This is a genomic window from Streptomyces marianii, from assembly GCF_005795905.1.
GTDB classification, from domain to species: Bacteria; Actinomycetota; Actinomycetes; order Streptomycetales; family Streptomycetaceae; genus Streptomyces; species Streptomyces marianii.
On the sequence record NZ_VAWE01000001.1, the window covers coordinates 2,656,460 to 2,713,123 of the forward strand.

General features: G+C 71.6%; 49 protein-coding genes and 1 pseudogene (2 of these 50 only partly in view). 30 read left to right on the top strand and 20 right to left on the bottom strand.

Annotation, left to right across the window (positions count from 1 at the left end):
- Both drrB and FEF34_RS11890 read left to right on the top strand, forming a co-directional pair.
- Positions 1–304, top strand: partial view of a daunorubicin/doxorubicin ABC transporter permease DrrB gene (gene drrB / locus FEF34_RS11885; RefSeq protein ID WP_138053152.1) — the end only. It extends 548 nt beyond the left edge of the window; only the last 304 of its 852 coding nucleotides appear in the window; the start codon falls outside the window, past its left edge; it ends in the stop codon at positions 302–304.
- 125 nt (positions 305–429) lie between these two features.
- Entirely contained in the window at positions 430–2,001 is a 1,572-nt protein-coding gene (locus tag FEF34_RS11890) for an FAD-binding protein (RefSeq protein ID WP_234042362.1), read from the top strand.
- On the opposite strand, the gene FEF34_RS11895 is transcribed toward FEF34_RS11890, so the two are convergent.
- Together FEF34_RS11895 and FEF34_RS11900 are read right to left on the bottom strand one after the other, a co-directional pair.
- Positions 1,994–3,223, bottom strand: coding sequence for a class I SAM-dependent methyltransferase (locus tag FEF34_RS11895; RefSeq protein WP_138053153.1), 1,230 nt, complete (start codon positions 3,221–3,223; stop codon positions 1,994–1,996). The two genes, FEF34_RS11890 and FEF34_RS11895, sit on opposite strands and share 8 nt — an antisense overlap.
- A 62-nt stretch (positions 3,224–3,285) precedes the next feature.
- On the bottom strand, positions 3,286–4,065 hold the full coding sequence (locus FEF34_RS11900; RefSeq protein ID WP_138053154.1) for a cyclase family protein: 780 nt from the start codon (positions 4,063–4,065) through the stop codon (positions 3,286–3,288).
- Positions 4,066–4,230: 165 nt separating this feature from the next.
- On the opposite strand from FEF34_RS11900, the gene dnmZ reads away from it, so the two are divergent.
- The 3 genes from dnmZ (at position 4,231) to FEF34_RS11915 (ending at position 7,085) form a co-directional block, all read left to right on the top strand.
- Positions 4,231–5,451 (top strand): amino sugar nitrososynthase DnmZ, encoded by a 1,221-nt coding sequence (dnmZ, locus tag FEF34_RS11905; RefSeq protein ID WP_138053155.1) that lies wholly within the window; start codon positions 4,231–4,233, stop codon positions 5,449–5,451.
- Positions 5,452–5,527: 76 nt separating this feature from the next.
- Entirely contained in the window at positions 5,528–6,154 is a 627-nt protein-coding gene (locus tag FEF34_RS11910; RefSeq protein WP_138053156.1) for a dTDP-4-dehydrorhamnose 3,5-epimerase family protein, read from the top strand.
- Between the two features lie 7 nt (positions 6,155–6,161).
- Positions 6,162–7,085 (top strand): NAD-dependent epimerase/dehydratase family protein, encoded by a 924-nt coding sequence (locus tag FEF34_RS11915; RefSeq protein ID WP_138053157.1) that lies wholly within the window; start codon positions 6,162–6,164, stop codon positions 7,083–7,085.
- 2 nt (positions 7,086–7,087) lie between these two features.
- On the opposite strand, the gene FEF34_RS11920 is transcribed toward FEF34_RS11915, so the two are convergent.
- The 6 genes from FEF34_RS11920 to FEF34_RS11945 all read right to left on the bottom strand — a co-directional run bounded on the left by FEF34_RS11920 (position 7,088) and on the right by FEF34_RS11945 (position 12,619).
- Positions 7,088–8,200 (bottom strand): DegT/DnrJ/EryC1/StrS family aminotransferase, encoded by a 1,113-nt coding sequence (locus tag FEF34_RS11920; RefSeq protein ID WP_138053158.1) that lies wholly within the window; start codon positions 8,198–8,200, stop codon positions 7,088–7,090.
- A gap of 22 nt (positions 8,201–8,222) precedes the next feature.
- On the bottom strand, positions 8,223–9,041 hold the full coding sequence (locus FEF34_RS11925) for an AfsR/SARP family transcriptional regulator (protein WP_138053159.1): 819 nt from the start codon (positions 9,039–9,041) through the stop codon (positions 8,223–8,225).
- Between the two features lie 282 nt (positions 9,042–9,323).
- On the bottom strand, positions 9,324–10,535 hold the full coding sequence (locus FEF34_RS11930) for a cytochrome P450 (protein ID WP_171052922.1): 1,212 nt from the start codon (positions 10,533–10,535) through the stop codon (positions 9,324–9,326).
- Between the two features lie 53 nt (positions 10,536–10,588).
- The gene (locus FEF34_RS11935; RefSeq protein WP_171052923.1) at positions 10,589–11,416 is read right to left on the bottom strand and encodes a VOC family protein; all 828 of its coding nucleotides are present in this window, start codon (positions 11,414–11,416) and stop codon (positions 10,589–10,591) included.
- An 88-nt stretch (positions 11,417–11,504) separates the two neighbouring features.
- A complete protein-coding gene (locus FEF34_RS11940; protein ID WP_171052924.1) occupies positions 11,505–12,368 on the bottom strand; it encodes an SDR family NAD(P)-dependent oxidoreductase in 864 nt (287 codons plus the stop codon).
- A complete protein-coding gene (locus tag FEF34_RS11945; protein ID WP_138053162.1) occupies positions 12,365–12,619 on the bottom strand; it encodes an acyl carrier protein in 255 nt (84 codons plus the stop codon). The genes FEF34_RS11940 and FEF34_RS11945 overlap by 4 nt, the downstream gene beginning before the upstream one ends.
- A gap of 228 nt (positions 12,620–12,847) precedes the next feature.
- Between FEF34_RS11945 and FEF34_RS11950 the strand changes: the two genes are divergently transcribed.
- Genes FEF34_RS11950 through FEF34_RS11965 form a run of 4 tightly spaced genes read left to right on the top strand, consistent with a single transcriptional unit; the run spans position 12,848 to position 16,975 of the window.
- A complete protein-coding gene (locus FEF34_RS11950) occupies positions 12,848–13,303 on the top strand; it encodes a nuclear transport factor 2 family protein (protein ID WP_138053163.1) in 456 nt (151 codons plus the stop codon).
- A 2-nt stretch (positions 13,304–13,305) separates the two neighbouring features.
- A complete protein-coding gene (locus FEF34_RS11955) occupies positions 13,306–14,871 on the top strand; it encodes an NDP-hexose 2,3-dehydratase family protein (protein ID WP_138053164.1) in 1,566 nt (521 codons plus the stop codon).
- Positions 14,872–14,878: 7 nt separating this feature from the next.
- Entirely contained in the window at positions 14,879–16,210 is a 1,332-nt protein-coding gene (locus FEF34_RS11960) for an activator-dependent family glycosyltransferase (protein ID WP_138053165.1), read from the top strand.
- Between the two features lie 9 nt (positions 16,211–16,219).
- Positions 16,220–16,975 carry an SDR family NAD(P)-dependent oxidoreductase gene (locus tag FEF34_RS11965; RefSeq protein WP_171052925.1) on the top strand — a complete coding sequence of 252 codons (756 nt, stop codon included), beginning with the start codon at positions 16,220–16,222 and terminating at the stop codon, positions 16,973–16,975.
- A 140-nt stretch (positions 16,976–17,115) separates the two neighbouring features.
- Here the strand turns inward: FEF34_RS11965 and FEF34_RS11970 are convergent, their stop codons facing one another.
- The gene (locus FEF34_RS11970) at positions 17,116–18,063 is read right to left on the bottom strand and encodes an aromatase/cyclase (protein WP_138053166.1); all 948 of its coding nucleotides are present in this window, start codon (positions 18,061–18,063) and stop codon (positions 17,116–17,118) included.
- Between the two features lie 29 nt (positions 18,064–18,092).
- Positions 18,093–18,878 carry a 3-oxoacyl-ACP reductase FabG gene (fabG, locus tag FEF34_RS11975; protein ID WP_138053167.1) on the bottom strand — a complete coding sequence of 262 codons (786 nt, stop codon included), beginning with the start codon at positions 18,876–18,878 and terminating at the stop codon, positions 18,093–18,095.
- Positions 18,879–19,069: 191 nt separating this feature from the next.
- On the opposite strand from fabG, the gene FEF34_RS11980 reads away from it, so the two are divergent.
- The 5 genes from FEF34_RS11980 (at position 19,070) to FEF34_RS12000 (ending at position 24,083) form a co-directional block, all read left to right on the top strand.
- Positions 19,070–19,459: an antibiotic biosynthesis monooxygenase family protein gene (locus FEF34_RS11980; RefSeq protein WP_138053168.1), complete on the top strand. Its 390-nt coding sequence runs from the start codon at positions 19,070–19,072 to the stop codon at positions 19,457–19,459.
- Complete coding sequence (locus tag FEF34_RS11985; protein ID WP_138053169.1) at positions 19,456–20,715, top strand: beta-ketoacyl-[acyl-carrier-protein] synthase family protein; 1,260 nt, start codon at positions 19,456–19,458, stop codon at positions 20,713–20,715. The genes FEF34_RS11980 and FEF34_RS11985 overlap by 4 nt, the downstream gene beginning before the upstream one ends.
- A 5-nt stretch (positions 20,716–20,720) precedes the next feature.
- On the top strand, positions 20,721–21,998 hold the full coding sequence (locus FEF34_RS11990; protein ID WP_138053170.1) for a ketosynthase chain-length factor: 1,278 nt from the start codon (positions 20,721–20,723) through the stop codon (positions 21,996–21,998).
- 71 nt (positions 21,999–22,069) lie between these two features.
- A complete protein-coding gene (locus FEF34_RS11995) occupies positions 22,070–23,056 on the top strand; it encodes a ketoacyl-ACP synthase III family protein (RefSeq protein ID WP_138057428.1) in 987 nt (328 codons plus the stop codon).
- A gap of 10 nt (positions 23,057–23,066) precedes the next feature.
- The gene (locus FEF34_RS12000; RefSeq protein WP_138053171.1) at positions 23,067–24,083 is read left to right on the top strand and encodes an acyltransferase domain-containing protein; all 1,017 of its coding nucleotides are present in this window, start codon (positions 23,067–23,069) and stop codon (positions 24,081–24,083) included.
- Here FEF34_RS12000 and FEF34_RS12005 read toward each other — a convergent pair.
- Entirely contained in the window at positions 24,061–24,921 is an 861-nt protein-coding gene (locus FEF34_RS12005) for a class I SAM-dependent methyltransferase (protein ID WP_138053172.1), read from the bottom strand. The genes FEF34_RS12000 and FEF34_RS12005 overlap by 23 nt on opposite strands.
- 183 nt (positions 24,922–25,104) lie before the next feature.
- Between FEF34_RS12005 and FEF34_RS12010 the strand changes: the two genes are divergently transcribed.
- The 5 genes from FEF34_RS12010 to FEF34_RS12030 are packed head-to-tail and all read left to right on the top strand — an operon-like array spanning position 25,105 to position 30,225.
- Positions 25,105–25,542 carry an ester cyclase gene (locus FEF34_RS12010; protein ID WP_138053173.1) on the top strand — a complete coding sequence of 146 codons (438 nt, stop codon included), beginning with the start codon at positions 25,105–25,107 and terminating at the stop codon, positions 25,540–25,542.
- Between the two features lie 46 nt (positions 25,543–25,588).
- The gene (locus tag FEF34_RS12015; protein WP_138053174.1) at positions 25,589–26,659 is read left to right on the top strand and encodes a methyltransferase; all 1,071 of its coding nucleotides are present in this window, start codon (positions 25,589–25,591) and stop codon (positions 26,657–26,659) included.
- A gap of 30 nt (positions 26,660–26,689) precedes the next feature.
- A complete protein-coding gene (locus FEF34_RS12020; RefSeq protein ID WP_138053175.1) occupies positions 26,690–27,586 on the top strand; it encodes an alpha/beta fold hydrolase in 897 nt (298 codons plus the stop codon).
- Between the two features lie 11 nt (positions 27,587–27,597).
- Positions 27,598–28,911, top strand: coding sequence for a cytochrome P450 family protein (locus FEF34_RS12025; RefSeq protein ID WP_138053176.1), 1,314 nt, complete (start codon positions 27,598–27,600; stop codon positions 28,909–28,911).
- An 18-nt stretch (positions 28,912–28,929) separates the two neighbouring features.
- The gene (locus FEF34_RS12030; protein ID WP_138053177.1) at positions 28,930–30,225 is read left to right on the top strand and encodes an activator-dependent family glycosyltransferase; all 1,296 of its coding nucleotides are present in this window, start codon (positions 28,930–28,932) and stop codon (positions 30,223–30,225) included.
- A gap of 43 nt (positions 30,226–30,268) precedes the next feature.
- Here the strand turns inward: FEF34_RS12030 and FEF34_RS41200 are convergent.
- The 3 genes and pseudogenes from FEF34_RS41200 to FEF34_RS12045 form a co-directional block, all read right to left on the bottom strand.
- Positions 30,269–30,544: pseudogene (locus FEF34_RS41200) on the bottom strand (transposase); the annotation flags it as partial.
- A gap of 327 nt (positions 30,545–30,871) precedes the next feature.
- Positions 30,872–33,166: an ATP-binding cassette domain-containing protein gene (locus FEF34_RS12040; protein WP_138053179.1), complete on the bottom strand. Its 2,295-nt coding sequence runs from the start codon at positions 33,164–33,166 to the stop codon at positions 30,872–30,874.
- 738 nt (positions 33,167–33,904) lie between these two features.
- Positions 33,905–34,336: a DUF2000 domain-containing protein gene (locus FEF34_RS12045; RefSeq protein ID WP_138053180.1), complete on the bottom strand. Its 432-nt coding sequence runs from the start codon at positions 34,334–34,336 to the stop codon at positions 33,905–33,907.
- Between the two features lie 49 nt (positions 34,337–34,385).
- Between FEF34_RS12045 and FEF34_RS12050 the strand changes: the two genes are divergently transcribed.
- The 7 genes from FEF34_RS12050 to sbnA all read left to right on the top strand — a co-directional run bounded on the left by FEF34_RS12050 (position 34,386) and on the right by sbnA (position 46,373).
- Entirely contained in the window at positions 34,386–35,201 is an 816-nt protein-coding gene (locus FEF34_RS12050; protein ID WP_138053181.1) for a helix-turn-helix transcriptional regulator, read from the top strand.
- Between the two features lie 364 nt (positions 35,202–35,565).
- On the top strand, positions 35,566–36,186 hold the full coding sequence (locus FEF34_RS12055; RefSeq protein WP_138053182.1) for a hypothetical protein: 621 nt from the start codon (positions 35,566–35,568) through the stop codon (positions 36,184–36,186).
- Between the two features lie 850 nt (positions 36,187–37,036).
- Positions 37,037–39,613, top strand: a complete 2,577-nt coding sequence (locus tag FEF34_RS12060; protein WP_138053183.1) for a Pls/PosA family non-ribosomal peptide synthetase — start codon at positions 37,037–37,039, stop codon at positions 39,611–39,613.
- Between the two features lie 26 nt (positions 39,614–39,639).
- Positions 39,640–42,993: a non-ribosomal peptide synthetase gene (locus tag FEF34_RS12065; protein ID WP_138057429.1), complete on the top strand. Its 3,354-nt coding sequence runs from the start codon at positions 39,640–39,642 to the stop codon at positions 42,991–42,993.
- A gap of 22 nt (positions 42,994–43,015) precedes the next feature.
- Positions 43,016–44,023: a TauD/TfdA family dioxygenase gene (locus FEF34_RS12070; protein ID WP_138053184.1), complete on the top strand. Its 1,008-nt coding sequence runs from the start codon at positions 43,016–43,018 to the stop codon at positions 44,021–44,023.
- Positions 44,020–45,135, top strand: coding sequence for a 2,3-diaminopropionate biosynthesis protein SbnB (sbnB, locus tag FEF34_RS12075; protein ID WP_138053185.1), 1,116 nt, complete (start codon positions 44,020–44,022; stop codon positions 45,133–45,135). The genes FEF34_RS12070 and sbnB overlap by 4 nt, the downstream gene beginning before the upstream one ends.
- A gap of 143 nt (positions 45,136–45,278) precedes the next feature.
- Positions 45,279–46,373: a 2,3-diaminopropionate biosynthesis protein SbnA gene (sbnA, locus tag FEF34_RS12080; protein WP_138053186.1), complete on the top strand. Its 1,095-nt coding sequence runs from the start codon at positions 45,279–45,281 to the stop codon at positions 46,371–46,373.
- A 206-nt stretch (positions 46,374–46,579) separates the two neighbouring features.
- Here sbnA and FEF34_RS12085 read toward each other — a convergent pair whose 3' ends face one another.
- Complete coding sequence (locus FEF34_RS12085) at positions 46,580–47,665, bottom strand: mandelate racemase/muconate lactonizing enzyme family protein (RefSeq protein ID WP_138053187.1); 1,086 nt, start codon at positions 47,663–47,665, stop codon at positions 46,580–46,582.
- A 198-nt stretch (positions 47,666–47,863) separates the two neighbouring features.
- Positions 47,864–49,096 carry a response regulator gene (locus tag FEF34_RS12090; RefSeq protein WP_138053188.1) on the bottom strand — a complete coding sequence of 411 codons (1,233 nt, stop codon included), beginning with the start codon at positions 49,094–49,096 and terminating at the stop codon, positions 47,864–47,866.
- Positions 49,097–49,270: 174 nt separating this feature from the next.
- On the opposite strand from FEF34_RS12090, the gene FEF34_RS12095 reads away from it, so the two are divergent.
- From FEF34_RS12095 to FEF34_RS12105, 3 genes are read left to right on the top strand one after another with little or no spacing between them, the layout of a single operon-like run.
- Positions 49,271–50,404, top strand: a complete 1,134-nt coding sequence (locus FEF34_RS12095) for a DegT/DnrJ/EryC1/StrS family aminotransferase (RefSeq protein ID WP_234042364.1) — start codon at positions 49,271–49,273, stop codon at positions 50,402–50,404.
- A complete protein-coding gene (locus tag FEF34_RS12100; protein WP_138053189.1) occupies positions 50,401–51,177 on the top strand; it encodes a hypothetical protein in 777 nt (258 codons plus the stop codon). Before FEF34_RS12095 ends, FEF34_RS12100 begins: the two co-directional genes overlap by 4 nt.
- Positions 51,177–51,917: an amidohydrolase family protein gene (locus tag FEF34_RS12105; protein ID WP_138053190.1), complete on the top strand. Its 741-nt coding sequence runs from the start codon at positions 51,177–51,179 to the stop codon at positions 51,915–51,917. Before FEF34_RS12100 ends, FEF34_RS12105 begins: the two co-directional genes overlap by 1 nt.
- Before the next feature lie 129 nt (positions 51,918–52,046).
- On the opposite strand, the gene FEF34_RS12110 is transcribed toward FEF34_RS12105, so the two are convergent.
- A complete protein-coding gene (locus tag FEF34_RS12110; RefSeq protein ID WP_138053191.1) occupies positions 52,047–53,015 on the bottom strand; it encodes a dihydrodipicolinate synthase family protein in 969 nt (322 codons plus the stop codon).
- 83 nt (positions 53,016–53,098) lie between these two features.
- Between FEF34_RS12110 and FEF34_RS12115 the strand changes: the two genes are divergently transcribed.
- Positions 53,099–54,067, top strand: a complete 969-nt coding sequence (locus FEF34_RS12115) for an LLM class flavin-dependent oxidoreductase (RefSeq protein ID WP_138053192.1) — start codon at positions 53,099–53,101, stop codon at positions 54,065–54,067.
- Positions 54,068–54,429: 362 nt separating this feature from the next.
- Here FEF34_RS12115 and FEF34_RS12120 read toward each other — a convergent pair whose 3' ends face one another.
- The 3 genes in view from FEF34_RS12120 to FEF34_RS12130 are tightly spaced (each overlapping or abutting the next) and all read right to left on the bottom strand, a layout consistent with a single transcriptional unit that may run on beyond the window.
- Positions 54,430–55,326 (bottom strand): carbohydrate ABC transporter permease, encoded by an 897-nt coding sequence (locus FEF34_RS12120; protein ID WP_138053193.1) that lies wholly within the window; start codon positions 55,324–55,326, stop codon positions 54,430–54,432.
- Complete coding sequence (locus tag FEF34_RS12125; RefSeq protein WP_138053194.1) at positions 55,326–56,336, bottom strand: carbohydrate ABC transporter permease; 1,011 nt, start codon at positions 56,334–56,336, stop codon at positions 55,326–55,328. Before FEF34_RS12125 ends, FEF34_RS12120 begins: the two co-directional genes overlap by 1 nt.
- On the bottom strand, positions 56,333–56,664 hold the final stretch of the coding sequence (locus FEF34_RS12130; RefSeq protein WP_138053195.1) for an ABC transporter substrate-binding protein. Its footprint extends 931 nt past the window's final position; 332 of the gene's 1,263 nt are visible here — the last part of the coding sequence; the start codon falls outside the window, past its right edge; the stop codon is at positions 56,333–56,335. The genes FEF34_RS12125 and FEF34_RS12130 overlap by 4 nt, the downstream gene beginning before the upstream one ends.

The following is a 56,664-nucleotide window of genomic DNA, read 5'->3' on the forward strand; positions in this document are numbered from 1 at the left end:
GATCTTCGCCGCCCTGGGCGTGGTGGCCAGCGAGCCCGAGCGGGTCTCGGGGACCAGCATGATCGTGCTCTATCCGCTGCTCTTCATGAGCAACATCTTCGTCATGCCGGAGACGATGCCGGGATGGATGCAGGCCATCGTCGACGCCAACCCGATGAGCCACGCGGCGACGGCCTCCCGCGAGCTCATGCACGGCACTGCCGGCTTCTGGGACGTGGGCCTGGTCCTGTGCGTCTCCGCCGGTCTGGTGGCCGTCTTCGCACCGCTCACCATGCGTCTGTACCGCAACAAGAACGCCCACTGACACGGGTGCCGGAGTGCCGCTCGCGCCACGCTGGAGCGACGTTGAGGGGGTGTGAGCGGCACATCTACCGTCCCCGGAGACAGATTCCGGAGACAGTTCGCAGACACCTGGAAGGGGCGTCTCCCGTGGCCCGGTACCCGCAGGCTCCCTCGGCACCGCACACGCAGGCCCGGCCGTCGGCCGTCGTCGGCCGGCGCGATCCCCGCTACCCCGACCTGGCCGGCCGCGGCATCAACGCCCGCTTCCGCCCCGACCCCGACACGATCCGGGTGGTGGCCACCGCGGAACAAGCCGTGCGGGCGGTACAGGACAGCGTGCGCGACGGCACCCGGCTGGCGGTGCGCAGCGGGGGGCACTGCTTCGAGTCACTCGTGGACGACCCCGCCGTCGCCACGGTGATCGACGTGTCCGAGATGCGGTCGGTGTACCACGACGAGGAACTGAACGCGTTCTCCGTCGACTCGGGGGCCACCCTCGGAACCATGTACCGAAGCCTGTACCTGGGGTGGGGCGTGACCGTCCCGGCCGGGCGCTGCCCCGAGGTCGGGGTCGGCGGCCATGTGGCGGGCGGCGGGGGCGGAGCGCTGTCCCGCCGCTACGGGCTGTCGGTCGACCATCTCCACGGGGTCGAGGTCGTGGTGGTGGACTCCGCCGGGAGGGCCCGGCTGGTGCGGGCCACCAGGGAGCTGTCGGACCCGCACCGTGACCTGTGGTGGGCGCACACCGGTGGGGGCGGGGGCAGCTTCGGTCTGGTCACGCGCTATCTGTTCCGCTCCCCCGGCACGGACGAGGGCTCCCGGCCCGCGGACCCGGGCCGGCTGCTGCCCAGTCCGCCGGCCGCAGTGCTGCGCAAGACGGCGCGCTGGGACTGGCAGCACGTCGACGAGGCCGCCTTCCTCACGCTCGTGGGGAACTTCGGCACCTGGCACGAGCGGCACGCGGCCCCCGGCGATCCGGGCGCCCAGCTCGACAACAGCCTCGCCCTGCCCCGGACCGGCGGCGGGCCCCTGACGGTGGAGACGGCCGTCGACGCCACGCGGCCCGACGCGCAGGAGCTCACCGACCGGTTCATCGCGGAGGTGTCGAGGAACGTCGGCGCCCGCCCGGAGATCTCGGTGACCACGCTGCCATGGCTCGCGGCGACCCTCGTCCCGGACGAGTTCGCCGGGGTCAAGGGCCGGTTCAAGTCCAAGGCGGCCTTCCTGCGCACCGGCTGGAGCGAACAGCAGGCCCGGATGGTGTACCGGCGGCTCACCGACACCTCCGGCTACCACAACCCCGCCGCGACGGTCTATCTGCTCTCGCACGGGGGTGAGGTGAACCGGCCCGGCCCGGCGGACACAGCCATGGCCCACCGGGACGCGGTGCTCAAGACCTACTGGTCGGTGTTCTGGTTCGACGAGGGAGAGGACGCTCTCCACCTGGACTGGGTTCGGGCGTCCTACGAGGAGTTCTTCGGCGACGCCGACGGAGTGCCCGACCCCGGCCGCGGCTACGGGGGCACCTTCGTGAACTACGCCGACGCCGACCTGGCCGAGCCGGACCTCAACCGCAGTGGCGTGCCCTGGCACCGTCTGTACTTCCGGGACAACTACGCCGCGCTCCAGCAGGTCAAGGAGCGCTGGGATCCGAACGACGCCTTCCGGCACGCCCTCTCCGTCCGGCTGCCCGGGGACGACGCCCCCGGGATCAGCTGATCCGGAACTCCGGGACGTAGAGGATCCAGCGCCCCCCCTGCTTCGTGAACTCCGCCTCCCGCTCCTGGACTTCGTCCAGGTGGTTCCAGGCGAAGAGCAGCGCGTAGTCGGGATAGGGGGCCCGGAACTCCTCCGCGGAGCGGATGGGGATGTGCGACCCGGGGAGCCGCCGGCCGATCTTGGCCGGCGTGGTGTCGTAGACGCACGGCAGCAGATCGGGCCCGATTCCCGCGTAGTTGAGCACCGTGGCGCTCTTGGCGGTCGCCCCGTACCCGACGACGTAGAAGCCGAGGTCGCGCAGCTCGCGCAGGCGGGCCACCAGGTCCCAGCAGACCCGCCCGACCTGGGCGCCGAACTTCTCCAGCGTCGTCAGGTCGGCGAGCCCGCGCCGGCTCTCCTGGGCGATGAGTTCGCCGACCCGGGGGCTCGGCTGCCGTCGGCCCGCGCGGGCGATGGTGTAGCGAACCTCCCCACCGTGCACCGGGAGCCGCTCGACGTCGACCAGTTCGAACCCGAAGCGCTGGGCGGTGAGGCTCACCGAGCGGGCGGTGAACAGGTAGAAGTGCTCGTCGTAGATCTGGTCGAAGGTGTTCTTCTCGACGATGTCGCCGAGGTAGGGGTCCTCGAAGACGAACACACCGTCGGGAGCGAGCAGGGCGTCGACGCCGCGGAAGACGGAGTCCAGGTAGGGGATGTGACAGACGGTGTTGGCCGCGTAGATGACGTTCGCGCAGCCGTGCTCCTCGACGATCTCCCGGGCCGTGGACTCCTCGAAGAACGCGGTCCGCACCTGGATGCCCTCGGCCCGGGACACGTCCGCGACACCGCCGGAGGGCTCCACACCCAGGTGCCGGACACCGGCGTCGCGCACCGTGCGGAGCGTCACTCCGTCGTTGCTGCCGATCTCCACGCAGAACGGGTCCTGCCCGGTCAGCTCGGTGTCGATCAGCCGACGGGCGGTCGCCGCGAAGTGCTCGCGCATCCGCTCGGACCCGGAAGAATGGTACGGGTAGTCGTAGCGGAACATGCGATCCCGGGGCACCTCCTCCAACAGCTGGACCATGGTGCACGTGGCGCACATCCCGACCGCGAGCCGGAAGAAGAACTCGTTGTCGAGCTCCTCCTCCGACGGGAAGTAGTCGGACAGCGGCTGGCGGCCGAAGTCGAAGAACTCCCGTACTCGGCCACCGCAGATACGACATGTCGATTCGTTCGGCTCCATGATCCCTCTCGATGCTGGGTGGCCGCCGAGCCGGGGCCACCGCCCGGAACGTTTCGGGACGTTCATTCGTCGACGAAGGCGACCGCGCGGGTCCAGCCGGCGCCCGCGCCGGCGATCTTCACCGGGAAGCAGGCGACGTGGAAGCCGTCGCCCTGCGGCAGCGCGGCCAGATCTCCCAACCGCTCGATCTGGCAGTACTCCCGGTGCCGGCCGGTGACATGCGCCGGCCAGAGCACCGACCGGTCACCCGTCTCCCGGTACCGGCGGATGATGGCGCCGAACGGCGCGTCCAGGCTGAACGCGTCGGTGCCGATGACCCGCACGCCGTGGTCGAGCAGCAGGTTCACGGCGGGGCCGTCCAGACCGGTGAAGTCGGTGAAGTACCGTTCCGTCCCGACCCGCTCGGAGGCGCCGGTGCGGAGCAGCACGATGGTGCCCGGCTCCGGCACCCGGCCGATGCGGGCCAGTTCCTTCTCCAGGTCCCCGGCACCGGCCGTCGGCCCCTCGCAGCCGGTGAGGTCGAGCAGCAACCCCGGGCCGTAGAACCAGTCGAGCGGCAGCTCGTCGATGTTCCGCGGCCTGCCGTCGCCGTAGTGCGCCCGCGAGCCGTAGTGAGAGGGCGCGTCTATGTGCGTGCCGGTGTGGGACGTGAGCGTGAGCCTGTCGAGCGACAGGAACTCGCCGTCGGGCAACTCGTCGGGGTCGAACCCCACGCCGAAGTGACGCCGCATCTCCTCGCTCATGTGGACGGCGCCGTCCCGGGGGCTGAGCACCTCGTGCCGCACTTCGTCCGGTTCCCATCCCGACACGTCCACCGCGCTCGAGATGTCGATGATCCGCATGCTCGTCGCCTCCACTCCTCTCGGGCCACCACAGCACACCGGCAGGCCCTGGAACGGCGGCGGAACGCCGGTGGACCACGTGCCCGGAACCTTCGCTCCAGTGACGCTCGAACGACGGTCGGCAGCCTGCTCCCCAGGAGTTGTCTCCCATCCTTACGAGGAGTCATGAAAGAGGCATCTGTGCACGAACACCCCGGCGTCCTGGCCGACAACGGCCTGTGCGAACCCAAGACCCCGGCCGGGCGACGGCTGCTCGACCTCCTGGAGCGGTATCTGCCGACCCTGGAGGCGGAGAGCCGGGAGAACGACCGCGAGGCCACTCTGCCCGTCCACCTATTCGACCGGATGCGCAAGGAGGGAGCGCTGGGCGCCACCGTCCCGGAGGACCTCGGAGGGCTCGGCGTCCGCTCGCTGCACGACGTCGCGCTGGCCCTGGCCCGGATCGCCGGCCGGGACGCGGGCGTGGCGCTGGCCCTGCACATGCAGTTCAGCCGGGGCCTGACCCTGGACTTCGAGTGGCGGCACGGGACACCGTCGACGCGGCCGCTCGCCGAGGACCTGCTCCGGCACATGGGTTCGGGTGAGGCCGTGGTCTGCGGAGCGGTGAAGGACGTGCGCGGCACCACCGTGCTCACCCGCGCCGCGGACGGCTCCTACCGGCTGAACGGCCGCAAGACGCTGGTCAGCATGGCCGGGATCGCCACCCACTACGTGGTGTCGGCCCGGCTGGAGGAGGCGGGCGCCCCCGTCCGGCTGGCCGCGCCGGTGATCGCGCGCACGAGCCCGGGCCTGACCGTGCTGGACAACTGGGACGGGATGGGGATGCGGTCCTCGGGCAGCGTGGACATCGTCTTCGACGGCTGTCCCGTGGACCGGAGCCGGGTCCTGCCGCGCGGCGAGCCGGGCGTCCGCGACGACGCGGCGCTCGCCGGGCAGACGGTCAGCTCGATCGCCATGCTGGGCATCTACGTCGGCATCGCCGAGGCCGCCCGCAGGATCGCCGTCGTGGAACTGCTCAGGCGCGGCGGCGCGCCGCCGGCCGGGGTACGGACCACGATGGCCGAGATCGACGCCCGGCTGTTCGCGCTGCACACCGCGGTGGCGAGCGCGCTGACCACCGCCGACCGGCTCGCCGACGACCTCAGCGGCGACCTCGCCGCCCGCGGCCGCGCGATGATGACGCCCTTCCAGTACGCCAAGTTGCTGGTCAACCGGCACGCCGTGGGTGTGGTGGACGACTGTCTGATGCTCGTGGGCGGGGCCGGATACAGCAACTCCCATCCCCTGGCGCGCCTGTACCGCGATGTCCGGGCGGGCGGGTTCATGCACCCCTACAACTTCACGGACGGCGTCGACTACCTGAGCGAAGTGGCACTGGGCCGATGAGCACCGGGCCGATCAGTACCGGGCAACGCGGGACCGGGCAACGCGAGACCGGGACCCCTGAAGCCGGAGGACATCGATGAAGGCGCGGGAACTGGCGGTGCAGGGGGCGTTCACGTTCGAGCCGGAGGTGTTTCCGGACGAGCGGGGGTTGTTCGTCTCACCGTTCCGGGAGGAGGCGTTCACGGCCGCGGTCGGCCACCCGCTCTTTCCGGTGCGGCAGTCGAACCACAGCCGGTCCCGGCGTGGGGTGGTGCGGGGCGTGCACTACACCGTGACACCGCCCGGCTCGGCCAAGTACGTGTACTGCGCCCGCGGCAGGTCGCTGGACATCGTCGTCGACGTGCGGGTCGGTTCCCCGACGTACGGCCGGTGGGACGCCGTCGAGCTGGCCCCCCGGGAATTCCGGGCGGTGTACTTCCCGGTCGGGGCAGGGCACGCCTTCCTGGCCCTGGAGGACGACACCGTCATGTCGTACATGCTGTCCGGGGAGTACGTGCGGGCGAACGAGCTCGCCGTGTCGGCGCTGGACCCGGCGCTCGGGCTGCCCGTGCCGGGCGATCTGGAGGCGCTGCTGTCCGGCCGGGACCGGGCGGCACCGACGCTGGAGCAGGCCCGGGCCGCCGGGACGCTTCCGGAGTACGCCGCGTGCCGGGCGGTCGAGTCGGAGCTGTGGCCGAAAGCCGGGACGTCTGGGGACGGGTGAGGCGGGCATGCGGGTCGTGGTTCTGGGGGCGACGGGCAGCGTCGGCCGGCAGGTGTGTGCGGCGTACGCGGCGCAGGGGTGGGACGTGCACGGCGTGGCCCGTCGCCCGGCGCCGCATCTCGACAGGTGCGGGTTCACGGCGCTGGACCTCACAGCCGCCGCGCCCGGGCGGACCGCCGCGGTGCTGGGTGATCCCCCGGCGGACGTCGTGGTCAACGCGGCGGGCGGCTGGGGCGACACCGAGGAGGAGATGACGTACTCGCATCTGCGGCTGGTGCGGCGCCTGGTGGAGGCCCTCGCGCTGCTCACGTACCGGCCGCGGCTGGTCCATCTGGGTTCGGTGCACGAGTACGGTCCGGTCCCGGCGGGCACGTTGCTGCGCGAGGACCTGATGCCGGAGCCGGTCACGCCGTACGCGCGCATCAAGCTGGAGACCTCGTCGGCCGTCCTGGCCGCCGCGCGGACCGGTGTGCTGGACGCGGTGGTGCTGCGGGCGGCGAACATGTCGGGCCCGCACCCGCCGCGGGAGAGCTTCCTGGCCGACCTGATGGCGCGTATCAGCACCGCCCTCGCGGACGGCGGGCGGCTGGAGTTGAGCGTCGCCGACGCCCGGCGGGACTTCGTCGACGTGCGGGACGTCGCACAGGCGGTGGTGCGGGCCGGGCGGGCTCCGGCGGCGGGCGGGCTGGTCGTCAACATCGGGCGCGGCGAGGCGGTGCCGATCGGTGACCTGGTCGGCTGGCTGCTGGAGGCCGCCGCCTTCCCGGAGGACCGGGTCGAGCGCCGGGCCACTCCGGTGCGGAGCAAGGGCGGCGACTGGACCCGGCTGGACATCGGGCGGGCCCGGCGGTTACTGCCCTGGGCGCCGCGCATCGGTCTGCGGGACTCGGTCCACAGCATGTGGCGGACCGATCACGGCGCCCCGGCCTGAGCTCACAGGCTTCCGACGACCTCCCGGACCGCGTCGATCACCTTCTCCTGCTCGTCGGCGCGCAGGGAGGGATACATCGGCAGGGAGAAGATCTGGTCGGCCAGCCGCTCGGTCACCGGCAGATCGCCGGGGCCGTAGCCGAGGTGGGCGAATCCGCTCATCGTGTGGACCGGCCACGGGTAGCTGATGTTCAGATGGATGTCGTAGGCGGTGAGCGCCTCCATGATGCGGTCCCGTTCGGGGTGGCGCACCACGTACACGTAGTGGACGTGGTCGTTGCCCTCTGCGGTTCTGGGCAGCACCAGGCCGTCGAGGTCGCCGAGTCCCTCCTCGTAGCGGCAGGCGACGGCCCGGCGGCCCTTGGCGTAGTCGTCGAGGCGGCGCAGTTTCCGGCGAAGGATCTCGGCCTGTACCTCGTCGAGCCTGCTGTTGTGCCCGGGGGTGCGCACGACGTAGTAGCGCTCGTCCATGCCGTAGTAGCGCAACCGCCGCAGGCACCGGTCGACTTCCGCGTCGGGCGTGACGACGGCGCCGCCGTCGCCGTAGGCACCGAGGACCTTGGTCGGGTAGAAGGAGAAGGCCGCCGCGTGGCCGAGAGTGCCGACCAGCCGTCCGTGGCGGCGGGCGCCATGGGCCTGGGCGCAGTCCTCCAGCACCTTCAGGTCGTACTCGGCGGCGAGTTCGAGCACGGGAGTCATGTCCACGCTCTGTCCGTAGAGGTGGACGGGCAACAGGCACCGGGTGCGCGGGCCGATCACCGACCGGAGCCGACCGGTGTCCATGAGGTGGTTGTCCTCGTGCACGTCGACGAAGACGGGCGTGGCGCCCACGGCGTCGATGGCGATCACGGTGGGGGCCGCGGTGTTGGAGACCGTCACGACCTCGTCTCCCGGGCCGATGCCGAGCGCCCGCAGGCCGAGTACCAGCGCGTTGGTGCCGTTGTCGACGCCGGTGCAGTGCGGCAGTCCGTGATAGGCGGCGAACTCCTCCTCGAAAGAGCGGACGCTTCTCCCGAGAATGAGTTGCCCGGACTCGAATACCGTTTCCACCGCGTCGAGAATGTCGGCGCGTTCCTTCCGGTATTCATTGAGGTATTGCCAGACGTGGGTGGACACGTGACTCCTTGTCGGGGCGCGGTCAGGCAAGCGCGACGGACGCGGCTGCCGGGACTTCCGGACCGTTCCGATCGATGCCGGGATCGGCCCGCAGAATCGCGTGCTGGAGGTGCTGGAGACGGGCGGACGGTTCCACCCCCAGCTCATTCACCAGTGTCTTGCGGAGTTTGATGAAGGATTCGAGGGCCTGGCTCGTGCGGCCCGAGCGGTGCAGGGCGATCATGAACTGGGCCCACAGGTTCTCGTGCATGGGATGGCGCGCGGTGAGCGCCGACAGCTCGGGCAGCAGGCTCGCGTGCCGGCCCAGCCTGAGGTCGGTCTCCACGCGGGCCTCCAGGGCGCCGAGCCGGCCCTCCTCCAGGCGCGCCACCTCCATACCGATCCTCATGCCGGTGTGCACGTCCACGAGCGCGTCACCGCGCCACAGGCCGAGGGCCTGGCGAAAGCGTGCGGACGCCAGATCGAGCTCCCCGCGCTCGCACGCCCGCTTGCCCTCCTCGGCGAGACGCTCGAAGGCGTGCACGTCGGTGTGGGTGGGGTCCACGTCGAGCAGGTAGCCGCCGTAGCAGGTGCGCAGCACGTCCTTGGCGGGTCCGTTGTGGCTCGCGCCGAGGGCCACGGTGATGCCCCTGCGCACCTGGAGGATGTAGGTCTGAAGGGTGGTCAGCGCGCTCGCCGGGGGCTGGGTCCCCCAGAGCTCCTCCATCAGCGCGGGCACAGGCACCACGGTTCCCGCCTGGAGTGCGAGCAGTGAGAGTACTTGTCGCGGTTTTCGGGCTATCGGGGTCACCGACGTGCCATTGTGGTGTGCGACAAGCGGGCCCAACATATTGATCTGCATTGCCGGTGCTCCCTCTGTGGCGTTCCGATCGCGTCAGCAGGTGGCATATTTCCGGCGGCCGAAGGATGTTCTCGGCGGCCCCGTTTGTTCGCTCCATCCTCGCAAGTGAATGCCCGTCATGAAAGTGTGTGCGGCACTTGCTGGAATTAATTCGTCACATCTTGATGTGAGAAAGTCACAGTGGTGCGCCGGGGATGCTGTCCGCACCGGTACACGGCACGGCACCGCCCACCGCGCCGTGCGCGGTGGGCGGTGCCGTGCCGTGCCGTGGTGGCCGGCGGATCAGCGCAGCCAGGCAGGCAGTTCGGTGAGCCGGGCCGTCTGGGCCCCCTTCCGGCTCCACCGCAACTCGGCGTAGGGCACGGCCAGTCGGGCCGCGGGAAACCTGCTGCGCAGCACGCCGATCATCGTGCGCGACTCCAGCTGGGCCAACTGCTCCCCGATGCAGTAGTGCGGGCCGTCGCCGAAGGTGAGCCGCCGCCGCGAGGGACGGTCCGGGTGGAAGGTGTGCGGCTCGTCGTGATGGCGGCCGTCGGTGTTGGTGCCCTCGATGTCCACGAGCACCGGCGCTCCGCGGGGCAGCCGGACGCCGCCGATGGTCACCTCCGTGGCGGCGAACCGCCACAACGTGTAGGGCACCGGCGGGTGGTAGCGCAACGCCTCCTCCACGAACCGGGAGACGGCGTCGTCGTCGGCGTCCGCCGCGAGGCGGCCCGTCAGGACCTCCGCGAGCAGGAAGCCCAGGAAGGAGCCGGTGGTGTCGTGGCCCGCGAAGACGAGCCCGGTGATCATGTAGACGAGCTGGTCGTCGGAGACCGAGTCGAACTCGGCCTGCGCGCGTTCGTACAGCACGCGGGTCATGGTCCGGGTGTCGTTCCGCCGAGCTGAGTGCACGGCTTCGAGGAGCAGGCTCTCCAGGGCCGAGGTGTCCGGCACGCCCCCGGCCGGGTCATCGCCGTCGCCCCCGCCGCTCTGCGCGCCGCCGAGGCCGAGTACCTTGAGGACGCTGACGGCCTCGCGCGCCATCGCCGGGTCGGTGACCGGCACGCCGAGCAGCTCGCAGATGACCAACAGCGGGAAGTGGTACGCGAAGCCGCCGATCAGCTCGGCGGGTTTGCCCGACCTGGCGGAGTCGTCGGCGAGTTCGGTGAGCAGCCGGTCGGCGATCGCGGCGATGCGGTCCGTCCACTCGGCCAGCCGGCGCGGGTTGAACGCGGGTGCGTGGATGCGGCGCAGGCGCCGGTGGGCCTCGCCGTCCACCGCGATGAGGGTGAGCGGACGCAGCTCCGGGACGGGGCTGTCGAGACCGTCGTCCACCCCCCGCCAGGCGGCTGGGGCGAGGTCGGGATCCTTCACGAACCGGGGATCGGCCAGCACCTCTCGGGCGAGGGCGTCATCGGTGACGACCCAGGCGGGTCCGCCCGCGGGGGCGTTCACCTCGACGACCGGGCCCGCCTCCCGGAAGGCGTCGTGCACCTCGGGCTTGCGCTGCATGGTCATCATGGGACACGCGAACGGGTCGGCGGCCACCCGGGGCGCCTCGCCGCTCACGACGCACCGCCCGCCGCTGCGGGGTACGCCTCCCGCAGTTCGACCACCGAGAAACCGGCCCCGTGCGGGTCGAGCAGGTCCGCACGCCGTCCCCTGGGCGTGTCGGCGGGCTCGTTCTCGACGGAGCCGCCGAGTTCCACGGCGCGCCGGGCCGTCGCGTCACAGTCGCGCACGGCGAACAGCACGGCCCAGTGCGGCCGTACCGCGCCGGTGACGCCCAGCTCCCGGGTGCCGGCGACCGGTGTGTCACCGATGTGCCAGACCGGGTCGGTCACGCCCTCCAGGCCGGTTTCGGCCGGAGCCAGTCCGAGGGTCGCCGGGTAGAAGTCCCGGGCGGTGCCGATGCCGTCGGTCACCAGCTCGACCCAGCCGACCGAGCCGGGCACGCCGGTCACCTCCGCGCCCTCCATGACCCCCTTGCGCCAGACCGCGAACGCGGCACCGGCGGGGTCGGCGAAGACCGCCATCCGGCCGAGGCCCAGGACGTCCATCGGGGTCATGATGACCTCGCCGCCCGCCGTCTCGACCCGCTTGGTCAGTGCGTCGGCGTCGTCGGTGGCGAAGTACACGGTCCAGATCGCCGGCATGCCGTGCTGGTCGTTCCCGGGCCCGTACGGCCGGTGGTACGGGGTGTCGATCTGGTGGCGGGCGACCGCGGCGACCAGCTTCCCGTCGGAGCTGAACGTCGTGTATCCCCCGGCGCCCGGGTCGCTGACCACGGTGGCGGTCCAGCCGAGCAGGCCGGTGTAGAAGTCGGCCGAGGCGGCGACATCGGGCGACCCGAGGTCGAACCATGCGGGAGCGCCGGGCGCGAACCTGGTCACGGATCGTTCCTTTCGATGGATCGGCACACGAGCGTCTGCGCTCGCGGATGAGACGGACCTGCGGGCGCGGCGCGGCGGACGGCCGCCGTCACCGCGCGGTGTCGCCGACGGCGGCCGCGCCGGCCTCCCAGAGCTTCGCTGCGAGGCCGGCGTCGGCGGTCGGGCCGCTCACCGGGGACAGCCGCCGGTCGGCGTAGTAGCCGCCCGGGGTCAACTCCCCTGCCGGCGCGCCCGCCAGCCACACGAGGGTGTCGGCGCCCTTCGCCGAGGAGCGCAGGAAGGGGTTGAACCGGAAGTAGGACGAGGCGACCGTGCCCCGTCCGATGCGGGTGCGGACCTGGCCGGGGTGATAGCTGACCGCCAGCACGTCCGGCCAGCGCCTGGCGGCCTCCGCCGCGGTCATGATGTTGGCCTGTTTGGACGTGCCGTACGCCTGGCCCGCGCTGTAGCGGTGACGGTCGCCGTTGAGGTCGTCCGGGTCGATCCGGCCCTGGGTGTACGCGTCGGACGAGGTGAGGATCAGCCGCCCGCCCGCGAGCCGCTCCCGCAGCAGCCGTGCCAGCAGGAAGCCCGCGAGATGGTTGACCTGGACCGTGGCCTCGAAGCCGTCCGGGGTCGTGGTGCGCGACCAGAACATGCCGCCGGCGTTGCTGGCCATGACGTCGACGCGCGGGTACCGGTCCCGCAGCCGCTCTCCCAGGTCGCGTACCTGGCGCAGCTCGGCGAAGTCCGCGCGGAAGGCGTCCGGGGCCGGGCCGGCGGTCCGGGCCACCTCGTTCGTGACGGTCTTCAGTCGCTCGGGATCCCGGCCGACGAGCACGACGTGGGCCCCCTGCCGGGCGACCGCGAGGGCCGCCGCCCGGCCGATGCCGGACGTGGCCCCGGTGACCAGCACCGTCCGGCTCGACAGGCCGCCGTCCGGTGTCCCGTGGTGCGGGGCGGAGGGCGTCATACCGCCGCCCGCAGCCTCTCGTTGACGAAGACCAGCATGCCGTGCGGCGTCCTGATCTCCGCCAGTTCCTCCTCGGGCAGTTTCACCCCGTAGGTCCGCTCGATGCGGTTGACCGTTTCCAGGACGGCCAGGGAGTCGTACCCGAGGTCCTCGAAGGTCACGGCGTCCGCGTCCGCCAGGTCGGGGGCCTCGTCCTCCCCCATGCTCTGCCGCATGATCTCCCGCAGTTCCGCCAGGCTGAGCTCAGCCATCCCTGCTCCTCCGTACCGGTTGCTGCACGACGTGTACGGCCCGATCGGGACCGCGGCGACCACCCTCGGTTCCGCAGGTCCAGTCGTACTGGAGCGGCGGTGGACCGGCGGTTGTCCGCCCTGCCTCGAGTCGCGCGGAACAGGTTGGGCACGGCGCCGACCGGCGGGCGCACGCGGCCGGGCCGGGACCGGGCCACCCGAGGCCATCACACGACCCAAGGGACAACCATGGACGCGCTCCCGGCTGACGACGTGCCGACGACCGAGTCGGCGGATTCGGCGGACCCCGGCATCTACCTCCAGGTACAGCGGTTCTACGCCCGGCAGATGCAGCTCTTGGACGACGGCAGGGCCGAGGACTGGGCACGCACGTTCGCGCACGACGGCGTCTTCGAGGTGGGCCGCGAGGCCGTCCGCGGGGCCGCGGACATCGCGCGGGCGGCACGGCGGACCACGGACCGGTTCGCCGCCGAAGGGATCGCCCGCCGACACTGGATCGGCATGCTGACCGTCGACGGAAAGCCCGACGAGGTCACGGCCCGCAGCTACGCGGTGGTGCTGGAGACGCCGCGCGACGGCGACCCGGTGCTGCGCCGCAGCACCGGGTGCACGGACATCCTGGTGCGGGAGGCGGGCGAGTGGCGCGTCAAACACCGCACCGTCACCCGGGACGGGCTGGACTGACCATGCGTGCTCTCCCGGCCCTCTCGGTGCGCCGGCACAGCGGCGCCGCGATGACCGCCCAGATCGCCCGGTCCGTCCTCGCCCGGGACGGCCTGGGCGGCGGCATGGACCGTTTCTGGGCGTGGTACGCCGACCGCTCCGCACAGGTCGTGCACCGCACCGAGCGGATTCCGCTGGACGCCCTCAAGGGGTGGAACCGCCACCCGGTCAGCGGGACCGTCTCCCATCACACGGGCAGGTTCTTCAGCGTCGAGGGACTGGACGTGCACATCCCGGGCGCTCCCGTGCCGCGCTGGTCCCAGCCGATCCTGAACCAGCCCGAGGTGGGCATCCTCGGCTTCCTGGTGAAGGAGTGCCAGGGGGTCCTGCACTGCCTCGTCCAGGCCAAGTTCGAGCCCGGCAACCCGGGCGGGCTACAGCTCTCGCCGACGGTCCAGGCCACTCGCAGCAACTACACGCGCGTGCACGGCGGCAAGGCCATCCCGTATCTGGAACACTTCCGCGACACCGCCGAACGGCAGGTGGTCGCCGACGTGCTCCAGTCCGAACAGGGGTCCTGGTTCTACCGCAAGCGCAACCGCAACATGATCGTCCGGGTGTCCGGCGAGGTCCCGCCGCACGAGGACTTCCACTGGCTGACGCTGGGTCAGCTGCACCGTTTGCTGGGGGTCGAGAACCTCGTGAACATGGACGCGAGAACGGTACTGGCCTGCCTGCCGTTCGCGAGCGAGGGGCCGCACCCGCTGGCCGACGCGGAACCGGCCGGAGCCGACGGCCCCGGCGGCGCCCATCCCGTGGTCCCCGGTCGTCCCGACGGCGGCGCGGGCCGGGTGGACGCCGGTTTCCACCGCTCCGTCGTGCGGTCGTGCACGGCAGCCGAGGGCAGCCTGCACAGCACCGTGGGCATCGTCAGCTGGATCGCCGACCTGCGCAGCCGCACCGACGTGATCACCCGCCCGGCCGCGCTGAACGCGCTGCCGCAGTGGTACGAGCGGGACGGCGTGATCGCCCATGAGAGCGGACGCTTCCTGGAAGTGACGGCCGTCGACGTGACGGCCGCCTCACGGGAGGTGCCCGGCTGGTGCCAGCCGATGATCGAGCCCAAGGACCAAGGGGTCGCGGCCTTCCTGGTCCGCCGGATCGACGGGGTCCTGCACGTCCTGGCGCACGCGCGCGTGGAGCCCGGCTATGTCGACGTCGTGGAGATCGCGCCCACCGTGCAGTGCACCCCGGGCAGTCTGCACGCCCTGCCCCCGGAGGCCAGGCCCCGCTACCTCGACGCCGTGCTGGAGGCCCCGCCCGAGCGCGTGCGCTTTGCGACCGCCCTCGCGGAGGAAGGAGGGCGCTTCTACCACGCGGTGAACACCTACGTGATCGTCGAAGCCGACCACGACATCCCGGACGGTGGCGACTACCGCTGGCTGACGCTCCACCAACTGGTCAGGCTGCTGCGTCACTCCCACTACGTCAACGTCCAGGCGCGCACCCTGGTCGCCTGTCTCCACAGCCTGTCCGTGGGCTCGCCCGTCACCCGCTCGGCCGTGCCGTCCGCCCCGTCCCGGAGGTGAGTTCCCCGTGCGCGTCCTGTTCGCGACCATGGCCGCGCGGTCCCATGTCTACGCCCAGGTCACCCTGGCGTCGGCACTGAGGACCGCTGGGCACGAAGTGCTCGTGGCCAGCCAGCCCGACGTCCTCGACGACATCGTCCGGGCCGGTCTCACCGCCGTACGGATCGGCGAGGACCTCAACATCGAGGAGGAGACCCGGGAGGCCAACGCCGGCTTCGAGGGCGACCGCAACCTCGGCGGTCTCGCCATGAGCAACACCCGCTACGACCCCTTTCCGTCGGACCACGCGCTCGGCATGTTCACCGCGATGACCGCCTTGGTCTTCCAGAACGTGTGCCCCGAGCCCATGGTCGACGACCTCGTCGGCCTCGCCCTTGACTGGCGGCCGGACCTCGTGGTCTGGGATCCGCTGACCCTGGCCGGTCCGGTGGCCGCCCGGCTCAGCGGGGCGGCGCACGCCCGGCTGCTGTTCGGCCCGGACCAGATGGGCCGGAACAGGACGGCGTTCCGTGCCCTGCTGGACCGGCAGCCGCCCGAGCTGCGCGACGACCCGCTGGCCGAGTGGCTCACCTGGACGCTGGAGCGGTGCGGCGGCGGCGCCGGGGACATGAGCGAGGAACTGGTCCTCGGGCAGTGGACGATCGACCCCACACCGCCGTCGATGCGCATCCCCCTGGACCTGCCCTGGGTGCCGGTGCGCTACGTGCCGTACAACGGGCCCTCCCTGCTCCCGGACTGGCTGCGTGAGCCGCCCCGCCACCCGCGGCGCCTATGCCTGACCCTCGGCGTGTCGCTCGGCGAGGCGACGGGTGCCGGCACGGTCGCCGCCTCCGACATCCTCGCGGCCGTGGACGGCCTGGACGTGGAGGTCGTCGCCACCCTGCCGCGGGAGCTGCGCGAGCAACTCGGCACCCTGCCGGCGAACGTGCGGGCCGTGGACTTCGTCCCGCTGAACGCCCTGCTGCCGTCCTGCTCGGGCATTATCCATCACGGTGGTTCCGGCACGTTCATGACGGCCCTGGTGCACGCGATACCGCAGCTGGTCGTGCCCGACATGATGTGGGACGCCATGGAGAAGGCGCACAGCCTGGCCCGCAGCGGTGCGGGCGGTTACGTGGACGCCGGGGACGTTTCGCCGGAGCTGCTGCGCGAGCGCGTGCTCGCCCTGCTCGACGATCCTTCCTACGCCACCGGGGCGCGCCGGGTGCGCGCCGAGATCGTCGGAACGCCGAGCCCGAACGACATCGTGCCCGTGCTGGAGCGGCTGACCGCCGAGCACCGGGCCGGCGGGACGGAGCGGCGCCCGGTGCTCAAGTCGCCTTCCACCAGCGGTGCCTAGCCTCGCCGTATGGAGAACACACAGCGATCCGTGATCGTGACCGGCGGCGGCTCCGGCATCGGACGAGCCGTCGCGCGCGCCTTCGCTGCCCGGGGCGAACGTGTCCTCGTCGTGGGCAGGACTCCCGGTCCGCTGGCAGAAACGGCGGGCGGGCACAAGGACGCGCACACGCTGGCCGTGGACATCACCGACGCCGGGGCGCCGGAGGCGGTCGCCCGGGCGGTGCGCGAGCGGCTCGGCGGCGTGGTCGACGTGCTCGTGAACAATGCCTCCACGGCCGCCTTCGGACACCTGGGCGAGCTGGACCGGACCGCAGTGGAGGCGCAGGTGGCCACGAACCTCGTGGCCCCCGTGCTGCTCACCCAGGCGCTGCTCGGCCCGCTGGAGGCCGCTTCAGGTCTGGTGGTGAACATCGGTTCGGCGGGCGCGCTCGGCCGGCGGGCCTGGCCGGGGAACGCGGTGTACGGGGCGGCCAAGGCGGGCCTGGACCTGCTGACCCGGTCCTGGGCCGTGGAACTCGGTCCCCGCGGCATCCGCGTGGCCGGTGTCGCCCCGGGGGTGGTCGAGACCGGCGCGGGGGTCCGGGCCGGGATGTCCCAGGAGGCGTACGACGACTTCCTGGAGGCCATGGGGCCGCGCGTCCCGCTCGGGCGCGTGGGCCGACCCGAGGACGTCGCGTGGTGGGTGGTGCGGCTCGCCGATCCCGAAGCCGCCTACACCAGCGGTGCCGTCCTGGCCGTGGACGGGGGCCTCTCGGTGACGTGAGGCTCACCGGCCCGGAGCTCGGGCAGGGCGCCCTGCCCGAGCTCGCCGGGGGGCGAACCGCCCTGAACACCGGCCCGAAACGCGGCGGGCCCTGCCCCGAGGAATCGGGGCAGGGCCCGTGCCGGCTCGGGACGCTCGTCTCAGGCGCTGGACTCGGCGTACTGCCTGGCCGCTTCCAGGGTCAGCAGGCTGTTGCGGCCCAGGGCCCCGCGGACGAAGTCCACGGCGTCTGTCTCGGTCGCCCCCGCACCGAGGACGCCGGGGATCGCCGAGCGGGCCACGGACACAGTGTGGGCCGAGGTGACGGCGATCCCGTCCCCGTCGTCGGCGGGACGGACCGACCAGCGGCCGAGATGGAGCGTGAGCAGCGGCGGCGTACGCAGCTGCTTGTAGACGATGACACGCCGTTCGGGGAAGCACACCCGCACCGACGCGGTGGTGTGCACCGAGCCGTCCGCGGTGAGGGTGTCCATCTCCATGTGCTGGAGCCCCGGTTCCTCCTCCTTGACCGCGATCCGCGCGACGTGGGAGAGCCGCTTTTCCCAGAGGTCGCTGCGGCGGAGGAAGTCGTAGACGTCCTCGGCACGGCCGCGGACGACGACGGTGTCCTCGAAGGTCGTCGGCTCGGTGCCGTCGGGCCGTTCCAGCGCGGTGCGCAGGGACGCCAGTTCCGCTTCGCTGTTGCGGTCCACAGCCCGGTGGAGCCAGCCGATCGTCTCCGGGTCGTCGTCCACGGTCCGGAAGTCGTGCGTGAGCCGCACCCGGGTGCCGCCGTCGCCGGCTTCCTCGACGATCCATTCGCCGCCCATCGCGGCGACGGGGTGGGCGGACACCTCCTGCCGGAAACGGATGCGCCGCGCCCCCTCGTCGAACTCGCGCCGCGATGTCCAGGTGCGCAGCGAGCAGTTGGCGGTGGCCCAGATGCGTATGCGCTCGGTGGGGCCGGTGCGCTCGACCTGTTCGACGTGGACGCTGGGCGGGAACACGACGGGCCAGGCCCGAGCGTCGGCAAGCACGGCGAACACGGCGTCCGGAGCGGCGGAGGTGTGGATCTCATGCTCGGTCTGCTGAAGCGGTGACTCGGGCATCTGCCCTCCTGAGTTCGTGTCGCGGATGGTCAGTAACCACCGAGGCCACCACAGACGTTGATGGCCTGGGCCGTGATCGAGTCGGCGCTGTCGGAGGCCAGGTAGTGGACGATCCCGGCCACCTCCTCGGGTGTCGAGTAGCGTCCGAGGGGGATCTTCGCCCGGAACTTCTCCAGGACATCGTCCTCGGTGACGTCCCAGAAAGCGGCGTAGCGCTGCCGGACGCCCTGTGCCATGGGCGTCTCGACGTACCCGGGGCAGACGGCGTTGACGGTTATGCCCGTCCTGGCCAGCTCCAGCGCGACGGCCTTCGTGAAGCCGATCAGGCCGCTCTTGGAGGCGGAGTAGGGGGCGCCGAGGGCCACTCCCTGCTTGCCGCCCGTGGAGGCGATGTTGATGATCCGGCCCCAGCCGTGCTCCGGCATGCCGCCGTCGGCCAGGACGGCGCGGGTGACCCGGAAGGCCCCGTTGAGGTTGGTGTCGACGACGTTCAGCCAGAGGTCGTCGGGGATCTCGGCGGTCACACCACCACCGCCGCGGCCCGCGTTGTTGACGACGATGTCGATCGGCCCGAAGCGGTCGCGTGCCGTGCGAACCAGCCGGTCGACGTCGGCGGTGCTCCGCACATCGCACGGCGCGCCATCCACCTCCAGTCCCGATGCCTGTAGTTCCTTCACGGTGCCGGTGACGGCGCTCTCGTGGCGAGCGCACAGGAACACCCGGGTCCCGTCCCGGGCAAGCTTGCGCGCCACCGCGAGACCGATGCCGCTGGTTCCCCCGGTGACGAGTGCGACCCGGTCGGCTGCGTCGGACATGGTCCTCCCTTCGACGGAGGGCCAACCTCGCACCTCACGCTCGAGCCGCGCTTGACGACCCGGCTTCCAGAGGGGGTCGAGCGGCGCCGCAGAGGCTCGGAGTCCGGCGTGACGCACATATGCGGACTCGGCCGCACCGTCTCACCGACGCCCCTCCCACACACCTGGACCAACGGACCCGTGGAGCAGCAATGCCTCTGCCAGAACCGAACGACGCCGACTCCGGAACGGTGACGTTCGTCAACCGATTCACCCTGAGCGGATCCGCCGAGGACTTCGAGGCGGCGTTCGCCGAAACGGCCGAGTTCCTGTGCCGCCGGCCCGGTTTCCGCCGGCACACCCTGCTGGTGCCGGCGGACACCGGTCGCGGCCCGGCGGACGCCCGCCCGCAGTACGTGAACATCGCGGTCTGGGACGACGAAGCCTCCTTCCGCGCCGCCGTGGCGCACCCGGAGTTCCCCGCCCACGCGGCCGCTCTCCGGGCCCTGAGCACCAGCGAACCGGCCCTGTACCGGCACCGCCAGGTCCGGGTCGCGCCGGGCGTCCCGGCCCCGAGCGGGCCCGGAGGGCGGGCGAGGTGAACCGGCGGGTCGTCATCACGGGGATCGGCGTGGTGGCTCCCGGCGCCACCGGGACCAAGCCGTTCTGGGAGCTCCTGCTGTCCGGAACGACCGCCACCCGCGCCATCAGCACGTTCGACGCCACGCCCTTCCGCTCCCGTGTCGCCGCCGAGTGCGACTTCGATCCGGTGGCGGCGGGGCTTTCCGAGGAGCAGGCCCGGCGTCTCGACCGGACCGGGCAGTTCGCGCTGGTCGCCGGTCAGGAGGCGCTCGCCGACAGCGGGTTGCGGATCGAGGAGGCCTCCGCGCACCGGGTCGGGGTGTGTGTGGGCACCGCCGTCGGCTGCACCCAGAAGCTGGAGTCGGAGTATGTCGCGCTCAGTGCGGGCGGAGCGCACTGGGTCGTGGATCCCGGCCGGGGTTCGCCCGAGCTGTACGACTACTTCGTGCCCAGCTCCCTGGCCGCCGAAGTGGCCTGGCTCGCCGGAGCGGAGGGGCCCGTGAACATAGTCTCGGCCGGGTGCACCTCGGGGATCGACTCCATCGGGTACGCCTGCGAGCTCATCCGCGAGGGGACGGTGGACGCCATGGTCACGGGCGGCGTGGACTCCCCGATCGCGCCGATCACGGTGGCCTGCTTCGACGCCATCAGGGCGACCTCCGACCACAACGACACACCCGGGACCGCCTCACGTCCCTTCAGTCGCAGCCGCAACGGCTTCGTGCTGGGCGAGGGCGGTGCGATCGTGGTCCTGGAGGAGGCGGAGGCGGCCCAGCGCAGAGGTGCGCGGATCTACGCCGAGATAGGCGGCTACGCCTCGCGCGGCAACGCGTACCACATGACCGGGCTGCGCGCCGACGGCGCCGAGCTGGCGGCGGCGATCACCGCGGCGCTCGACGAGGCCCGCCGCGACCCCTCGGACGTGGACTACGTCAACGCCCACGGCACGGCGACGAAGCAGAACGACCGGCACGAGACCTCCGCGTTCAAGCGCTCCCTGGGGGAGCACGCGTACCGGGTGCCCATCAGCTCCATCAAGTCGATGATCGGTCACTCCCTGGGCGCGGTCGGTTCGCTCGAAGTGGCGGCGACTGCTCTGGCCGTGGAGTACGGGGCGATCCCGCCGACCGCGAATCTGCACGACCCCGATCCCGAACTCGACCTGGACTACGTGCCGGTGACGGCGCGTGAACATCGGGTGCGGAACGCACTGACGGTGGGCAGCGGCTTCGGCGGCTTCCAGAGCGCCATGCTCCTGAGCCGTTTCGAGAGGTGACCCCCATGACACGTACCGCGGCACGGACCGCGTCTTCGCAGCTCCCCTCGTCGGCCGCGGTCCGGCGGGGCGGCACGGGCCGCACTGTGGTGACGGGTCTCGGGATCGTCGCTCCCAACGGGCTCGGGGTGCGCGCGTACTGGGACGCGGTCCTGAAGGGCCGCAACGGCATCGGACCGCTGCGGCGGTTCACCGGCGACGGCCGCCTGGGCCGGCTGGCCGGGGAGGTGAGCGACTTCGTCCCCGAGGACCATCTGCCGAAGCGGCTGCTGGCGCAGACCGATCCGATGACCCAGTACGCGCTAGCCGCCGCCGAGTGGGCCCTGCGGGAGGCCGACTGTTCCCCGTCGTCGCCGCTGGAGGCGGGTGTGATCACGGGCAGCGCGTCCGGCGGCTTCGACTTCGGCCAGCGGGAGTTGCAGAACCTGTGGAGCAAGGGACCGGCCCACGTCAGCGCGTATATGTCGTTCGCCTGGTTCTACGCCGTCAACACCGGGCAGATCGCCATCCGGCACGATCTGCGCGGCCCGGTCGGCGTGGTGGTGGCCGAGCAGGCGGGCGGCCTCGACGCCCTCGCCCACGCTCGCCGCAAGGTCCGGGGCGGAGCCGAGCTGATCGTCTCGGGCGCCGTGGACTCGTCTCTGTGCCCGTACGGCATGGCGGCCCAGGTGAAGTCGGGCCGGCTGAGCGGCTCGGACGACCCGGCGGCCGGGTATCTGCCGTTCGACCGGCGGGCGTCCGGACATGTACCCGGCGAGGGAGGGGCGATCCTCACCCTCGAGGACGCGGAGCGGACCGCCGCGCGGGGCGCGGCGGTGTACGGGGAGATCGCGGGGTACGGCGCGAGCTTCGATCCTCCGCCCGACTCCGGCCGCCCCTCCACGTTCGCCCGTGCCGTCGAAACGGCACTGGCCGATGCCGGGCTGGACGCATCCGACGTGGCGGTGGTGTTCGCCGACGGCGCGGCCGTTCCCGAAATGGACGCGGCCGAGGCGGAGGCCCTGGCGTCGGTCTTCGGGCCGCGCCGGGTGCCGGTGACGGTCCCCAAGACCCTCACCGGCCGGCTGTACTCGGGCGCGGGGCCACTGGACGTGGCGACCGCGCTGCTGGCGCTGCGGGACGAGGTGGTCCCGGCGACCGCCCACGTCGACCCCGACCCGGACCTGCCGCTCGACGTGGTGACCGGACAGCCTCGGCCACTGGCCGGCGGCAGGGCGGCCCTCGTCGTCGCCCGTGGCTACGGAGGGTTCAACAGCGCTCTGGTGGTCCGGGTGGCGGCGTGAGCGTGCCGGACACGGCGCCCGGGGACGTCCACGTGGCCGGCTGCGGCGTCTGGCTGCCCCCGCCGGTGACCATGGAACAGGCCCTGGCCGCCGGCCACTGCGACCGCAGGCTCGCCTCGTCGACGGGGATGCTGTCGGTGGCGGTCGCCGACAAGGAGACCCCGGCGGAGATGGCGGCGCTGGCGGCCCGCGCCGCCCTGGACCGCTCTGGCGTCGAACCGGCCCACGTCGACCTCGTCCTGCACGCCAGCCTGTACTTCCAGGGGCACCATCTGTGGGCGCCGGCCTCCTACGTCCAGCGGGTGGCAGTCGGGAACCGCTGTCCCGCCATGGAGGTGCGGCAGGTGTCCAACGGCGGTATGGCCGCCCTGGAACTGGCCCGCGCGTACCTGTTTGCCGCCCCGGACCGGGTGACCGCGCTGATCACCACGGGCGACCGGATGCACACGCCGGGCTTCGACCGCTGGAGAAGCGACCCCGGCACGGTGTACGCCGACGGCGGCACCGCCCTCGTGCTCTCCCGGCAGGGCGGCTTCGCCCGACTGCGCAGCCTGGTGACGGTCTCCGAACCGGTGCTGGAGGGCATGCACCGGGGCGGGCACCCGTTCGGCCCGCCGTCCCCGGAGGAACAGCGGACCGTGGACCTGGACGCGCACAAGCGGGCGTACGTGGCCGAGGCGGGAAGCTCGTTCAGCGTCGCCCGGGTCTCGGCGGGTCAGGAGGAGGCACTGACCGGCGCCCTGGAGGCGGCCGGGGTCGGTCTCGACGACATCAGCAGGGTCGTGCTGCCGCACATGGGGTGGCGCCGGCTGAGCGCCGCCTACTTCAACAAGTGGGACATCGAACCCGAGCGCACCACCTGGGAGTTCGGGCGGCGGACCGGCCACCTGGGAGGCGGTGACCCCATCGCCGGGCTCGACCACCTCGTCGGCTCCGGACGGCTCGCCCCGGGAGAGCTGTGTCTGCTGGTCAGCGTCGGCGCCGGCTTCAGCTGGTCGTGCGCCGTCGTGGAGTTGCTGGAACGCCCGTCGTGGGCGGCCGCCCCGGCCGCCCGGTGAGGAGCCCGCCATGGATGCCCCCGCGATTCTCCTGATGTTCCCCGGACAGGGGTCTCAGCACGCGCGGATGGCCGCCGGCCTGTACGGACCCGAACCGGCCTTCACGGCCGCCGTGGACGAGGTCTTCGACGCGTACGACGCCGCCGGCCGCAGCGAGGGCGGACGGCTGCGTACCGACTGGCTGAGCGAGCACCCCGTCATACCGCTGGACCACGTCACCCGTTCCCAGCCGTTGCTGTTCGCGGTGGACTACGCCCTCGGCCGGATGGTGACGGCCACGACCGGCCGGCCGTGGGCGCTGCTGGGGCACAGTGTCGGGGAGATGGCGGCGGCCGCGCTCGCCGGGGTGTTCACGCTGCGCGACGCGGCGGGCCTCCTGCTGGACCGGGTGCGACGGCTGGCCCAGGCACCGCCCGGAGGGATGCTGGCGGTCGCCGCGGGCGGGGACGTGCTGGGTCCGTATCTCGGAGACGGGGAGGTGGTGGTCGCCGCCGTCAACTCGCCCCGCCAAACTGTTCTCGCGGGGCCCGTCGCACCGCTCGCCGGGGTCGCCCGGGCGCTGCGGGAGGCAGGGCTGACATGCCGTGAGGTGCCCTCGCTGACCGCCTTCCACAGTCCGATGCTGGCCCCGTACGCGGCGGGGGCGGCCGAGCGGTTCGCGTCCACGCGCGTGGCGGCTCCGTCCATCCCCTTCCGCTCCGGGTACCGGCCGGGTGCGGTGACCGGGCAACTGGCCGCCGACCCGTCGTACTGGGCCGGGCATCCCGTGGAGACGGTCCGTTTCTGGCCGGCGCTGGACGCGGTGCTCGGCTCCCGCACGGGCGTGGTCTGTGTGGAGACGGGGCCGGGGCAGGGGCTGAGCACCATCGCCCGCCGCCATCCGACGGTGCGGTCCGGGCAGAACTCGGTGGTGCCGCTGCTGCCGCCGCGGGCCGGCACCGCCGAGGCGGACCGGACGTCCGTGGCGGCGGCGCTGGCCGCGGTGCGCGAGCAGGGCGCCGTGCTCAGTGGGCGACCTGGGCGGTGACGAAGCGGACCGGCACGTCGATGGCGAGGGCCCCGGTGGCGTCACTCAGCTTGTCGAGTCCCTCGACGAGCCGTGCGCGCAATTCCGTTCGCTGGGCCTGCGGGAGGTTCTGCCACAGCAGACGCATGCCCTGGGTGTGGGACCAGTCCACCCACGCCTCGCTGGACAGGGCCGTCATCCGCACCGGCTCGTCGGTGACGGTGACGGAGGTGTAGCCGCAGCGTTCCAGGGTGCGGACGAGATCTTCGACCCGCTCCAGCCAGCTGTTGAACCGCCGAACCAGCGCCTCGGGCCGCCACTGCTCGGGCAGGTGCTCCAGCAGCGCCTGCGGGATGAGCGGGGTGAACTCCGGTGGCAGGAAGGGGAACGTGCCGGCGCGGAAGACCGGGCTGGTGAACGCGATCCTGCCCCCGTGGTCCAGGATTCCGGCGTAGCGCGCCAGCGCCCCCACCGCGTCCGGCAGGAAGATGACGCTGTAGCTCCCCACGGCCAGGTCGAACGAGCGCGGCGGGAATTCGGGCGTCTCCGCGTCCATCACATCGAGGGCGATATTCCGCAGACCGCGTGCGGCAGCTTCCCTGCGAGCTTCATCGATCATTCCGGGAGCGATGTCGATTCCGTGGACGTGCCCCCGAGGGCCGACCTTTCGCAAAGCCGGGAAAAGGCATGCGCCGCGCCCGCAGCCTATGTCGATCACTCGTTCACCGGCGGCCGGCTCGGCCATTTCCACCAGGCGGTTGCCCATGGGCGTGAAGAATTGCACTCCCAGCCGGTCATAGGTCGACGACGACTGGTCGAAGGCGTGTGCCACCTGCTCTTTGTAGGACGAGTCCTGCATCCTCGGCTCCTGCCTCTGCGATTCCGTCTCTTCCCGACTTCCCAGTTTTCGACCCGCACTTGAAGGGCGGTGGAGTGCCGTTCGAGGCACCCCCGAAACCCTTGTACGCCGCCGCAGGCGGAACAACAATCGTTGACGCGGCCGCTGCCGGTGTCGCCGTTTCCGGTACGGGAGGGAAAAATCATGAGCATGCAGATCGATCTGGTCCGCCGCATGGTGGAGGCATACAACACGGGAAAAACCGACGATGTCACGGAATTCATTCACCCCGAGTATCTGAACCCCGGCGCACTGGAGCACAATCCGGATCTGCGCGGCCCGGAGGCGTTCGCGGCCGCCGTCACCTGGCTCAAGTACGCCTTCTCCGAAGAGGCGCACCTGGAGGAGATCGGTTACGAGGAGAACGGCCCGTGGGTGCGGGCGAAGCTGGCCCTCTACGGCCGGCACGTCGGCAATCTCGTCGGCATGCCGGCGACCGGGCGCCGGTTCTCCGGTGAGCAGATCCACCTCATCCGCATCGTCGACGGCAAGATCCGCGACCACCGCGACTGGCCCGACTACCTCGGCACCTACCGCCAGCTCGGCGAGCCCTGGCCCACCCCCGAGGGCTGCCGCCCCTGAGCTCTCCTTTACCCGCCGACGCCACGACAGGAGCACGGAAGCACCCATGACAGCCGAACAGACGGTCGCTGCCCGTCCGCAGCAGATCGACGCCCTCAGGACACTGATCCGCCTCGGAAGCCTGCACACCCCCATGGTCGTCCGGACGGCCGCCACCCTGCGGCTCGTCGACCACATCCTGGCCGGGTCCCGCACCGTGGAGGCCCTGGCGGCCAGGACCGACACCCGGCCCGAAGCACTCCTGAGGCTGATCCGCCACCTGGTGGCGATCGGGCTGCTGCAGGAGGACGCACCGGGCGAGTTCGTCCCGACCGAGGTCGGGGAGCTGCTCGCCGACGACCACCCGGCCGCGCAGCGCGCCTGGCACGACCTGACGCAGACCGTGGCGCGGGCCGACATCTCCTTCACCCACCTCCCCGACGCCATCCGCACCGGCCGTCCCACGTACGAGTCGATCTACGGCAAGCCGTTCTACGAGGACCTGGCCGGCCGCCCCGGCCTGCGCGCGTCCTTCGACTCGCTGCTCGCCTGCGACCAGGACGTCGCCTTCGACGCGCCGGCCGCCGCGTACGACTGGACGAACGTCCGGCACGTGCTCGACGTGGGCGGCGGCAAGGGTGGCTTCGCCGCGGCCATCGCGCGCCGGGCCCCGCACGTCTCGGCGACCGTCCTGGAGATGGCGGGCACCGTGGACACCGCCCGCGCCTATCTGAAGGACGAGGGTCTCTCCGAGCGCGTCGACGTCGTCGAGGGTGACTTCTTCCAGCCGCTTCCCCGCAGGGCGGACGCGATCATCCTCTCCTTCGTCCTGCTGAACTGGCCGGACCCCGACGCCGTCCGGATCCTCACCCGCTGCGCCGAGGCCCTGGAGCCCGGCGGGCGCATCCTGATCCACGAGCGCGACGACCTCCACGAGAACTCGTTCAACGAACAGTTCACGGAGCTCGATCTGCGGATGCTGGTCTTCCTCGGCGGTGCCCTGCGCACCCGCGAGAAGTGGGACGGCCTGGCCGCGTCGGCGGGCCTCGCGGTCGAGGAGGTGCGGCAACTGCCCTCGCCGACCATCCCGTACGACCTCTCGCTCCTCGTCCTTGCCCCCGCGTCCACCGGCGCCTGACACACGAGGAACGGGAAGGGTTGGTCAGCGATGCCGACACGCACGATCACCCACGACGAGGTGACCCTGTGGAGCGAGGGGCTCGGCGACCCGGCCGACGCCCCGATGCTCCTGATCGCCGGCGGCAACCTCTCGGCCAGGTCATGGCCGGACGAGTTCGTCGAACGCCTGGTCGCGGCCGGGCACTTCGTGATCCGCTATGACCACCGGGACACCGGGCGCTCCTCCCGGTGCGACTTCGAGCTCCACCCCTACGGCTTCGACGAACTGGCCGCCGACGCGCTGGCCGTCCTGGACGGCTGGCAGGTCCGCGCCGCCCATGTGGTGGGCATGTCGCTGGGCCACACCATCGGCCAGCTGCTCGCCCTGGACGCTCCGGAGCGGCTCCTCACCCTCACCGTGATGCTGGGGGGCGCGCTCGACGTCGACTTCGACGCCGACCTGGAGGCGGCCCTCAAGGGTGAGCCGTCCGTCAGCGGACTGCCCGTGCCCACCCAGCGGTTCCTCGACATGATGACGCTGCTTCAGCAACCTGCCGAGACTGACGAGGGGCGGCTGGAGCGCCGAGTGGAGAAGTGGCGCCTGCTCAACGGGAAGGGAGTGCCCTTCGACGCCGACGAGTTCCGGCGCCGCGAACTCCTGGCCGCCGGGCACGCGGGAACGTTCGACGAGCCGATCGTGCACCACATGATCCCGCAGCCGCCGGTGTCGCGGGGGGCGGAGTTGTCCCGCGTCACCACACCGGTGCTGGCGGTCCAGGCGATGTGCGACCCCGCGGCCCCGCCGCCGCACGCCCGGCACCTCGCCGACCGGATTCCCTGCGCCCGGGTAGTGGAGATCGAGAACATGGGGCACGCCCTGCCCCTCGCGGTCCACGAGCCGCTGGCCGCCGCCATCTGCGCCCACACCCGGGCCGCGACAGTGTGAGGAGCACCACGATGCCCACACCCACGTACGCGCCGCCGGCCGCCCCGACCGACAGCGAGCTGGGGCGCCATCTGCTGACCGTGCGCGGCTTCCACTTCGTCTTCGGCGCGCTGGGCGACCCCTATGCCCGGCGACTGCGCGGCGAGGCCGATCATCTGTCCCTCGGTGAGCTGGTCCGCGGCCGGGGCCCGCTCCACCGCAGTGCGCTCGGCACGTGGGTGACGGCGGACGGCGGGCTGGCGGCCCGCCTGCTGGACGACCCGCTGCTGGGTCCCCGGCACCCTGCCTCCGAGGGCCCGCAGGAGCACGTGCGTGACAACGTCTGGGAGACCTGGCGGACCTGTCACGTCACTCCGCTCGGCGAGGACCTGCTGCCCCCGGCCGCCGAGCACGACCGTCTCGCGGCCCTGCTCGGTCCGGTCCTCGGGCCCGGTACGTGCACGGCGTGGCAGATCGACGCGGAGCGTGCGGTGCATCGGGTGCTGGACGGTCTGCCGTCGCACTTCGACCTGGTGTCGGACCTGGCGCGGCCGGCGGTCGCGAGCTCGCTCGCCGCCGTCCTGGGCCTCCCGGACGCTGCACGTGCGGTACTGCCGGACCTGCTGGCCGCCTGCGGTCCGGTGCTCGACTCCGCCCTCTGCCCGCCGCGCCTCCCGGTGGCCCGGGCGATGACGCAGGCGCTGCGCCGCGTCCGGGAGCTGATGGACGCGGCCGTGGCCGACCACCTCACCGCACCGGCAGACGGCGCGCTGAGCGCCCTGCTGGCCGTGGAGCCCGATGGCGGACGCGATCCCGGGGACACCGTCACGGCCGCGGTGCTGAGCACGGTGGTCGGAGCCGAGACGGCGATCACCACCGTGGCGAACGCCGTCATGGCTCTGCTGGAGCACGGCGAGCAGTGGTCGCTGCTGCGGGCCGATCCCGAAAGGGCGGCGGACGCGGTCGAGGAGACCCTCCGCTGGACCCCGCCCGTGACACTGCGCAGCCTGATCACCCAGGGAGAGGTCGAGATCGGCGGCGAGACGCTGGAGGCGGACCAGCACGTGGTGGTGCTGGTCGACGCCGCCCAGCGGGACGCGGAGCTGTACGAGGACCCGGACCGCTTCCGCCTCGACCGCCCCCGTAGCCCCGGTTTCACACACGTGGCCCTGGCGGGCCGGGACCACCTGGGGCTGGTCGCCCCGCTCGTCCGCGTGCTGTGCACCGCCGTCCTGCGGGCGGTGGCCGAGCGGCTGCAGGTGCTGCAGGCCGAGGGCGAGCCGCTGCGGCGCGGGCGCTCCCCTGTGGTCCGCGCCGCGCTCTCGCTGCGGCTGGCCCAGAAGTGACCCGGGGAGGGTGACCCGATGAAGGTGCTCGTGACGGCGTTCGCCATGGACGCGCACTTCAACGGTGTGGTGCCGCTCGCCTGGGCGCTGCGGGCGGCCGGGCACGACGTCCGGGTGGCGAGCCAGCCCGCTCTCACCGACAGCATCACCCGCGCCGGGCTCACGGCTGTGCCGGTGGGTACGGACCACCAGGTGCAGGCGGCGATGGGGGCCATGGCGCCCGGCGTGTTCGCGCTGCACCGGAACCCGGACTACCTGGAGAACCGGCCGGAGCTGCTCGACCTGGAGTTCCTCGAAGCGTCCACGTCCATGCTGACGGCGGCGTTCTACGCCCAGATCAACAACGACTCCATGATCGACGAGATGGTGGACTTCGCCCGCTGGTGGCATCCCGACCTGGTCGTCTGGGAGCCCTTCACCTTCGCCGGCGCGGTGGCGGCCCAGGTGACCGGCGCGGCGCAGGCCCGCCTGCTGTGGGGCCCAGACCTCTTCCTGCGGGTGCACGACCGGTTCCAGCAGGTGCTGGACGAGGTGCCGGCCGAGCGCCGGGACGACGCCCTGGAGGAGTGGCTGACGTGGACGCTGGAGCGGCACGGTGCGGCCTTCGGGCCCGCGGTGATCAGCGGCCACTGGACGATCGACCAGATGCCGCCGAGCGTGCGGTTCGCCACGGCCCGCCCGACGGTGCCGATGCGGTTCGTCCCTTACAACGGCCCGGTCCCGGCGGTGGTGCCACCGTGGCTGCGGGCGGATCCCGGGCGCCCGAGGGTCCTGCTCACTCAGGGCATCACGGAGCGCTCGACGGGCTTCACGGGACTGCCCCGGGCCGGTGAGCTGCTGGCCGCGATCGCGGAGCTGGACGCCGAGGTGGTCGCCACGGTCAAGGCCGAGGAGCGCGACGGCCTGCCGCCGCTGCCCGGGAACGTGCGGGTGGTGGACAGCCTGTCCCTGCACGTCGTCCTTCCGAGCTGCGCGGCCGTCGTGCACCACGGCGGCGCCGGCACCTGGGCGACGGCGGCGCTGCACGGGGTGCCTCAGCTTGCCCTCGCCTGGCAGTGGGACGACGTCTTCCGGGCCGGGCAGCTGGAGAAGCTCGGCGCGGGGATCTTCCTCCCGCCGCACGGCGAGGGCGCCTCGGCCGGCCGGGTCAGGGACAGGCTGGCTCAGGTATCGGCCGAGCCGTCCTTCCGGCAGGGCGCGGCGCGGATCCGCGCGGAGATGCTGCGGACCCCGGCACCCGGTGCGGTGGTGCCGACGCTGGAACAGCTGACGGCCCGGCACCGTGCGCCGGCCGGGCGGGGCGTCCGGCGCTGACTTGGTCTTAACCTGTGCGGCGTGGACGAGGAGTCGTGGACTTCTTCGGCAGCGGCACCGCGGCAAGGGCCCGACGCGGCCGGGCCACCTCCACCCGGCCGGCGGCCAGGGCGTCATAGAGCCCACCGTGCCCGCGACGGTGTTCGCCCACCAGCGACAACTCCACCAGAGACCGGACCGGGCCGTCCTCACACTGCACGGCGTCGGCCCGCTCGAACAGCGCGTCCGCACGTCCGGTCAGGCAGGAGTGGAACTCACCCCGGAAGCACGACAGTTCCGCGAACGGATCCTGCCGGACTGTGTGATGCAGCAGACTCATCCCCACGGCCTTTCATGCTGGGCGTGTGTGTTCCTATTGCCGCGTCAGGCGAGGTTTGCCCGTCAAGGAGCGGCGTCCGGTGCACGGGGCCTCCCCCGGCCCTCGGGGCCGAGGGGGTGGGGCCTCCCCAGGCCCTCCCGGGCCGAGGGGAAGATCGCAAGGCGCCGGATCGACCTCGTAGGGGGCCTACTCGGTTGATCCGGCAACGCCGCGAGTCGCCGTGCCGGGCGCCGCGACGGGGCGAACGTCGCCTGATGCGGCCCTGGGTCGGAGCACCTGCTCAGCCGAAGGCATGGCGGGACGCCGCTCAGCACCCGGGGTCAAGGATCAGCGCGAGGCCCGGTGGTCGGCCTTGGAACCGGCACCCGGCAGGGACGCGGCGAGGAACCGCCCGGTGACGGAGTGCTCGGCCTCCGCCAGGTCGGCGGGGGTGCCCTCGAAGATCACCCGGCCGCCCTCGCTGCCGCCCCCGGGGCCGAGGTCGACGACCCAGTCCGCCTGCCTGACGACGTCGAGATTGTGCTCGATGACGATGACCGAGTTCCCCTTCTCGACGAGGCCGTCGAGAAGGCGGACGAGGCTGTCGACATCGGACATGTGGAGTCCGGTGGTGGGCTCGTCCATGACGTAGACGCTGCCCTTCTTCCCCAGCTCCGTGGCGAGCTTGATGCGCTGGCACTCACCGCCGGAGAGGGTGTTGAGCGGCTGCCCGAGCTGGAGATAGCCGAGGCCGACCTGGTTGATGGAACGGAGGGTCCTGGCGACCTTGGGCTCGGTGAAGAACTGGGCCGCCTCCGCGGCACTCATCGACAGCACGTCGTGGATGTTCTGCCCGCGCAGGGTCAGGCGCAGGACGTCCTCGGTGAAACGCATGCCCGCGCAGACCTCGCAGGTCGTGATCATCGGATCCATGAAGGCGAGGTCGGTGTAGATGATGCCGTGTCCCTGGCAGGTGGGGCAGGCGCCCTCGGAGTTGAAACTGAACAGTGAGGGGCTGACCTGGTTCTCACGGGCGAACAGCCTGCGGATCTCGTCCATGATGCCGGTGTACGTCGCCGGGTTCGAACGCCGGTTGGTGGTGACCGCGGACTGGTCGATGACGACCGCCGAGGGGTGCTGCCGCAGCAGTACGTCGTGGATGAGCGTGCTCTTCCCGGAGCCGGCCGGTCCGGTGACAGCGGTCAGAACGCCGAGCGGAATCCGTACGCTGATGTCCTTGAGGTTGTGGATCCGGGCTCCCGTCACCTCCAGGTGCCCCCTGGGCTCGCGGAATCGCTCCTTGATCGGGGGGATCCTGCGGAGGAACCGTCCGGTCGGCGTGTCCGCCTCTGTGAGACCCCGGACGTCGCCCCGGTAGACGATCTCGCCTCCGCACCGCCCGGCCCCGGGCCCGAGGTCGATGACGTGCTCGGCCATCTCGATGATGTCGCGGTCATGCTCGACCACCAGCACGGTGTTGCCCTTCTCGGCCAGTTCCATCAGGAGCCGGCTGAGCCGCTGGACGTCACTGGGGTGCAGGCCGATCGTGGGCTCGTCGAAGATGTACACCATGTCGACGAGCGAACTGTTCAGGTGACGCACCATCTTGATGCGCTGTGACTCGCCGCCGGAGAGCGTGGAGGTCTCACGGCTGAGGCTGAGGTATCCCAGCCCCAGTTCCATGAGGTGCTGGAGCCGCTCGATCAGACTGGCCGTCAGGGGGGAGACGGAGGACGCGTCGACCTTCTTGACCTCCTCCATCAGGTCGGCGATCTCCAAGGAGGAGAGTTCGGCGATGTTCCGGCCGTTGATGCGGCAGCCGAGCGCCTGCCGGCTGAGCCGTTGCCCCTTACAGGTGTCGCAGGGCCCCCGGGTGACGACCTGCTCCAGCGCCACCCGGTTCTTCGCGCTCATCTCGTCCGGCTCCTTGCGCAGGTAGAGCCGGTTGAACTTGTCCATCAGCCCTTCGTACTTGGAGTTGATCTTGCCTCCTTGCCACTCCAGAGCAATCGACCCCTGGGTCCCGTACAGGAACGCCTGCCACTCGCTCTCGGTGTAGTCGCGGAGCCTCTTGTCGTTGTCGAAGAGGCCGGAATTGGCGTACAGCTTCCAGAACCAGCCACCGACATTGAAGGCGGGATGCCGGATGGCGCCCTCATTGAGGGATTTGGACCTGTCGAGCAGCTTGTCGAGGTCGACCTGAACCCGGTGGCCGAGGCCCTCGCAATCGGGGCACATTCCCGAGGGGTCGTTGAACGAGAAGGCGTTCGAATAACCGATCCAAGGCTGGCCCACCCGGGAATAGAGAAGCCGGAGCAGGGCGTAGATGTCGGTGATCGTCCCGACGGTGGACCGCGCGTTCCCTCCGATCCGCTTCTGATCGATGATCACCGCAGCGGAGAGGTTCGCGATGTCGTCGACGTCGGGCTGACCGTACTTGGGCAGGCGATTGCGCACGAACGCGGTGAACGTCTCGTTGAGCTGCCGTTGGGATTCCGCCGCGATTGTGTCGAACACCAGGGACGACTTTCCCGACCCCGATACCCCCGTGAACACGGTGACCTTGTGCTTCGGCACCTCCACGGAGATGTCCTTGAGGTTGTTCTCACGGGCACCGATGATCTGAATAGCCTTCTGCTGCATGAACATCCTCACATCGACGGAAGAGGGCCACTTCTCACGCTACCGTCGATTGCGGACAGATCCTGGCCGCAATATCGACGAGGCCCCGTCGTCAGATGACGGGTCCTCGAAGTCGGTGTGGTGCCGCCTTCCGCACCCTCCAGGAGTTCGAGGAGCGCGTCACACGTCTCACCGAGCTGGGGAAGAAGGCAGCGGCCCTGGCGCGGCACGGGCCGACCAACGGGACCCTCGTACCTCCGAGGGACGATTCCGGCGGGCGGCCTGGCGGCCGACCAGAGGGCTTCGGAGGGCTTCGGAGGGCTTCGGAGGGCTCCGGCTCCACGGAGAACGGAGCCGCCACGGAGTGGCACCTGACCCCCCGCCCGCACGTCCTCTGCTCACGCCGCACGAAACCCGCGAGGACAACGGAGTACGAGACCCGGCCCTCCACCAGTCGCCGGAAGCCACCGTGCCGCGGGAAGCCGTTCGCCGCGCGGGTCGGTGACCTCGATGCGGACGCCGCCGGATGCGGTCGCGCAGGCGAGGGCGACCCCGCGCACGAGTCCGCCGATCCGGGCGGCCGGAGCTCTTCTGTGCCGAGGACGATGAGAAGTCGCCATTCGGCACATGGGGACGACCGCCTTGGAACCGGCGAAAGCGCTCCCCAAGAATGCCGTGGTCGCGAGCAGGCAGAGGTTGGCGTTCGCCGAATTGTTCCGCGAACTCATTCCGTTCTGCACGACACGTCGCCGGGGCCGCTCACGGGTGCATACGAGCACCCTTGACGATCTTGTCCACCGCGTTGCGCGGCCCGTGTACCGCGAGGCCGACCAGGTCGAGCTGGTCACGGCGGACGGCGCGCACGGCGGCCCGGTTGTCCCGGTCGTTGTTGGTGGTGAAGAGGTCCGTGGTGAACACGGACAGGGGAACGGCCCTGCCGACGGCGCGCTGATGGCACGTCGTCAGCTGCTCCTTGTTCGCCTCGAATACGAGTACCGGCTGCCGGAACATGGGGAGGTACTCGGTGCCGTCGGCATCCGCGTAGGGTTCGCCGATCACCTCCGGCTCCTTTCGGCCGATGCCGCTGACCAGAAACGCCGTCATGTTGAGGCGCTGCCACATCTGAAGATCATCGCGCAGGACCACGGCGATCTTTGTCTCGAAACGAACGGGTTCGCTGACGGTTTCCATGGAGTTGATTCAACCCGGTGACCGGTGCGAAGTCTTGTACGATCTTTGCATGGTTGAGCGTCCGCAGATCCGGGCCTGGCGTCCGCTGCTGGCGGGAATCGACGAGGTCTTCCATGCCCGCATCACCGACCACGTCTACCCCATGCACACCCATGAGACGTGGACGCTGCTGATCGTGGACGACGGCATGGTCAGGTACGACCTCGAGCGTCATGAGCACGGCGCCCTCGACCGGACGGTCACCCTGCTGCCCCCGCACGTCCCACACAACGGACGCTCCGTCACTCCGGACGGATTCCGGAAGCGGGTGGTGTACCTCGACTCCGCCCAGCTCGATGACGGCCTCGTCGGTCTCGCGGTGGACAGCCCGGTCCTGGACGATCCGCTGTTGCGCCGCCGCATCCACCAACTGCATCTGAGCCTCGAACAGGTCGGCGACGAGCTGGAGGCGGAGAGCCGGCTGACGCTGGTGTCGGAGCGGCTGCGCGACCACCTGCTGCAGCGGGTCGAGGACCGGTCCGAGGTACGTGACGCCGGGATCGCGCACCGGCTGCGCGAACTGCTCGACGAGAGGTTCGTGGAGGGGGTGAGCCTTCAGGACGCCTCCGCGACACTGCATGTCCATCCGGCCCATCTCGTGCGGGTGTTCAGCCGCGAGTTCGGCATGGGACCGCACCAGTACCTCACCGGCCGCCGCATCGACCTCGCCAGGCGTCTGCTGCTGGGCGGAATGGCGCCACGTCTCGTGGCCGCCGCGTCCGGCTTCTACGACCAGTCCCACTTCAGCCGGCACTTCAAGCGGATGCTGGGCATCAGTCCCGGTCTGTACGCCCGCAGCGCGGTGGTGACCCCCGGTCGGCCCTGACGACGTTGTGACGTCGCCGTCGCACGGCACCGCGCACCGCACCGCACCGCACCGCACCGGAGTAGGGGACCGGAGGGGCGGCGAGCGCCCGAGCGACGACCTCTGCGGCCCGGGTACGCCCCACGGCCCCTGGGAGAGACCGCTGCCCTCACTTTCGTCCCTGGTCCCGGAGCCGCTGTCAAGTCCCGAATTCCCCTGCCACGCGATCCAGGGGCATGACGCTCGTCGCCCGGCCCGGCGTAATGGAGAGGCGGGCCCGGCCGGAGCGGTCGGACCGCGCGGCTCGTCGGTGGGTGGTTTCGCCGAATGCCCCGGGTCGTTTCGGCAGGTCCCTCTCACGCCCCTCTTGACGGAAGTGATTTTCATGTCCCATGGAACCCGACCCCTGACCCGGACGAAGCGCGCCCTTGCGCTCTCCCTCGCCGCCGCCGTCACCGGGGGTGCCGTGGCGTCCTCCACCGCGAGCGCCGCCCCGGTCACACCGCGTGCCGGTGTCGTCACCGCGATCCAGGCCGAGCTTCGCGCCGGATGGGTGAAGACCACCGACGCCCCCACGGGGATCACGGTGGACCTGCCCGGCAAGGCGACCGTCGAGAAGCACACCGAGCGCATCCTCGGCCAGGAGGTGACCAACCGCGCATACCTGGTGGAGACCGGCGAGGGCTTCGTGGTCTTCGCCGTCACCGAGGTGCCGGACGCCTACGACATGCGGCTCGGCGCCGAGCTCCGGTCCTTCGTGGAAGGAATGGAGAAGGAGACCGGCACCTCGTTCGTCAGCACGGGCGCCGAGGAGATCACGGTCGAGGGCCGGCCCGCGCTCGATGCGCGGATCGCGACGGACGACGGGGAGCGGATGACCGGGTCCACCCGTCTCATCGACGGCGACAGGTACCTCGTCCAGGTCGTGACCGTCGGCCCGGAGGCGAACGAGAAGGCGCTGGAGAAGACGCACCGGGAGATCGTCGACAGTATCCGGATCCCGTAGTCGCTTCGACGGGCCGCGCTCCGCCGAGCCGGGCAGCGGCCCGTCAGCACCGCGGTACGCCGTTCGTGCGACGGCCGTCAGGGTTGTTCCCTTCCGGCGGTCCGCGCGGCTCTGCCCGGTCGCGGGCAGACCGGATCGAGCCGGGCGGGCCCGGGGCCGACCCGCACAGGGCCCGGTCCAGGAGACACGCTCCCCGGAGCCGACCCGGGCGGCGCCCGGTCCGGGAAAGCTCCCCGGGGCCGCGCCGGGCGGGGACCGGTCCAGATGCGCCGGACACCGTCCAACCGGGCCGCACCCGCGGGGCCCGGCCGGACCAGCACCCCGCACCGGTGTTCGCGCCCCGTCATCAGCACGCCCGGCGCGCGCCCCGCGCGCCCCTCTCTCCCCTTTTGCACGCCCCGCTCACCCGTCCGGCCGAACCCCGGTCGGCACTTTGAAGACATTTGATTGATGAATTACCCATCCGTCCGGGCGCCGGTACCGAATACCTGACGGGTGCGACTCAAGCGCTTCCCGAGGCGGCTGCTACCAGCGGTCGACGCCGGGGGCCATCGCCCCGTCCCGACGAATGACAAAAGCTTTGGTGCGGTGGCCGGAACGGCGGCCATCGGCGGTTCGGCGGCCGGGATTCACGAGCGTTGCCGTCACGTCGCAGGGCAGTCCGAAGGGATCCGGTCCGAGTGGCAACCCTGCGATGCACGACGGAGACTGGTGATCGCGATTGTGACCGGAGAAGAGCTCACGACCGCGTGACTTCCGGATTGCTCGCTCCGGCCATCGCTGGAGCGTGAGGACAACGAGTGCCGGCCGCGCGGGACGATGGCGACCGGCATTTCCTCAAGGAGCTCGCATGGTGGATAAGTCTGTCGAGGTCCTGACGCCCGAGCCAGATGAATCGGCGCTCACCGAGCACCGAATTGACGGTCCGGCGGCGGGAACGGGGACGGCAGGTGCCGAGAAGGACTTCGCCGAGGTGCTGGCCGGCCTGGTCAAGGCCGAGCAGATATCGACGGAGAGCCATTTCTTCGAAGACCTGTGTGCCAACTCGCTGGTCATGGCGCAGTTCTGCGCCCGGGTCAGGAAGCGCGACGGCCTTCCCTCGGTGTCGATGAAGGACATCTATCAGTACCCCACGATCCGCAGCCTGGTGAAGGCGCTCGTGGCCGAGACGCCCGCAGCCGAAGCCTCACCGCCGTCCGAACCGGCCGAGAGCGCCGTACCCGTCAGCAGAAGGACGTACCTCCTGTGCGGAACCGCGCAGACCCTGGTCTTCCTCGCCTACTGCTTCGCCCTCGGCACCGTCACCGCCCGTGGCTACGAGTGGGTTTCCAGGGGTTCGGGCCTCTTGCACATCTATCTGCGGTCCATGGTCTTCGGCAGCGCCGCGATCATTACGCTCTGCCTCTTTCCCATCGCCGCCAAATGGATTCTGGTCGGCCGCTGGAAACCACAGGAGTTCCCCATCTGGGGACTGGCCTATCTGCGGTTCTGGACCGTCAAGGTACTGGTCAACGCGAACCCGATGAGGTTCTACGTCGGAAATCCGCTGTACGTCCTCTATCTGCGGGCCCTCGGCGCCCGTATCGGAAAGGGCGTCACCATCCTTTCCCGGACCGTCCCTGTGTGCACCGACCTGCTCACGATCGGCGACGGCACGGTCATCCGCAAGGAGTCCTACTTCATCGGCTACCGCGCCCACGCCGGACGCATCCAGACGGGACGCGTCACGATCGGGCGGGACGCTTTCGTCGGTGAGAAGACCGTGCTCGACATCGACACGTCGATGGGCGACCGGGCCCAACTGGGCCACACCTCCGCGCTGCAGAGCGGTGACTCGGTCCCGGCCGGCGAGCACTGGCACGGCTCCCCGGCCGAGCGCACCGACGTCGACTACATGCGCGTGCCCCCGGCTCGCTGCGGCCCACTGCGCCGGACGCTCTTCGGGCTCGGCACCGTGCTCCAGCTGTTCGTGCTGTACGTCCCGCTGACGGTCGGCGGCGCGTACCTCCTGGTGACGGAGATCCCGGCGCTGAACCAGGTGCTCGGTCCCGGCGCCACGCACATCACGTCGGCGGGTTTGTACGTCGACGCCCTGGTCCTGTCCGTCGTCCTGTTCTTCGGCTTCCTCGTCCTGGGGCTGGTCTGGCTGTTCACCGTGCCGCGGCTGCTGAGCCTGGCGATCGAGCCGGACAGGGTCTATCCGCTGTACGGCCTGCAGTACTCGCTGCACCGGCTCATCGCGCGGATGACCAACGTCAAGTTCTTCGGCTGGCTCTTCGGGGACAGCTCGTACATCGTCCACTACCTGCGCTTCCTCGGCTACGACCTGTCCAAGGTGGAGCAGACCGGGTCCAACTTCGGCACCCATGTGCAGCACGAGTCCCCCTACCTCACCACGGTGGGGACCGGAACGATGGTCGCCGACGGTCTCTCCGTCATGAACGCGGAATTCTCGGGGACGTCGTTTCGCGTCTCCCGGGCCGTCATAGGCCCGCACAGCTTTCTCGGCAACAACATCGCCTACCCGTCCGGGGGCAGGACCGGCGAGAACACCCTGCTCGCGACGAAGGTCATGATCCCGCTCGACGGCGAAGTCCACGAGGACGTGGGCCTGCTGGGAGCGCCGTGCTTCGGGATCCCGCGCACCGTCGAGCGCGACACCCGCTTCGACCATCTGAGGACCGGCGATGAGTTCCACCGCAACCTGGCCGCGAAGAACCGGTACAACCTCCGCACCATGGCGTACTGGCTGTTCGTGCGGTGGGTGCACTCGTACGTGCTGACGGTGTTCGCTCTGGCGACCCTCGACGTGTACGGCGTGCTCGGGCATCTGGTGATCGCGCTGTACCTCTCGATCACCCTGGCGTTCACGGCGTGCTACTTCACCCTGTCGGAACGGCTCATCACCCGCTTCCGGCCGCTGGAGCCCAAGCTGTGCTCCATCTACGACCCGTACTTCTGGTGGCACGAGCGCCTCTGGAAGGTTCCCGAGCACTACCTCAACCTCTTCAGCGGCACGCCCTACAAGACCCTGCTGTGGCGGATGCTGGGCGTGCGCATGGGCAGGCGGGTCTTCGACGACGGCGCGGGCTTCACGGAGCGGACGCTGACCACGATCGGCGACTTCTGCACGCTGAACCAGGCGAGCACGGTCCAGTGCCATTCGCAGGAGGACGGCACGTTCAAGTCCGACCGCAGCGTCCTCGGCACCGGCTGCACCCTCGGCGTCAAATCCCACGTGCACTACGGCGTGACGATGGGCGACCACGCCCAGCTCGCCGCCGACGCCTTCCTGATGAAGGGCGAGGAAGTGCCCGCGCACGCACGGTGGGTCGGGAATCCGGCCGCCGAAGCGCGTGGGGCCGCCTACCGACCCGTCGCACTGAACGGCAGCCCGCAGCCGCACGCGGCGTCCGGGCGAGGGTGAGGGAGGACGCACCGATGGAGACGCAGATGGCGCGGACGGCAGGGGCGGCGCGGACGGACCCGGGCAGGGAGTTCTGGTGCGCTGTGCTGGGTGCTGGAGGGCTGACGTCGGTTCCGCGGTGGACGGCCGAGCCGGTGTCGGGTGGTGCGGAGCGGGTGGTGCGGGTTCCGGTGGGGTTGGTGCGGGGTTTGCGGCGGTTGGCCGAGGAGTTGGGTGTTCCGTTGGGGGTGGTGGTGCTGGCGGCTCACGTCCGTGTGCTGGCGGTGTTGTCGGGTGAGGACGAGGCCGTCACGGGCTGTGTTCCCGTTCCGGGTGCGCGGGCGTTGCCGTGCCGGTTGGCGGCCGATGGTGCTCGTTCCTGGTGGGCGTTGGTGCGTGATGCGCATCGCGTGTCCACGGGGTTGTGTGCGCATCGTGATTTTCCGGTGGGGGAGTTGGCGCGTGAGTTGGGTGTTGGGGGTGTGTTGTACGAGGTGGAGTTCGACGCCTTTGGTGTGGAGGGGGAGGTTGGTGGGGGGACGGTGTTGCGGTTGTCGGTGGTGGAGGGGGTGGGTGGGGAGGTGGTGTTGCGGTTGCGGTTCCGTACCGAGGTGCTGGACGGGGAGGCGGTGGGCCGGATTGCCGGTTATCACCTGGCGGCGCTGGAGCGGATCGTGGCGGATCCGTATGCCGTGTGCGGCGAGGCGGGTCTGGTGTCCGCCGAGGAGGTGGGTTTTCAGGTGGAGGGGCTGGCGGGGCGGCGGCGGGAGTTGCCGGGGTTGCGGGTGCACGAGTTGTTCGAGGAGCGGGTGCGGATGCATCCGGACGCGGTGGCGGTGGTGGATGCGGGGCGGGAGTGGACGTACGGGGAGTTGAACGGGCGGGCGAACCGGTTGGCGCGGGCGTTGCGGGTGCGTGGTGTGGAGGGGGAGGGTGTGGTGGGGGTGGTGCTGGAGCGGAATGCGGACTGGCTGGCGTCGGTGCTTGCGGTGTTCAAGGCGGGTGGGGTGTATCTGCCGGTCGAGCCGCGTTTCCCGGCGGGCCGGATCGCGGCGACGCTGTCGCGGGCGGGGTGCCGGGTGGTGCTGACGGAGTCCGGGAGCAGCGGGTCGCTGGACGAGGCGTTGGTCTCGGTCGGTGGGGTGGAGCGGTTGCCGGTGGATGTGGCGTATGCCGAGGGGCACGCTGAGGATGATTTGGGTGTGCCGGTGGCGGCGGGGCAGTTGGCGTACATCTATTTCACCTCTGGTTCGACGGGTGAGCCGAAGGGTGCGATGTGCGAGCACGCGGGTCTGGTGAACCATCTGTTCGCGAAGATCGACGATCTGGGGATCGGTGAGGGTGGTGTGGTGGCGCAGGTCGCGCCGCAGTGTTTCGACATCTCGTTGTGGCAGTTGGTGGCGGGGTTGTTGGTGGGTGGGCGGACGGTGCTGGTGGAGCAGGACGCGGTGCTGGATGTGTCGCGGTTCTTGGACACGGTCGTCGGTGCCGGGGTGAATGTGGTGCAGGTGGTGCCGTCGTATCTGGAGGCGGTGCTGGCGGCGTTGGAGCGCGAGCCGCGGGGGCTGGGGGATCTGCGGTGTGTGTCGGTGACGGGTGAGGCGTTGAAGCGGGAGCTGGCGGAGCGGTGGTTCGCGGCGCAGCCGGGGATCGTGCTGGTGAACGCCTATGGGCTGACGGAGACCTGTGACGACACCAACCATGAGGTGATGACGGGGGTGCCGGGGCGGGTGTTGCTGGGGCGGCCGGTGGCCAATGTGCATGTGTATGTGGTGGACGAGGGGCTGCGGCCGGTGCCGTTGGGTGCGCCGGGGGAGATCGTGTTCTCGGGGGTGTGTGTGGGGCGTGGGTATGTCAATGATCCGGAGCGGACGGCGGCGGCGTTCGTGCCGGATCCGTTGCGGCCGGGTGAGCGGTTGTATCGCAGTGGGGATCGTGGCCGGTGGGATGTGTCGGGGAAGCTGGAGTTCCTGGGCCGGCGGGACACGCAGGTGAAGATCCGCGGGTTCCGGATCGAGGTCGGGGAGATCGAGAACACGCTGTTGCGTCAGGCGGGGGTGCGGGACGGTGCGGTGGTCGCGGTGGCGGGTGGTGCGGGGACGCAGTTGGTGGCGTTCTACACGGCCGCGGGGCCGTTGGAGGCGCGGGTGCTGGCCGCGGGGCTGGGGGCGACGCTGCCGTCGTACATGGTGCCGTCGGTGTTCCACTGGCGGGACGGGCTGCCGCTGACCGCGAACGGCAAGGTCGACAGGAAGGCCCTGACCGCGCTCGCCGCCACCCTGGACACCCCCACCGAGAACACCGACACCGGTGACCGCGGCGGTGGCGGTGCGCCGGCGACCCCGGCGGAACGACGGCTGGCGGCGGCCTGGTCGGCCGTGCTGGGTGTGCCCGAGGACCGGATCAGCCGCGGCGACCACTTCTTCGACCGCGGTGGCACATCGCTGTCCGCGGTGAAACTCGCCATCGCCCTGGACCGCGCCGTCACCCTCAAGGACGTCACCCGCCACCCCGTCCTCACCGACCTCGCCGCACTCCTCGACACCGACACCGACACCGACACCACCGACAACCAACCCGCCCCGAACGGCCCGAGCGCGGCGCAGAACACTCGCCGCACCGCCGGAGACGGTCTGCTGGAGCGCCTGTCGGAGCCGAAGGACGCCCGCGCCGGGGTCCTGGTCTGCTTCCCCTACGCGGGCGGCAACGCGGTGAACTTCCAGCCGCTGGCCCGCGTCCTGGCGGCCGACGGACCGGCCGTGTACGCCGTCGAGCTCCCCGGACACGACCTGGCGGCCGCCCGTGCACCCTTCGCCCCGTTGGATCAGGTGGTCGAGCGGGTCGTGGACGAGATCACCGGCCTGGGCGTGTCCCGGGTGCTGCTGTGGGGCCACTCCTCCGGCACCGCTCCCGCCGTGGAGACGGCACGGAGGCTCCAGGAGCGCGGTGTCGAGGTCGAGCGGGTGTTCCTCGCCGCGCAGCTGCTCGGCGGGGCGGCGGAACGGCGGAGCGCCGTCGACGAGCTCGCCCGCAGGAGCGACGCCGAGATCGCCGCCGGGCTGGCCGACGACCGCGGTCGCACCGGACTCGGCGAACTGGACGCCCAGCGCGCCGAGCACATCGGTGCCGCCTACCGCCACGACTGCGTGGCCGCCCACGAGTACTTCGCCGGCCTCCTGGAGGCCCCGCCCGCCGTGCGGCTGTCCGCGCCGGTCACCGTCGTCGTGGCCGCGGACGACCCCGTCACGGCGCCCCCCGGACGGCACCGCGACTGGCGGCTGCTGGCCGAACACGTCGATCTGTACGAACTCGCCGACGGAGGCCACTACTTCCTTCGCACCCGTCCGGCCGAGGCGGCACGAGCCGTGCTGCGCGCCGCTGCCCTGCCGGCCCCCTCCTGAGCCACGACCGAAAGGAAAAGAAATGTCGCCCTCATCCCACGCGTCACTGCTCGACGTGGAGTCGCGGCCGGGCAGGCCCCCGGTCCTGCACGTCGAGTCCCCCGGGGACGCGGCGAGCTGGGCGGCCGGGCAGCGGGACGCACTGCGCTCCCTGGTCGCCGAGCGCGGCTCGGTGCTGGTGCGCGGTCTGGGACTGCGTGAGGCGGACCAGGTCGGCGCGGTGTTCCAGCAGCTCGCCGGCGGGCCGCTGATGACCGAACGGGAGGCGTTCGCCGCGCGCGAGTCGTACCGGGACGGTGTCTACTCCTCCACGGCGTGGCCGCCGAACCAGCCGATGTGCATGCACCACGAACTCAGCTACACGACGACGTTCCCGGGCATGATGATGTTCGCGTGCCTGACCGCGCCGGCCGACGGCGGGGTCACCGGGGTCTCGGACTCCACCGCCGTGCTGGAGGCGCTGCCGCCGGCGATGGTGGAACGCTTCGAGCGGGAGGGCTGGCTGCTCACCCGCAGCTACAACGACGAGATCGGCGCCTCCTGGACCGAGGCCTTCGGCACCGACGACCGCACCGCCGTCGAGGAGTACTGCCGCGCCAACGCCATCGACCTCGCCTGGCAGAGCGACGGCGGCCTGCGCACCCGCCAGCGCCGCAGCGCCGTCGTGCGCCACCCGCGGACCGGAGCCCGCTGCTGGTTCAACCAGATCGCGTTCCTCAACGAATGGACCCTCGCCCCCGAGGTCCGCGAGTACCTCGTCGACGAGTACGGCGAGGACGGCCTGCCGTTCAACACCCGCTACGGCGACGGCGACCCCGTCGGCGAGGACGTCGTCCAGACCCTCAACGAGGTCTACGAGGCCCACACGGCCCGGGAACCCTGGCAGCCCGGCGACCTCATGCTCGTCGACAACATCCGCACCGCCCACAGCCGCGAGCCCTACGAAGGCCCCCGCGAGATCCTCGTCGGGCTGGCCGAGCCGGTGTCACTGTCCGACTGCTCGCCGACCGTCGAGGTGAGGGCGCTATGACAGCCATCCGATCCGGCCGGACGGAGTCCGCCGGGGAATCCGCGAAGCGCCGGGCGTACGGCCCGGGAAGTACCGGCGAACCGGATGCCGCGCCGTCGTTCGCGGTGATCCCGGGTGAGCAGGTGCAGCGTGCGCTGCAGGGCCACGAGAAGCGGATCGTCGAACTCGTCGAGGCCACGTACCGGTTGCACGGCGAGGGCCGTACCGTCAATCCGCCCTCGTACTTCCTGCGCTTCCAGGACCGTCCGGCGTCGCGGATCATCGCGCTGCCCGCGTCGCTCGGCGGGCAGGCCGGCGTGGACGGCCTCAAGTGGATCTCCAGTTTCCCGGCGAACGTGGAGGCCGGCTTTCCCCGGGCCTCGGCCGTGCTGATCCTCAACGACCACGACACCGGCTACCCCTTCGCGTGTCTGGAGGGCTCGATCATCAGCGCGACCAGGACGGCCGCCTCGGCGGCGCTGGCGGCGGACCGGCTCAGCCGGGGACGGTCGGCCGGGCGCCCGGCGCGGGTCGGGTTCTTCGGCACGGGACTCGTCGCCCGCTACATCCACACCTTCCTCGCCGGCACCGGCTGGTCCTTCGACGAGATCGGTGTCCACGACGTGGCGCCGGAGAGCGCGGCCGGGTTCCGCTGCTACCTGGAGCAGTCGGGCACGGCGGGCCGGATCAGTGTGCACGACGATCCCGAGGAACTTATCCGCTTCAGCGACCTCGTGGTATTCGCGACCATCGCCACCGAGCCGCACGTCAGCGACCCGTCCTGGTTCGGCCACAACCCGCTGGTGCTGCACGTGTCCCTACGAGATCTCGCCCCGGAGGTCCTGCTCGCCTCGGCCAATGTCGTGGACGACGTCGAGCACTGCCTCAAGGCCGACACCTCCCCGCACCTGGCGGAGCGGCTGACCGGCGGCCGCGCCTTTCTGGACGGCACGCTCGACGACGTGATCGCCGGCCGGGTGACGCTCCCCGCGGACCGGCCGGTGGTCTTCTCGCCCTTCGGCCTCGGGGTGCTGGACCTCGCGGTCGGCACATGGGTCTACGACGAGGTGGCGCGCTCCGGCGGGCTGCGCGTCGTCGACGGCTTCTTCCATGAACTGCGCCGGTACGGCTGAGCCGCCCGGAAGCCAGTGAGGAGGCACCTTGCAGAACTGGTCACCCGGAGAGATCAACGGTCAGGTCTCCGTAGCAGCTACGGACGACTCCACGGCCGCTGACGCAGGGGCCCGACGGGCCCGCTGCAGATGAGGAGGCCATCGTGCCTGTCATATCCGTTCCCCAAGACTTCAACGAAGACGATCTCTACATCGACCTCGAGTCGATATTCGGGCGCTCGCTCTTCCTGAAGTGCGAGGGCTTCAACTTCGCCGGCTCGATCAAGCTGAAGGCCGCGATCGAGATGGTGGAGACCGCCGAAAGGGACGGAGTCCTGACGCCGGATTCGATCCTCGTGGAGTCCTCCTCGGGCAACCTGGGCGTGGCACTGAGCATGATCGCGGCGAGCAAGGGCTACAGGTTCCTGTGCGTCACCGACTCGCGCTGCAATCTGACGACCCGGCTGATGATGGAGGCCCTGGGCAGCCAGGTGCACGTCATCGCCGGCCAGGAGGCCAACGGCAGCTTCCTGGGCGCGCGGATCGACTACCTCCGTACGCTGTGCGCCTCCGACAGCCGGTACGTGTGGCTCAGCCAGTACACGAACCCGGGCAACTGGAAGGCGCACTACCGCAGGACGGCGCCTGAGATCGCACATCGGTTCCCCGAGCTGGACACGCTGTTCGTCGGCGCCGGGACCACGGGCACGCTGATGGGCTGCGCCCGCTTCTTCCGCGAGTGGCACCGGCCGGTGCGGATCATCGCGGTGGACAGCGTCGGCTCCGTGTCCTTCGGCGGTGAGGCGGGGCGCAGGATGATCCCCGGGCTGGGGATGAGCATCCGTCCTCCGCTGCTCGACGAGTCCTTCGTGGACGAGGTCATCCGTGTGGAGGAACGGGACACCATCCGGGCCTGCCACCGGCTGGCCCGCCGGGGGTTCCTGTTCGGCGGCTCCACCGGCACCGTCGTCAGCGGCGCGATGGGCTGGCTCGCCGAGCACGGCGGCGACGGGCGCACGGCGGTGGCCATCGCCCCGGACCTGGGCGAGCGGTACCTCGACACCGTCTACCAGACCAACTGGCTGCACGGTCTCTACGGTGACGACGTGCTCGGCCCCGAACCGGCGAACACCGAGTCCTGGGTCCTGCCCACCTCTCCCCCGCCGGCACCGTCGCCGGGTGGACGGCGTCCCCACCTGCGCGCGGGCGAACGCGCAGGCCGCCGGCGCCACCGGCGCAAGAGCGGCGGGGAGCCGTGAGCTCCGCGTCGAGCGTACGGCCGGCACGGAACAGCTCCGCCCGCCCTGCCGCTTCGCCGGTGGCCACCAGGGCGTGACCGGCCTCTGCCACCACGCCGCCCGCCACCACGAGCCCGACGTCGGCCGCCCGACGGGCACGTGGGCGGTGCACCGGCCCACGTGCCCGTCGGGCGGGTGGAGGCAGCGCGCCGGACGGCCGGGCCTGCTCACAGAGGCGCCAGCCGGTGGCCCAGCCCTGGCAGGTCCGGGAGCTGGACATGGCCCGTGCCGTTCGTCGCCGCGAAGGTCTCCGGGGCGAGCGGCTCCTGTTCGACGAGCAGGGGCCCGACCAGGTCGGGCGGGACCGTGGCGTGCGGGAGGGCCGCTGAGAGATGGGCGGCGGCGAGGGTGGCGACGCCGAACTCCGGCATGCTGCCGATCTTCACGGACAGGCCGGCGGCCTCGGCGACGGCGGCGATCTGGCGCGCCCGGTGGAGACCGCCGACCTTCAGGATCTTGATGTTGAGCACATCGGCGGCGCCGCGGCGGACGATCTCCAGCGCGTCGTGGAGCGACTGGAGCGACTCGTCGGCCATCACCCGTGCTCCGCCCTGGGCGCGCAGCGCGGCGAGCCCGGCCAGGTCCCAGCGGGGCAGGGGCTGTTCGACGAGGTCGAGTCCGGCGTCGGCGAGGCGCGTGACCGTGCGGAGCGCGCTGCCCGGCGCGTACCCCTCGTTGGCGTCGAGGGAGAGCGACACGGAATCGGGGACGGACTTCCGCACGGCGGCGACGAGTTCGACGTCCCGGTCGGGATCCTCGCCGCCCTTGAGCTTGATGTGGTGGAAGCCGCGCTCGGCGTACCGCGCGGCCTCCTCGACGCTCTCCGCGATGCTGCCGAGTCCGACGACCCACGTGCTGGGCACACGATGGGTGACGGCCCCGCCCAGGAGGAAGTGCGCGGGCCAGCCCGCGGCGCGGGCGGCCAGGTCGTGGAGGGCGAGGTCGAGTGCGGCCTTGGCCAGGTGCTGGCCGCGGATCGCGGCGTCCATGGCCGCGTGCGCCCCTGCCAGATCGCGCGGGTCGCGGCCGATGAGGGCGGGCGCCGCGTGCTCGGTGAGGGCGGCCCGCAGCCCGGCCAGGGTCTCCCCCGTGTACGCGGTCATCGGTGAGGCCTCGCCGAAGCCCGACGCCCCGTCGGTGGTGCGTACCTCCACCAGCAGGCTGACGAGTTCGGGGCTGGTGCCGCTGCTGATCGCGAACGGGCGTCGGTAGGGGGCGCGGACCACTCGGGTGTGGAACGAGGCGATCTTCAAGCCGGCTCAGCTCCTTCGCAGGCGTCGTTTCGGTCCGGACCGTAACTTCCCTCACGGCGGCCGTACGCAAACGGACGCGGGCGGGGGTGCGGCCTCGCCCGGTCCGCCGCCCCGAACGGCACCCGTCCCGGCGCGGAGCACCGCCCCCGAACCGCACCGTTCCTGGCGGAGTACCGCCCCGCCCGGCGGCCCGCCGGCCTACAGCCGTACCCGGTACACGATCGGCGGCCGGCCCGTCCGCCCCTCCTGGCGGATTCCCGTCGGGACGGCCACACCCGCCCGCTCCAGCCGTTTGAGTATCCGGCGCGCCGTGCGTTGCTGCACCGACAGGTGCTCGGCGACCGCGTGCGCCGTGAGTCCCTCTCCGCGGTTCTCGGAGGCCAGTTCCCGCAGCCGGTCCAGCGTCTGGGGGCTGATGCCGGACCGCCGCGCCAGCAGCGCCGCTCCCCCGCGCGGGGCGGTCGCGCCGTCGGGGCCCCCCGCGGCGCCGTCGATGACGATGTCGACGTCGTCGGTCATCGACACGACGCCCGCGGCGGCCCCCACGGACCGGGCCCGGTTCACCGCGCGGCGCGCCAGTGCCTCCGCCTCGGCGGCGGTGCGCCCGAGGCCGAAGCCGATGTGGGCGGTGCCGTGCCGGGCGGCGAGACCTTCGAGGAAGGGGATGCGGGTGAACCGGTCCGTAGCCTTCTCGAGCACGCCCCGGGTGGTGACGACGAGCCGCCGGCCGTCGGGCAGGGCGGCGAGGCTGCCGCCGAGGATCCTCACGTCGTCGGCGAGCCGGTCGTCCGCGCCGGGCAGGTCGATGACCCCGAGGGCGACCTGGGCGTCGCCGCTGTGCCGTCCCGCCGTGGCGAGGGCGAGCGCCTGGAGGGTCGCGAGGATCGAGTGCCGCGAGGGTGCGAGCCGTACGGTGTGGGTCCGGTGCTCCAGGACGTGGAAGGCCGAGCCGAGACAGGTGATCGCGACCCTCGACCGCCCGGTCTCGCGCGCCTCCAGGTGGAAGTCGACGAGGTCCTGGGAGGTGAGTCCGGGCCGGTAGGGCAGGACCTGTATGTGCTCGGTGGGGAGCTTCGCCTCCGTGAGCGTCTCCAGTACCTCGTCGCGGCGCAGGGTGTCGATGGAGACGCGGGAGACGTCGTGGCCGAGCCGGAGCAGTTCGACAAGCGCCCGCAGCAGCGTGGCGCCGCTGTAGGGCACGTACATCGCGGGGCGGTCGAGGACGCCCGCCGCCTCGGCGAGGCTGTGCGGGACGACCCCGGTGAACAGCAGGGCGTCCGTGGCGGACGCGGCGCCGGTGACGACGCCCGTCGTCTCGTCCTCGTGGCGGTACGGGAGCGGCAGCAGCCGGCCCGCGCCCGCCTGGCCGCCGACGGCGACCACCTTGCGGACCAGGTCCTCGGGGCCTATCACGCCGACCGTGAGCGGCATGGCCCGGTCTCCGTTCTGCCGAGGTCGCGGCGGCGACCTGCGAGGGGTGTGACGCACGTACCGGCGGGGCCGGGGACGCGTTCCGCGGGGGGCGCTCGTGATTGACGGCCGACCACGGGGGTTCTAGTTTCGGCCCAGGCCATAATCGCGTGCTGCCGAGAGGATAATCCCCCGATGCCGCAACGGGAAATGCCACTGCCCACAGTTCTCGAACCGCGTGGCAGGACCTTCGGCGAGGAGGAGCGCGCCGCGGTGCTCCGGGTCCTCGACTCGGCGGTCCTGTGCGGGGCGTTCGGCCGGGAGACCCGGGCGCTGGAGTCGGAGATGGCGGCGCTGTACGGGCGGGCGGAGGCCGTCTCGTCCAGTTCCGGAACCGCCGCGCTGCATCTCGCGGTCGCGGCCGCCGGGGTGGGTCCCGGCGACGAGGTCGTCACCACCCCGATCTCGGACTTCGGCACGGTCGCGCCGGTCCTCGCCCAGGGCGGCAGGGTGGTGTTCGCGGACGTGCGGGCGGACGACGGCAATCTCGACCCGGAGGCGGTGGAGGCGGCGATCACTCCGCGCACCCGGGCGGTCGTCGCGGTCCATCTCTTCGGCGGTGCCGCGGACGTGGTCCGGCTGCGGGAGATCTGCGACCGGCACGGGCTGCCGCTGATCGAGGACTGCGCGCAGGCGTGGCTGGGCGAGGACGAGACCGGCCGGCTCCTCGGCACCGTCGGCGACATCGCCTGTTTCAGCCTCCAGCAGTACAAGCACATCACGGCGGGCGACGGTGGTCTGAGCATCACGGACGACCCGGAACTGGCCCGCAGGATGCGGCTGTTCATGGACAAGGGCTGGGACCGCGCGGAGGGCCGCATCCATCGCACGATGGGGCTGAACTACCGGATGACGGAGCTCGTCGCCGCGGTCGCCCGGGCCCAGCTGACCCGGGTCTCCGAGGTCGTACGGGTGCGGCGGGAGCGGGCAGCGCGGTTCGCGGCGGCCGTCGAGGGGTTCGGGCCGTCCCCGGAAGTCCGTCTCCCGTCCCGGCGGACCGGGCACGCCTGGTGGGTGATGCCGCTGCTCGTGGACGACAACTCCCGCTGGGCGAAGGACCTGCGGGCCGCGGGCGTACCGGCGCTGCCGGGCTATCTGGAACGGCCCCTGTACGCCAATCCGGCACTGTCCGGCCATCCGGCGGGCCCGTGTCCCCGGGCGGAGACGCTGATCGACCGTACGCTGCTGGTGCTTCAGTGGAACGAGGCCTACACCGAGGACGACGTCGACCGGATCGCCCGGGCGCTGGGCGAGGTGGGAGCGCGATGAGCACGAGCACGACGGTCGAGTACGACCGGCCGCCCGCGTACGACTGGCTGACACCGTCGCCACGGGAGCAGGTCGGCTGGGACGTGGACGTGCTGTACGGGCCGTGGCCCCGGCACCACCGGGACGCCTCGCTCGCGGAGGTGCACCGGCGCCTCGACCGCTCCCCCGTCTGCGGCGCCCTCGCGCTGTCCACGCGCGGTCCGCTGTTCGACGACCGGGCGGGCAACGAGGAGACGCTGCGCGACCTCGCTGACTGCCCGGAGCTGCTGCCGGTGGGCACCGTCGACGTCCGGGACGCGATGACCGCCGAGGACCGGCTGGACGAACTGGCGGCCGCGGGAGTCCGCTTCCTGCGGCTGTTCACCGTCGAGCAGGCCGCCGACCCGGGCTTCCCCGGCTACCGGCGGGTCGTCGACCTGGCCCTGGCGCGCGGGATGGTGCTGCTCCACGACGGCGACCCGCGCCGCTACGGCCCGCCCCTGATGGACCGCGGGGCCGATGTCGTCTTCCTGGACCTGCACGCGTATCTGCTGGCGGACTTCCTGCTGATGGCACGTGAGGAGCCTGGGTTCCGGGTGACGACCCGGATGCTGTCGGGTCCCGACTCCGTCGAGCGGGTCGTGCACGCGGTGGGGGCGCGCCATCTGGTCTTCGGCTCGCGCACCCCGTTCATGGACATCTCGCCGCTGACGCTGCGGCTGCGCTACGCGGACATCTCCGACGACGAGCGCGACGCGATCGCCACGAGGAACATCGAGGAGCTGCTGAGCTGATGCCGATCATCGACGTGCACGCCCATGTGGGCCGCTGGCAGTTCCACCTCACCTGCGGCGACGCGGACGAGAACCTGCGTCTGATGGACCGGTACGGCATCGACCTCCAACTGGTGTCGGCGTCCGAGGCGGTGGTGTACGACGCGGTCGCGGGCAACGCCGCGCTGACGAAGGAGCTGGCGTCCCGGCCGCGCCTGTACGGCTACGCCGTGGTGAACCCGAACCGGATCGAGGAGAGCTCCGCGGACCTGCGCCGTTGTCTGGACTCCGGGCGGTTCGTCGGCGCGAAGATCCACACGCACTATCCGGGGCGGCTGCCCGGCTCGCGGGAGATGGCCGAGGCGTTCGACGTGGTCGCCGAGGCGGGCGTACCGCTGCTGCTGCACACCTGGGGGCGGGAGGTCTCCCAGCTGCCCGACATGGTGGCCGCGCGCCCGGGACTGCGGGTCGTCATGGGCCACGCGGGCGGGGACGCGTGGCGGGAGGCGGCGCACGCGGCCGCTTCGTGCGAGGGGCTGTACCTGGAGCACTGCCGTACCGCCGCCGACGCGGGCCGGATCGCCTACGCGCGCGAGGCCGGGGTGCCGGTGGAGCGGATGCTGTTCGGCACGGACGCGACGCTCATCGACCCCTGCTGGTCGCTGGGCGTGCTGCGGGACGCCGGGTTCACCCCGGCGGAGCTGGACCGGGTGCTGTGGCGGAACGCCGCGGAGCTGTTCGGCCTCGAGGTCCCCGCCTGACGCCGCCGGGCGCCCGAGGGCGGGGCCCGGTTCCCGTCCTGCCGCCGGGCCCCGCCCGGTGGCCCGCCCCACCGCCGTCCGGCACTCCCCCGGCCGCTCCTGCCGGGCGCCCCCGGCGGGGGAGCGCACTCAGCGGAGCACGTCCGGCTCCTTCGCGAGCCTCTCCAGGCAGTCGACCACGGCCCGGCGCTCCGCGTCCGGCAGGTCCGGGCCGTACGGATCGTGCGCCGCCTCCTCCGGAAGGATGCCCTCCCAGACCGCCGCCCACAGCATGCGCTGCACATAGCCCTCGACGGGGTCGAGGAAGGTGGCCTCGGCGAAGGCGTCGAGCCGCGCCGAGGCCCGGACGAACGCGGTGTGGTCACCCGCGCGCCAGGCGTCCAGCACCGCGGTCGTCAGCGGTACGCGGGCCGCCGCGATACCGACGAGTGCCGAGTCGGCGCCCCACATCAGCGAGGGCCCGAACATCCGGTCCTCACCGGTGACGACGAGCTTCCCGGTGGGCTGGGCCGCGCGGATCGCGTCCTGGCAGGCCATCGCCCGGTCCAGGGTGGCGAGTTTGAGGCCGGCCGCGGAGGGCAGACCGAGGAGCCTGCCGACCAGCCGCGGCGGATAGGGGTATCCGCCCGCCTCGCCGTGCAGGAAGAAGCCGAGCACGGGAAGGCCGCTCGCGGCGGCCGCCTCCTCGTGGAGGGCGACGGCGGCGTCCTCGTCACCGGCCAGCAGGGCCGACGGGTAGACCATGACGGCGTCCGCGCCCCCCTCGGCCGCCTGCACGGCCATCGCGACCGTGGCGTCCACCGCGTCGCGCGGCCGCCCGGCCCGCACGGACCGCGGCACGCCCACGCCCGCCACGACCGGCCCGTCCACCGCCGACCGCCACACCGCGAGGACCCGGCGGCGGTCCTCCTCGGAGAGGTGGAGTCCGCGGCCCGTGTGCGCCCAGACGGCGACGCCGCCGACCGGCTGGCCGGCGACGTGCCCGGCGTAGCCGCGCAGCGCGGCGAAGTCGACGACTCCCCGCCCGTCCATGGGGGTTGCGACCGCGGGCAGCACGGTGCCGCGGAGCCGGCGCACCAGCAGGTCCGTCGCGGACATGGGCGTTCTCTCCTGTCTGTTGCGGTCGTCGCCGCTACGCTAGCCTTTACGGTCCGGACCGTAAAGGAAGGGATTCCGCTCCCATGCGCCTCGGCCTCTACGTCAATCTCTATGCCGACAAGGCCGATCGGCCACGGCTCGCCGACGCGGTGGAGCAGGTCCGCCTCGCCGAACAGGCCGGGTTCGCCTGGGTCGTGCTGGGCGAGCGCCATCTGCACCGGCCCGGCTACCACGAGGCGCTCACCTCCCTGGCCTATCTCGCCGCGCACACCGAGCGGATCGGGCTGGCGACGGCCGGGCTGATCGCTCCGGTCTACCAGCCGGTGTGGCTCGCCGAGACGCTCGCGCACATCGACGTACTGTCGGGCGGCCGGCTCACCGCGGGGTTCGTCCTGGGCTACCGGCCCGAGGAGTTCGCGCTGTTCGGCACCCGGCCGGAGCAGCGCGTGCCGCGCTTCGAGGAGTGCCTGGAACTGCTCACCCGGCTGTGGACCGAGGACGAGGTGACGTTCGAGGGCCGCTGGACCCGTGTCGACGGGGCGTACCTGTCACCGCGGCCCGTGCAGGATCCGAGGCCCCGGATCTGGAACGGCGGCCGGGTGCCCGCCGCGCTGGAGCGCACGGCCCGGATGTGCGACGGCTGGACCACGTCCTTCAACGAGACGGACGAGGAACTGCCCGGGAAGATCCGCGCCTACCGGTCGTACCCGCAGGGTCCGGCCTCACTGGGCGCCGAGGTCATCGTCTGCCGCGAAGGGTACGCGGCCGCGACCACGCAGCGGGCGCGGGCGGCGCTGGAGCGACCGCTGCGGGGGCTGTACGACGCGTACGGCGACTGGAAGCGCACGTCGGCCGACGCGGCGCGCTATGCCCAGCAGTGGGACGACATCGCGGCCCGCTCGGTGATCGGCTCGCCCGGCGAGTGCCGGGAACGGATCGGCCGTTACGCGGAGATGGGTGCGGACGGGCTGGTCCTGCGCGTGCAGCCGCCTGGGATGGCGCAGGCGGACGCCCTGCGGGCCATCGAGGCGTTCGGGGATCTCGGGGTCTGACCGCGCAGCCGCGTCTGACGGCGGAGAGCCGCGTGCGGCGGCGCGCCGGACGGACCGGTCCGGCGCGGTGCTGGCGGGAGCCGGTCGGCAGGGCGTCCACGGCGCCGTTCGGCAGGGCGTCCATGGCGCCGTTCGGGATCTGGGCGCGGTCCGGCTCGTCCAGGCTGGCCGGCGGTACCCGGCCCTGTCCGATGCGCGGACCGAGGAGGACGGCGTCTCCGAACCGGAGGCGATGCGGTGTGCGCCGCTCTCGGCGACGAGGCGCGTGAGGTGAGGCGCCGTCACATGGGTGCCGAAGGTCTCCAGCACCGGGCCGGGACAGAGCGCGGCGGCCTCGGCGACCGTCGCCGGGCGCGGCCGGGTCACGACTTGAGCCCGGAGGTGGCGATCGAGTCGGTGAGGTAGCGCTGGAGCAGTCCGAAGACGAGGAGGCAGGGGATGACGGTGATGGTCGCTCCGGCCATGATCTGGTTGATCGCCACGTTCTCCCCCTCCAGGGTCGCGAGTCCGACGGTCAGGGTGCGCATCTCCTCCGACTGGCCGATGACCAGCGGCCAGAGGAAGTCGTTCCAGTGCCACAGGAAGACGAACACGCCCAGCGTGGCGAGCACGGGCCGGATCAGGGGCACCACGACCGTCGTGTAGATACGCCATTCGGAGGCGCCGTCGATCTTCGCGGCCTCGAACAGCTCGTCGGGCAGCTGCACGATGAACTGGCGCATCAGGAACACGGCCTGCGAGTTCGCGAGCGTCGGCACGATCAGGCCCCAGTACGTGTCCACGCCGCCCAGTTCCGAGACGAGGATGTAGTACGGGATGAGGGTGGCCTGGAACGGCACCATCAGCGTCGCCAGGAACGACCAGAACAGGATCTCCCGGCCGGGGAAGCGCTTCTTGGCGAACGCGTAGCCGGCCATCGACGAGAACAGCAGGATGAGCAGCACCGACACCAGCGAGTACACGAGCGAGTTGACGGCCCAGCGGGTGATGTCGGCGTTCTCCAGGACGTCCGTGAAGTTCGCGAACGTGGCGCGGGTGACGTCGAAGGCGCCCGGGAGGGTCTGGCCCCCGGCGGGGGCGAACGCCACCAGCACCATGACCACGAACGGCGTGACGGTCACCACGGCGACCAGGACGAGCAGCAGGGGCAGGCCCAGCCGGGCCGACGGCGGCCGCGGGGCCCGTGCCGTCCCGGCCGGGGTCGCGGCCGGGGGCACGGGGGCCACGGGCCGTTCGGCGGATGTGGAGGGGGTCGCCATCAGTCCGCATCCCTTCCGATGAGCCTCCGCTGGACGAGCGAGAAGACGAGGACGACGAGGAACAGGACCAGGCCGACCGCGCTGGCGTAGCCGAAGTCGAAGAACTTGAAGCCCGAGTCGTAGAGGAAGTACACGAGCGAGTAGCTGGCGCGGACCGGGCCGCCGGCCGTCATGACGTACATGGCGTCGAAGACCTGGAAGCCGAGGATCGCCTCGATGACGAGGACGAAGAACAGCACCGGCCGCAGCAGGGGCAGCGTCACCCAGCGGAAGCGCTGCCAGCCGCTCGCGCCGTCGATGGTGGCGGCTTCGGTGACCTCGCGCGGGATGGACTGGAGTCCGGCGAGCAGGATGAGCATGGAGTAGCCGAAGCCCTTCCACGCGGAGGCGGCGGCGATGGACGGCAGGACCAGGGACTCGCTGCCGAGGAAGTCGACGGGGCCGACGCCGATGACGCCGAGTGAGGCGTTGAGCAGCCCGTCCTGGACCTCGTAGATCCACTTCCAGATGACGGCGGCCAGCACGATGCTGGTGACGTACGGGAGGAAGAACAGCCCGCGGAAGAAGCCGCGCATCCAGAGGGTGCGGTGGAGCAGCACGGCGGTGCCGAGGGCGAGGGCGACGGTCATCGGCACGTACAGGACCGTGTAGACGGCGGTGACGCCGAGGCTCTCCCAGAACAGGTCGTCGCCGAGGAGCCGGGTGTAGTTCCCGGCCCCGATGAACGTCCATTCCCCGCTGAGCCGGTAGTCGGTGACGGAGAGGAACGCCGCACCGAGCGTCGGCCCGAAGCGGAACACGACGAACAGCACGAGCATCGGCGCGACGAAAGCGAGGCCGGCGAGTGCCTCGCGCCGCCGCAGGATCCGGCTCCGTGCCCCGGGGGCGGGGCGGCCGGGGCCGCTCCGGTCCCCCGGGCCGGTGGCCTTCGCACCGGGTGGCCGGCCGCTCGTTCCGGGCAGTCCGTCCCCCTCGTCCGGGGCGATCGAGTCGGTGGCGGTCCTTCTCAACGCTGACGCGCCAGCAACTCGTCGGCCTCGGCGGCCGCCGCGTCCAGGGCCGCCTTGGGGCTCTTCTTCCCGGTCAGCGCGGCCTGGATCTCCGGGCTGATCAGCGCCATCAGCTGACGCGCCGCCGGATTCGGCTCACCCGGATAGGTGTGGTTGAGCGCCTCCTGGTACTCCTTGGCGTAGGTGCTGTCGTTCGGGACCGTCACGTCGGTCCGCGGGGAGAAGAAGCCGCCGGCCTTGCCCATGGACTCGATCTGCGCCGGCTCGACCATGTAGGCGATGAACTTCTCGGCACCCGTCACGTTCCCGGACCTGGCGTTGATGCCGA

Excerpts from the sequence above, each read along its gene's own strand:
- FEF34_RS11895 (WP_138053153.1), bottom strand. The coding sequence starts at position 3,223 with ATGGAGCCGAACGAATCGACATGTCGTATCTGCGGTGGCCGAGTACGG.
- FEF34_RS11900 (WP_138053154.1), bottom strand. The coding sequence starts at position 4,065 with ATGCGGATCATCGACATCTCGAGCGCGGTGGACGTGTCGGGATGGGAA.
- dnmZ (WP_138053155.1), top strand. The coding sequence starts at position 4,231 with ATGAAAGAGGCATCTGTGCACGAACACCCCGGCGTCCTGGCCGACAAC.
- FEF34_RS11910 (WP_138053156.1), top strand. The coding sequence starts at position 5,528 with ATGAAGGCGCGGGAACTGGCGGTGCAGGGGGCGTTCACGTTCGAGCCG.
- FEF34_RS11915 (WP_138053157.1), top strand. The coding sequence starts at position 6,162 with ATGCGGGTCGTGGTTCTGGGGGCGACGGGCAGCGTCGGCCGGCAGGTG.
- FEF34_RS11925 (WP_138053159.1), bottom strand. The coding sequence starts at position 9,041 with ATGCAGATCAATATGTTGGGCCCGCTTGTCGCACACCACAATGGCACG.
- FEF34_RS11930 (WP_171052922.1), bottom strand. The coding sequence starts at position 10,535 with ATGCAGCGCAAGCCCGAGGTGCACGACGCCTTCCGGGAGGCGGGCCCG.
- FEF34_RS11940 (WP_171052924.1), bottom strand. The coding sequence starts at position 12,368 with ATGACGCCCTCCGCCCCGCACCACGGGACACCGGACGGCGGCCTGTCG.
- FEF34_RS11945 (WP_138053162.1), bottom strand. The coding sequence starts at position 12,619 with ATGGCTGAGCTCAGCCTGGCGGAACTGCGGGAGATCATGCGGCAGAGC.
- FEF34_RS11950 (WP_138053163.1), top strand. The coding sequence starts at position 12,848 with ATGGACGCGCTCCCGGCTGACGACGTGCCGACGACCGAGTCGGCGGAT.
- FEF34_RS11955 (WP_138053164.1), top strand. The coding sequence starts at position 13,306 with ATGCGTGCTCTCCCGGCCCTCTCGGTGCGCCGGCACAGCGGCGCCGCG.
- FEF34_RS11965 (WP_171052925.1), top strand. The coding sequence starts at position 16,220 with ATGGAGAACACACAGCGATCCGTGATCGTGACCGGCGGCGGCTCCGGC.
- FEF34_RS11970 (WP_138053166.1), bottom strand. The coding sequence starts at position 18,063 with ATGCCCGAGTCACCGCTTCAGCAGACCGAGCATGAGATCCACACCTCC.
- fabG (WP_138053167.1), bottom strand. The coding sequence starts at position 18,878 with ATGTCCGACGCAGCCGACCGGGTCGCACTCGTCACCGGGGGAACCAGC.
- FEF34_RS11980 (WP_138053168.1), top strand. The coding sequence starts at position 19,070 with ATGCCTCTGCCAGAACCGAACGACGCCGACTCCGGAACGGTGACGTTC.
- FEF34_RS11990 (WP_138053170.1), top strand. The coding sequence starts at position 20,721 with ATGACACGTACCGCGGCACGGACCGCGTCTTCGCAGCTCCCCTCGTCG.
- FEF34_RS11995 (WP_138057428.1), top strand. The coding sequence starts at position 22,070 with ATGGAACAGGCCCTGGCCGCCGGCCACTGCGACCGCAGGCTCGCCTCG.
- FEF34_RS12000 (WP_138053171.1), top strand. The coding sequence starts at position 23,067 with ATGGATGCCCCCGCGATTCTCCTGATGTTCCCCGGACAGGGGTCTCAG.
- FEF34_RS12005 (WP_138053172.1), bottom strand. The coding sequence starts at position 24,921 with ATGCAGGACTCGTCCTACAAAGAGCAGGTGGCACACGCCTTCGACCAG.
- FEF34_RS12010 (WP_138053173.1), top strand. The coding sequence starts at position 25,105 with ATGAGCATGCAGATCGATCTGGTCCGCCGCATGGTGGAGGCATACAAC.
- FEF34_RS12015 (WP_138053174.1), top strand. The coding sequence starts at position 25,589 with ATGACAGCCGAACAGACGGTCGCTGCCCGTCCGCAGCAGATCGACGCC.
- FEF34_RS12020 (WP_138053175.1), top strand. The coding sequence starts at position 26,690 with ATGCCGACACGCACGATCACCCACGACGAGGTGACCCTGTGGAGCGAG.
- FEF34_RS12025 (WP_138053176.1), top strand. The coding sequence starts at position 27,598 with ATGCCCACACCCACGTACGCGCCGCCGGCCGCCCCGACCGACAGCGAG.
- FEF34_RS12030 (WP_138053177.1), top strand. The coding sequence starts at position 28,930 with ATGAAGGTGCTCGTGACGGCGTTCGCCATGGACGCGCACTTCAACGGT.
- FEF34_RS12040 (WP_138053179.1), bottom strand. The coding sequence starts at position 33,166 with ATGCAGCAGAAGGCTATTCAGATCATCGGTGCCCGTGAGAACAACCTC.
- FEF34_RS12045 (WP_138053180.1), bottom strand. The coding sequence starts at position 34,336 with ATGGAAACCGTCAGCGAACCCGTTCGTTTCGAGACAAAGATCGCCGTG.
- FEF34_RS12050 (WP_138053181.1), top strand. The coding sequence starts at position 34,386 with ATGGTTGAGCGTCCGCAGATCCGGGCCTGGCGTCCGCTGCTGGCGGGA.
- FEF34_RS12055 (WP_138053182.1), top strand. The coding sequence starts at position 35,566 with ATGTCCCATGGAACCCGACCCCTGACCCGGACGAAGCGCGCCCTTGCG.
- FEF34_RS12060 (WP_138053183.1), top strand. The coding sequence starts at position 37,037 with ATGGTGGATAAGTCTGTCGAGGTCCTGACGCCCGAGCCAGATGAATCG.
- FEF34_RS12065 (WP_138057429.1), top strand. The coding sequence starts at position 39,640 with ATGGCGCGGACGGCAGGGGCGGCGCGGACGGACCCGGGCAGGGAGTTC.
- FEF34_RS12070 (WP_138053184.1), top strand. The coding sequence starts at position 43,016 with ATGTCGCCCTCATCCCACGCGTCACTGCTCGACGTGGAGTCGCGGCCG.
- sbnB (WP_138053185.1), top strand. The coding sequence starts at position 44,020 with ATGACAGCCATCCGATCCGGCCGGACGGAGTCCGCCGGGGAATCCGCG.
- FEF34_RS12090 (WP_138053188.1), bottom strand. The coding sequence starts at position 49,096 with ATGCCGCTCACGGTCGGCGTGATAGGCCCCGAGGACCTGGTCCGCAAG.
- FEF34_RS12095 (WP_234042364.1), top strand. The coding sequence starts at position 49,271 with ATGCCGCAACGGGAAATGCCACTGCCCACAGTTCTCGAACCGCGTGGC.
- FEF34_RS12100 (WP_138053189.1), top strand. The coding sequence starts at position 50,401 with ATGAGCACGAGCACGACGGTCGAGTACGACCGGCCGCCCGCGTACGAC.
- FEF34_RS12105 (WP_138053190.1), top strand. The coding sequence starts at position 51,177 with ATGCCGATCATCGACGTGCACGCCCATGTGGGCCGCTGGCAGTTCCAC.
- FEF34_RS12110 (WP_138053191.1), bottom strand. The coding sequence starts at position 53,015 with ATGTCCGCGACGGACCTGCTGGTGCGCCGGCTCCGCGGCACCGTGCTG.
- FEF34_RS12115 (WP_138053192.1), top strand. The coding sequence starts at position 53,099 with ATGCGCCTCGGCCTCTACGTCAATCTCTATGCCGACAAGGCCGATCGG.
- FEF34_RS12120 (WP_138053193.1), bottom strand. The coding sequence starts at position 55,326 with ATGGCGACCCCCTCCACATCCGCCGAACGGCCCGTGGCCCCCGTGCCC.